At 61.0% G+C, this 57671-nt stretch carries 49 protein-coding genes and 2 tRNA genes (1 of these 51 running past the window's edge); 36 read left to right on the forward strand and 15 right to left on the reverse strand.

Features of this window, described 5'->3' with window-relative positions; translation table 11 throughout:
* Positions 1-201: 201 nt before the first annotated feature.
* Positions 202-1233, reverse strand: a complete 1032-nt coding sequence (rsgA, locus tag NDJ82_RS21960; protein ID WP_003171340.1) for a small ribosomal subunit biogenesis GTPase RsgA — start codon at positions 1231-1233, stop codon at positions 202-204.
* A 108-nt stretch (positions 1234-1341) separates the two neighbouring features.
* On the opposite strand from rsgA, the gene orn reads away from it, so the two are divergent.
* Both orn and NDJ82_RS21970 read left to right on the forward strand, forming a co-directional pair.
* The gene (orn, locus tag NDJ82_RS21965; RefSeq protein ID WP_099583682.1) at positions 1342-1884 is read left to right on the forward strand and encodes an oligoribonuclease; all 543 of its coding nucleotides are present in this window, start codon (positions 1342-1344) and stop codon (positions 1882-1884) included.
* A 180-nt stretch (positions 1885-2064) separates the two neighbouring features.
* A complete protein-coding gene (locus NDJ82_RS21970) occupies positions 2065-2682 on the forward strand; it encodes a trimeric intracellular cation channel family protein (protein ID WP_170827587.1) in 618 nt (205 codons plus the stop codon).
* On the opposite strand, the gene queG is transcribed toward NDJ82_RS21970, so the two are convergent.
* On the reverse strand, positions 2679-3743 hold the full coding sequence (queG, locus tag NDJ82_RS21975; protein ID WP_250926282.1) for a tRNA epoxyqueuosine(34) reductase QueG: 1065 nt from the start codon (positions 3741-3743) through the stop codon (positions 2679-2681). The genes NDJ82_RS21970 and queG overlap by 4 nt on opposite strands.
* Before the next feature lie 63 nt (positions 3744-3806).
* Here queG and NDJ82_RS21980 point away from each other — a divergent pair, with 63 nt between their 5' ends.
* The 12 genes from NDJ82_RS21980 (at position 3807) to NDJ82_RS22035 (ending at position 18152) form a co-directional block, all read left to right on the forward strand.
* The gene (locus tag NDJ82_RS21980; protein WP_099583680.1) at positions 3807-4667 is read left to right on the forward strand and encodes an NAD(P)H-hydrate dehydratase; all 861 of its coding nucleotides are present in this window, start codon (positions 3807-3809) and stop codon (positions 4665-4667) included.
* On the forward strand, positions 4655-5125 hold the full coding sequence (tsaE, locus tag NDJ82_RS21985; protein WP_250926283.1) for a tRNA (adenosine(37)-N6)-threonylcarbamoyltransferase complex ATPase subunit type 1 TsaE: 471 nt from the start codon (positions 4655-4657) through the stop codon (positions 5123-5125). Before NDJ82_RS21980 ends, tsaE begins: the two co-directional genes overlap by 13 nt.
* A gap of 15 nt (positions 5126-5140) precedes the next feature.
* The gene (locus NDJ82_RS21990) at positions 5141-6562 is read left to right on the forward strand and encodes an N-acetylmuramoyl-L-alanine amidase (protein WP_099583678.1); all 1422 of its coding nucleotides are present in this window, start codon (positions 5141-5143) and stop codon (positions 6560-6562) included.
* Positions 6562-8475, forward strand: coding sequence for a DNA mismatch repair endonuclease MutL (mutL, locus tag NDJ82_RS21995; protein ID WP_502941244.1), 1914 nt, complete (start codon positions 6562-6564; stop codon positions 8473-8475). The genes NDJ82_RS21990 and mutL overlap by 1 nt, the downstream gene beginning before the upstream one ends.
* Positions 8475-9446 carry a tRNA (adenosine(37)-N6)-dimethylallyltransferase MiaA gene (gene miaA, locus NDJ82_RS22000; RefSeq protein WP_150674925.1) on the forward strand — a complete coding sequence of 324 codons (972 nt, stop codon included), beginning with the start codon at positions 8475-8477 and terminating at the stop codon, positions 9444-9446. Before mutL ends, miaA begins: the two co-directional genes overlap by 1 nt.
* A 94-nt stretch (positions 9447-9540) precedes the next feature.
* On the forward strand, positions 9541-9801 hold the full coding sequence (gene hfq / locus NDJ82_RS22005) for an RNA chaperone Hfq (RefSeq protein WP_071482778.1): 261 nt from the start codon (positions 9541-9543) through the stop codon (positions 9799-9801).
* Between the two features lie 12 nt (positions 9802-9813).
* Complete coding sequence (gene hflX, locus NDJ82_RS22010) at positions 9814-11115, forward strand: ribosome rescue GTPase HflX (RefSeq protein WP_099583675.1); 1302 nt, start codon at positions 9814-9816, stop codon at positions 11113-11115.
* A gap of 96 nt (positions 11116-11211) precedes the next feature.
* On the forward strand, positions 11212-12387 hold the full coding sequence (gene hflK / locus NDJ82_RS22015) for an FtsH protease activity modulator HflK (RefSeq protein ID WP_099583674.1): 1176 nt from the start codon (positions 11212-11214) through the stop codon (positions 12385-12387).
* Positions 12387-13253, forward strand: a complete 867-nt coding sequence (hflC, locus tag NDJ82_RS22020; RefSeq protein WP_010213607.1) for a protease modulator HflC — start codon at positions 12387-12389, stop codon at positions 13251-13253. The genes hflK and hflC overlap by 1 nt, the downstream gene beginning before the upstream one ends.
* Before the next feature lie 293 nt (positions 13254-13546).
* A complete protein-coding gene (locus NDJ82_RS22025) occupies positions 13547-14734 on the forward strand; it encodes an ATP phosphoribosyltransferase regulatory subunit (RefSeq protein ID WP_099583673.1) in 1188 nt (395 codons plus the stop codon).
* A 54-nt stretch (positions 14735-14788) separates the two neighbouring features.
* On the forward strand, positions 14789-16078 hold the full coding sequence (locus NDJ82_RS22030; RefSeq protein ID WP_032890489.1) for an adenylosuccinate synthase: 1290 nt from the start codon (positions 14789-14791) through the stop codon (positions 16076-16078).
* Positions 16079-16217: 139 nt separating this feature from the next.
* Complete coding sequence (locus tag NDJ82_RS22035; RefSeq protein WP_112193125.1) at positions 16218-18152, forward strand: methyl-accepting chemotaxis protein; 1935 nt, start codon at positions 16218-16220, stop codon at positions 18150-18152.
* 87 nt (positions 18153-18239) lie between these two features.
* Here the strand turns inward: NDJ82_RS22035 and NDJ82_RS22040 are convergent, their stop codons facing one another.
* The 4 genes from NDJ82_RS22040 to NDJ82_RS22055 all read right to left on the reverse strand — a co-directional run bounded on the left by NDJ82_RS22040 (position 18240) and on the right by NDJ82_RS22055 (position 21288).
* Positions 18240-19793, reverse strand: coding sequence for an ABC transporter permease (locus tag NDJ82_RS22040; protein ID WP_250926284.1), 1554 nt, complete (start codon positions 19791-19793; stop codon positions 18240-18242).
* Positions 19793-20818 (reverse strand): iron ABC transporter substrate-binding protein, encoded by a 1026-nt coding sequence (locus tag NDJ82_RS22045; RefSeq protein ID WP_112193129.1) that lies wholly within the window; start codon positions 20816-20818, stop codon positions 19793-19795. Before NDJ82_RS22045 ends, NDJ82_RS22040 begins: the two co-directional genes overlap by 1 nt.
* Positions 20819-20962: 144 nt before the next feature.
* Positions 20963-21049: transfer RNA gene (locus NDJ82_RS22050), tRNA-Leu, on the reverse strand.
* Between the two features lie 152 nt (positions 21050-21201).
* A tRNA-Leu gene (locus tag NDJ82_RS22055) sits at positions 21202-21288 on the reverse strand.
* 224 nt (positions 21289-21512) lie between these two features.
* On the opposite strand from NDJ82_RS22055, the gene rnr reads away from it, so the two are divergent.
* From rnr to NDJ82_RS22120, 13 genes are all read left to right on the forward strand, one after another.
* On the forward strand, positions 21513-24146 hold the full coding sequence (gene rnr / locus NDJ82_RS22060) for a ribonuclease R (protein WP_112193131.1): 2634 nt from the start codon (positions 21513-21515) through the stop codon (positions 24144-24146).
* Entirely contained in the window at positions 24143-24898 is a 756-nt protein-coding gene (rlmB, locus tag NDJ82_RS22065) for a 23S rRNA (guanosine(2251)-2'-O)-methyltransferase RlmB (protein ID WP_099583668.1), read from the forward strand. The genes rnr and rlmB overlap by 4 nt, the downstream gene beginning before the upstream one ends.
* A 309-nt stretch (positions 24899-25207) precedes the next feature.
* Positions 25208-25630 carry a 30S ribosomal protein S6 gene (gene rpsF / locus NDJ82_RS22070; protein WP_003171371.1) on the forward strand — a complete coding sequence of 141 codons (423 nt, stop codon included), beginning with the start codon at positions 25208-25210 and terminating at the stop codon, positions 25628-25630.
* Between the two features lie 29 nt (positions 25631-25659).
* Positions 25660-25890, forward strand: a complete 231-nt coding sequence (gene rpsR, locus NDJ82_RS22075) for a 30S ribosomal protein S18 (RefSeq protein WP_003171373.1) — start codon at positions 25660-25662, stop codon at positions 25888-25890.
* A 36-nt stretch (positions 25891-25926) separates the two neighbouring features.
* Positions 25927-26820, forward strand: coding sequence for a YybS family protein (locus NDJ82_RS22080; protein ID WP_250926285.1), 894 nt, complete (start codon positions 25927-25929; stop codon positions 26818-26820).
* An 18-nt stretch (positions 26821-26838) separates the two neighbouring features.
* Positions 26839-27285 (forward strand): 50S ribosomal protein L9, encoded by a 447-nt coding sequence (rplI, locus tag NDJ82_RS22085; protein ID WP_003171376.1) that lies wholly within the window; start codon positions 26839-26841, stop codon positions 27283-27285.
* Positions 27286-27395: 110 nt separating this feature from the next.
* Positions 27396-28790, forward strand: coding sequence for a replicative DNA helicase (gene dnaB, locus NDJ82_RS22090; protein ID WP_064450415.1), 1395 nt, complete (start codon positions 27396-27398; stop codon positions 28788-28790).
* Between the two features lie 98 nt (positions 28791-28888).
* Complete coding sequence (locus NDJ82_RS22095) at positions 28889-31192, forward strand: YgiQ family radical SAM protein (protein ID WP_099583666.1); 2304 nt, start codon at positions 28889-28891, stop codon at positions 31190-31192.
* A gap of 209 nt (positions 31193-31401) precedes the next feature.
* Positions 31402-32322 carry an Ssp4 family T6SS effector gene (gene ssp4 / locus NDJ82_RS22100; RefSeq protein WP_112193135.1) on the forward strand — a complete coding sequence of 307 codons (921 nt, stop codon included), beginning with the start codon at positions 31402-31404 and terminating at the stop codon, positions 32320-32322.
* Positions 32319-32768, forward strand: coding sequence for a hypothetical protein (locus tag NDJ82_RS22105; RefSeq protein ID WP_250926286.1), 450 nt, complete (start codon positions 32319-32321; stop codon positions 32766-32768). The genes ssp4 and NDJ82_RS22105 overlap by 4 nt, the downstream gene beginning before the upstream one ends.
* 187 nt (positions 32769-32955) lie before the next feature.
* Positions 32956-36246, forward strand: coding sequence for a transglutaminase family protein (locus NDJ82_RS22110; protein ID WP_250926287.1), 3291 nt, complete (start codon positions 32956-32958; stop codon positions 36244-36246).
* A gap of 148 nt (positions 36247-36394) precedes the next feature.
* On the forward strand, positions 36395-38881 hold the full coding sequence (locus tag NDJ82_RS22115; RefSeq protein WP_250926288.1) for a circularly permuted type 2 ATP-grasp protein: 2487 nt from the start codon (positions 36395-36397) through the stop codon (positions 38879-38881).
* Positions 38881-39771: a transglutaminase family protein gene (locus NDJ82_RS22120; RefSeq protein WP_112193143.1), complete on the forward strand. Its 891-nt coding sequence runs from the start codon at positions 38881-38883 to the stop codon at positions 39769-39771. The genes NDJ82_RS22115 and NDJ82_RS22120 overlap by 1 nt, the downstream gene beginning before the upstream one ends.
* Positions 39772-39817: 46 nt before the next feature.
* Here the strand turns inward: NDJ82_RS22120 and NDJ82_RS22125 are convergent, their stop codons facing one another.
* Positions 39818-40000, reverse strand: coding sequence for a hypothetical protein (locus NDJ82_RS22125; RefSeq protein WP_099583660.1), 183 nt, complete (start codon positions 39998-40000; stop codon positions 39818-39820).
* Between the two features lie 332 nt (positions 40001-40332).
* Between NDJ82_RS22125 and azu the strand changes: the two genes are divergently transcribed.
* Positions 40333-40779 (forward strand): azurin, encoded by a 447-nt coding sequence (gene azu / locus NDJ82_RS22130; RefSeq protein WP_158879120.1) that lies wholly within the window; start codon positions 40333-40335, stop codon positions 40777-40779.
* 135 nt (positions 40780-40914) lie between these two features.
* On the opposite strand, the gene nadE is transcribed toward azu, so the two are convergent.
* The 3 genes from nadE to NDJ82_RS22145 all read right to left on the reverse strand — a co-directional run bounded on the left by nadE (position 40915) and on the right by NDJ82_RS22145 (position 44080).
* Positions 40915-41742, reverse strand: coding sequence for an NAD(+) synthase (gene nadE / locus NDJ82_RS22135; RefSeq protein WP_250926289.1), 828 nt, complete (start codon positions 41740-41742; stop codon positions 40915-40917).
* A gap of 3 nt (positions 41743-41745) precedes the next feature.
* Positions 41746-42960, reverse strand: coding sequence for a nicotinate phosphoribosyltransferase (gene pncB / locus NDJ82_RS22140; protein WP_099583657.1), 1215 nt, complete (start codon positions 42958-42960; stop codon positions 41746-41748).
* Positions 42961-43189: 229 nt separating this feature from the next.
* Complete coding sequence (locus NDJ82_RS22145) at positions 43190-44080, reverse strand: LysR family transcriptional regulator (RefSeq protein ID WP_112193149.1); 891 nt, start codon at positions 44078-44080, stop codon at positions 43190-43192.
* A gap of 153 nt (positions 44081-44233) precedes the next feature.
* Between NDJ82_RS22145 and amaB the strand changes: the two genes are divergently transcribed.
* The 8 genes from amaB to NDJ82_RS22185 all read left to right on the forward strand — a co-directional run bounded on the left by amaB (position 44234) and on the right by NDJ82_RS22185 (position 54142).
* A complete protein-coding gene (gene amaB, locus NDJ82_RS22150) occupies positions 44234-45724 on the forward strand; it encodes an L-piperidine-6-carboxylate dehydrogenase (protein ID WP_112193151.1) in 1491 nt (496 codons plus the stop codon).
* 170 nt (positions 45725-45894) lie between these two features.
* Complete coding sequence (amaA, locus tag NDJ82_RS22155) at positions 45895-47178, forward strand: L-pipecolate oxidase (RefSeq protein ID WP_250926290.1); 1284 nt, start codon at positions 45895-45897, stop codon at positions 47176-47178.
* Positions 47179-47552: 374 nt separating this feature from the next.
* Positions 47553-48689 (forward strand): branched-chain amino acid ABC transporter substrate-binding protein, encoded by a 1137-nt coding sequence (locus NDJ82_RS22160; protein WP_099583653.1) that lies wholly within the window; start codon positions 47553-47555, stop codon positions 48687-48689.
* 182 nt (positions 48690-48871) lie between these two features.
* Positions 48872-49786 carry an ABC transporter permease subunit gene (locus NDJ82_RS22165; RefSeq protein WP_003188099.1) on the forward strand — a complete coding sequence of 305 codons (915 nt, stop codon included), beginning with the start codon at positions 48872-48874 and terminating at the stop codon, positions 49784-49786.
* Between the two features lie 2 nt (positions 49787-49788).
* Positions 49789-51066, forward strand: coding sequence for a high-affinity branched-chain amino acid ABC transporter permease LivM (gene livM, locus NDJ82_RS22170; protein WP_099583652.1), 1278 nt, complete (start codon positions 49789-49791; stop codon positions 51064-51066).
* Complete coding sequence (locus NDJ82_RS22175; RefSeq protein WP_099583651.1) at positions 51063-51938, forward strand: ABC transporter ATP-binding protein; 876 nt, start codon at positions 51063-51065, stop codon at positions 51936-51938. Before livM ends, NDJ82_RS22175 begins: the two co-directional genes overlap by 4 nt.
* The gene (locus tag NDJ82_RS22180) at positions 51935-52651 is read left to right on the forward strand and encodes an ABC transporter ATP-binding protein (RefSeq protein ID WP_078740437.1); all 717 of its coding nucleotides are present in this window, start codon (positions 51935-51937) and stop codon (positions 52649-52651) included. Before NDJ82_RS22175 ends, NDJ82_RS22180 begins: the two co-directional genes overlap by 4 nt.
* A gap of 726 nt (positions 52652-53377) precedes the next feature.
* Positions 53378-54142, forward strand: coding sequence for an SDR family oxidoreductase (locus NDJ82_RS22185; RefSeq protein WP_112193157.1), 765 nt, complete (start codon positions 53378-53380; stop codon positions 54140-54142).
* Between the two features lie 207 nt (positions 54143-54349).
* Here the strand turns inward: NDJ82_RS22185 and NDJ82_RS22190 are convergent, their stop codons facing one another.
* The 5 genes from NDJ82_RS22190 to ureE form a co-directional block, all read right to left on the reverse strand.
* Complete coding sequence (locus NDJ82_RS22190; RefSeq protein WP_250926291.1) at positions 54350-55459, reverse strand: AGE family epimerase/isomerase; 1110 nt, start codon at positions 55457-55459, stop codon at positions 54350-54352.
* A gap of 135 nt (positions 55460-55594) precedes the next feature.
* The gene (locus tag NDJ82_RS22195; RefSeq protein ID WP_191959630.1) at positions 55595-56167 is read right to left on the reverse strand and encodes a HupE/UreJ family protein; all 573 of its coding nucleotides are present in this window, start codon (positions 56165-56167) and stop codon (positions 55595-55597) included.
* A gap of 22 nt (positions 56168-56189) precedes the next feature.
* Positions 56190-56807 carry an urease accessory protein UreG gene (gene ureG / locus NDJ82_RS22200; protein WP_099583647.1) on the reverse strand — a complete coding sequence of 206 codons (618 nt, stop codon included), beginning with the start codon at positions 56805-56807 and terminating at the stop codon, positions 56190-56192.
* A gap of 23 nt (positions 56808-56830) precedes the next feature.
* Positions 56831-57505: an urease accessory protein UreF gene (locus NDJ82_RS22205; protein ID WP_099583646.1), complete on the reverse strand. Its 675-nt coding sequence runs from the start codon at positions 57503-57505 to the stop codon at positions 56831-56833.
* Positions 57502-57671, reverse strand: the 3' portion of a protein-coding gene (gene ureE / locus NDJ82_RS22210; protein ID WP_099583645.1) for an urease accessory protein UreE. 331 nt of this gene lie beyond the right edge of the window; 170 of the gene's 501 nt are visible here — the last part of the coding sequence; its start codon lies beyond the right edge, outside the window; the stop codon is at positions 57502-57504. The genes NDJ82_RS22205 and ureE overlap by 4 nt, the downstream gene beginning before the upstream one ends.

The raw sequence follows: 57671 nt of genomic DNA on the forward strand, positions 1-57671 counted from the left end.
TCGACTTGGTCTACGACCGACAATTTAAAAGCTAGCGTGTAATCGCGTTGGCTGCGCCTTTTTCTCGTATCCATTGAGTCCTCCTGAACAAAGGTCAGAAGGTGTAAACCTTATTCAGGACGGGACAGTACATACAAAAAGGCCGCGATGATCGCGGCCTTTTTGTTTCTGCCCTGCAAGTAAGCTTGCTCGCCACCAGGGTCAGTAACTACTCTCCGGGAGACTCGCAATAATCGACCGATAGCTGTTCATCCGCTGCTGCTGCACACGCCCATCTTCCAAGGCCTTGAGCAACGCACAGCCCGGCTCGCGATCATGCTTGCAATCGCGAAAACGGCATGTACCGATCAGGTCGTTGAATTCGATGAAGCCCGCTTCCACATCGCTGCGGCTGACGTGGCCCAAGCCGAATTCACGGATGCCAGGGGAGTCGATCAGCTCACCGCCGCCGGGGAAGTGAAACAGTCGCGCGGTGGTGGTGGTGTGGGTGCCCTGGCCGGACAGTTCCGACAGCGGGCCGACACGGGTGTCGACTTCCGGCAGCAAGCTGTTGACCAGCGATGACTTGCCCACGCCGGACTGGCCGACAAACACACTGATGCGCCCGTCCAACTGCTGTTGCAGCTGTTCCATGCCGTTACCGTGATGGGCCGAGACTTCCAGCACCGGGTAACCCAGGGTTCGGTAGACCGCCAGCAAGGCATTGAGCGCCGGAGCGTTCTGCTCGTCGATCAGGTCGAATTTGTTCAGCAGCAACAGCGGGCGAATGCCGGCGTGCTCGGCGGCTACAAGGTAGCGATCGATCAGGTTGGCATGGGGCTCGGGCAGCGGCGCGAACACGATCACGATCATGTCGACGTTGGCCGCTACCGGCTTGAGCTGGCCGCGGCTGTCGGGCCGGCGCAGTTCGGTGGTGCGCGGCAGCTGGGCGACGATCACGCCGATGCCCTGGTTGCCTGCACGCCACACGACCTTGTCGCCGGTGACCAGCGCCGGCAGGTTGGCGCGCAAATGGCAGCGGGACACAGAGCCTGCCAGTTCGCCTTCCAGCGCCTCGACTTCGACCTGCACACCAAAGTGCGCGATCACCAGGCCCGTTTGCTCGGGGCCCAGGTCGCCGCCCTCAAGCGCTTCCACGGCGGAGGATTCACGTTTGGCGGCGCGAGCGGCGCGTTCGCCTTGAATCTTTTCGATGCGCCAGTTTTGGCGACGGTTGAGCTGGCGTTTGGCCATTGGTGTTCCGTGTTGATAATGCAAAGGTTGGGTAAAACGGTCGCGAGTCTAGCACGGCCCCGCCTGCTAAACTGCGCAGCTACGCCAAGGTGCCAAGAGAATCAAGCCATGCAAAACCCACAGAACCTGATTTGGATCGATCTGGAAATGACCGGTCTGAACCCCGACACCGACGTCATCATCGAGATGGCGACCATTGTCACCGACAGCAACCTCAACACCTTGGCCGAAGGTCCGGTGATCGCCATTCACCACAGCGACGCCGTTCTCGCCACCATGGACGAGTGGAACACCCGCACCCACGGCAACTCCGGCCTGACCCAGCGTGTGCGCGACAGCCGCATCAGCATGGCCGAGGCCGAAGCCGAAACCATCGCCTTCCTGGAAAAGTGGGTGCCCAAGGGCAAATCGCCGATCTGCGGCAACAGCATCTGCCAGGACCGCCGCTTTCTTTATACCCACATGAAGGAGCTGGAAAGCTACTTCCACTACCGCAACCTGGATGTGTCGACCTTGAAGGAACTGGCCGCGCGTTGGGCGCCGGAAGTCAAAGACAGCTTCCACAAAGGCAGCACCCATTTGGCGCTGGACGATATTCGCGAGTCGATCGCCGAGTTGCAGCATTACCGCAAGCACTTCATCAAGGCTTGAAACGGTTTCTTACCGTGTCCGGGCTTCCTGTGGTGAGCGGGCTTGACCCGCGTTGGGCTGCGTAGCGGCCCCACTACCGTCGCCGCATTCCTCCCGATAAATATCATCGCCAACTATTTGGGGCTGCTGCGCAGCCCAGCGCGGGGCAAGCCCGCTCACTACAACTTTACAAGGATCGCCATCATGCTGCTGATGCTTTACCTGATCGCCATCACCGCCGAAGCCATGACCGGTGCCCTCTCTGCGGGGCGTCGCGGCATGGATTGGTTCGGCGTGGTGCTGATTGCCTGTGTAACGGCGCTGGGTGGCGGTTCGGTGCGGGATGTGTTGCTGGGGCATTACCCGCTGACATGGGTCAAACACCCGGAGTACCTGGTGCTGACCTCGGTGGCGGCGCTGGTGACAATCTTTATCGCGCCCCTGATGCGCCGCCTGCGCTCGTTGTTCCTGGCGTTGGATGCCTTGGGCCTGGTGGCCTTCACGCTGATCGGTTGCATGACTGCCCTGGAAATGGGGCACGGTATGTTGGTGGCGTCAGTGAGCGGCGTGATCACCGGGGTTTTTGGCGGCATCCTGCGGGATATTTTCTGCAACGACATTCCGCTGATCTTCCGCCGCGAGCTCTACGCCAGCGTGTCGTTCCTAGCCGCGTGGTTCTATTTGCTCTGTTTGTATCTGCAATTGCCCAGCGAGCAAGCGATCCTGCTGACCCTGTTCAGCGGCTTTCTATTGCGCCTGTTGGCGATCCGTTTTCACTGGGAAATGCCCAAGTTCGTCTACAACGACGACGTGCACTAGCGCGTGGCGTGCTGGTTCAGCGCCCATTCCACATGCTCGCGTACCAGCTCCGAGGGGTAATCCCGGCGCGCCTTCAAGGCTTCCAGCACCGGAATGCTCGACGGCGCATTGCCCAGGCCCACCGCCAGGTTGCGCAGCCAGCGCTCGTAGCCGGCGCGGCGCAGGGGCGAGCCCTCGGTGCTGCTGAGGAATTTATCCTCGTCCCACATAAACAGTTCGGCCAGTTCTGCGTTATCCAGGTTATGCCGAGGCTTGAAATCGCCCTCGCTGGTGGCGCGGGCGAAACGATTCCACGGGCAAACGATCTGACAGTCATCGCAGCCGAACACGCGGTTGCCAATCAGCGGGCGCAGGTCTTCAGGAATGGCGCTCTTGAGTTCGATGGTCAGATAGGAAATGCAGCGCCGGGCGTCCAGCACGTAAGGGCCGACAAAGGCGTTGGTCGGGCAAATATCCAGGCACGCCGTGCAACGGCCGCAGTGTTCGGTGCTATGGGGCTCATCCACCGGCAGCGGTAAATCGACAAACAGCTCGCTGAGGAAGAAATAACTGCCAGCCTTGCGGTTGAGTACCAGGGTGTTTTTACCGATCCAGCCCAGGCCGGCCTTTTCGGCGATGGCTTTTTCAAGTACGGGCGCGCTGTCGACAAAGGCGCGGAAGCCAAACGGGCCGATCTGCGCCTGAATCCGGTCGGCCAGTTGCTGTACGCGCTTGCGGATCAGCTTGTGGTAGTCACGGCCCAGGGCGTAGCGCGAGATGTAGGCTTTTTCCGGCTGGGCCAGTAGTTGCGCCATTTGAGTGTCGCCGGGTAGATAGTCCATGCGCAGCGACACCACGCGCAAGGTGCCGGGAACCAGCTCGTCAGGGTGCGAGCGTTTGCTGCCATGGGCGCCCATGTAGTCCATTTCGCCGTGGTAGCCCGCGTCGAGCCAGCGTTGCAGGTGCTGTTCATGCTCAGCCAGGTCCAGGCCGCTGATGCCGACTTGTTGAAAGCCCAGCTCGCGGCCCCAGTCTTTGATCGATTGGGCGAGGGCGGGCAGATCGGAGGTAATAGCGGGCATGAGACACGGGAAACCACAGGTTAGATGCGTATAATTCTGCCAGACATCGGAGCTTGAAGACGCATGCCGCAGACAAAACACGAAATAACCGACGTTCAGTCCTTGTTGCACGGCCATTTGCCGCAACTGGCTGCGCGTTCCCCGGACGCCCATAAAGGCCAGTTCGGCCACTTGCTGGTCATTGGTGGCGATCGCGGCTTTGGCGGCGCAGCGCTGTTGAGTGCGCAAAGTGCCTTGCGCAGCGGGGCAGGCATGGTGTCACTGGCGACTCGCCTTGAGCACGTGCCTGCCGCGTTGGCTCGCATGCCGGAAGTCATGACCGTAGGCGTGAGCTCAGCCAACCAGCTTATGGGCCTGCTGGAAAAAATCTCGGTCATCGTCATTGGTCCGGGCCTGGGTGAGGCGTCCTGGGGTAAAAGCCTGATATCGGTTGCCGCCAACGCACAGCTGCCTCAGGTGTGGGACGCAGACGCATTGAATCAGTTGGCTGCTGGTACTGTGAGTCTTCCGAGCGGCAGTGTGATTACGCCGCATCCGGGCGAGGCTGCGCGCTTGTTGGGCATTTCGACAGCCGAGGTACAGGCCGACCGCCTTAAGGTAGCGCGCGCGTTGAGCCAGAAATTCAAGGCAGTGGCTATCCTCAAGGGTGCTGGCAGTTTGATTGCCAGCCCCGATGGCCGTGTTTCCCGTTGTGATCAGGGCCATCCGGCAATGGCGACGGCAGGTTTGGGCGACGTATTGGCCGGCCTGGTGGGTGCGCTGATGGCTCAAGGCATGCCAGCTTATGAAGCAAGCTGCCTGGCCGTGTGGTTGCACGCCACGGCAGGGGATCGCCAGGGCAGCCTGGGGCGTGGCCTGGCGGCCAGCGACCTGATACCGGCCATTCGTCAATTGTTGGAGGAGCAGTCGCCGTGCCTGAAGTAATCCTTTTCCTGGCCGATGAAGACGCCATGGTCGCGTTCGGTCATCGCGTCGCGCAGGTCACGCGTGGCGCGGGATTGATCTTTCTCGAAGGCGATCTGGGGGCGGGCAAGACCACGCTGTCACGGGCCATCATTCGTGGGTTGGGCCACACGGGGGCGGTGAAAAGCCCGACGTTCACCTTGGTCGAGCCTTACGAGATCGGTGCGGTGCGTGCTTTTCACTTCGACCTCTATCGCCTGGTCGATCCTGAAGAGCTGGAGTACATGGGCATCCGTGATTACTTCGATGATGACCCACTGTGCCTGATCGAGTGGCCAGATAAAGGCACAGGCTTTTTGCCAAAGCCGGACCTGACCATTACCATTACGCCGCATGAATCAGGACGTCAGCTGAAGTTGTTGCCCCAGAGCCCACGCGGTGAATCGTGGTGTGCTGCTCTGGTATTGGAATTCAAATAATTGGTGGGGTTAGGTATGCGCTTTCGCGCGTTGGTTGCTGTCGTAGGGGTGTTGCTTGCGGCAATGACTGTCAATGCTCTGGCTGCTTCACAGGTGAAGAGTGTTCGCCTGTGGCGAGCGCCGGATAACACGCGACTGGTGTTCGACCTGTCTGGCCCGGTCCAGCACAGCGTCTTTACCCTCACGGCGCCTGATCGCCTGGTGATCGACATCAACGGCGCGACCCTGGCCGCGCCGCTGAAGGTGTCCACCGCCAACACCCCGATTACCGCCATGCGCTCGGCCCAGCGCACACCGACCGACTTGCGTGTGGTCATCGACCTGAAAAAAGTCGTGACCCCGAAAAGCTTTTCCCTCGCGCCGAATGCCCAGTATGGCAACCGCCTGGTGGTCGACCTGTTCGACAACGCCGCCGATGCCGCACCGCCGCCTGCGCCGACACCGGCCGTGGCGACTGTGCCCGCCGTGCCGGTCAACCCGTCGCAGCCCCAAGTCAAGTTGCCGCCACCGCCGCCTGCCCCGGCGGGCAAACGCGACATTATCGTAGTGATCGACGCCGGCCACGGCGGTGAAGACCCCGGTGCATCCGGCTCGCGGGGCCAGCATGAAAAAGACGTGGTACTGGCCATCGCCCGTGAACTGCAACGCCAGGTCAACGGCATGAAAGGCTATCGCGCCGAGCTGACCCGTACTGGCGACTACTTCATTCCGCTGCGCGGCCGTACCGAAATCGCCCGCAAGAAGGGGGCCGACCTGTTCGTGTCGATCCACGCTGATGCGGCGCCCTCGACCGCTGCGTTCGGTGCCTCGGTGTTTGCGTTGTCGGATCGCGGCGCTACGTCCGAGACCGCTCGTTGGCTGGCCGACAGCGAAAACCGTTCCGACTTGATCGGCGGTGCCGGCAACGTATCCCTGGATGACAAGGACAAGATGCTCGCGGGTGTATTGCTCGATCTGTCGATGACGGCCTCGCTGACCTCCAGCCTGAACGTCGGCCAGAAGGTCCTGAGCAACATCGGTCGCGTGACTTCGCTGCACAAACAGCGTGTTGAACAGGCCGGGTTCATGGTGCTGAAGTCACCGGACATCCCGTCGATCCTCGTGGAAACCGGGTTTATCTCCAACGCCAACGAAGCGTCCAAGCTCGCCAGTGCCAGCCACCAACAGGCCTTGGCGCGCTCCATCAGCGCCGGTGTGCGTCAGTTCTTCCAGCAAAACCCGCCGCCTGGCACCTACATCGCCTGGCTGCGGGACTCCGGCAAGATCGCCCAAGGCCCGCGTGACCATCGTGTGCAGCCCGGCGATACCCTGGCGATGCTGGCGGTGCGCTTCCAGGTCTCGGCCGCGACGTTGCGCAGTGCCAACAACCTGAAGACCGATGAGTTGAAAGTTGGCCAGGTGTTGACCATCCCAGGCACTGAATTGGCGGCGCAGTAATGAGCGAATCTACCTTGAACAGCGGGTCGCGCATTGAGTTGCTCAGCCCGCGCCTGGCTAACCAGATTGCAGCGGGCGAGGTTGTTGAGCGCCCTGCATCGGTGATCAAGGAGCTGCTGGAAAACAGCATCGACTCCGGTGCCAAGCGCATTGATGTCGACGTGGAGCAGGGTGGCGTCAAGTTACTGCGGGTACGTGACGACGGCAGCGGCATTTCTTCCGATGACCTGCCGCTGGCCCTGGCTCGTCACGCCACCAGCAAAATCCGCGACCTGGAAGACCTCGAACGGGTCATGAGCCTGGGCTTTCGCGGTGAGGCCTTGGCTTCGATCAGTTCCGTGGCCCGCTTGACCCTGACTTCCCGCACCCGTAATGCCGAGCAGGCCTGGCAAGTGGAAACCGAAGGCCGTGACATGGCGCCGCGGGTCCAGCCGGCGGCACACCCGGTGGGCACGTCGGTGGAAGTGCGCGACCTGTTTTTCAACACCCCGGCGCGGCGCAAATTCCTCAAGGCCGAGAAAACCGAATTCGATCACCTGCAAGAAGTCATCAAGCGCCTGGCCTTGGCTCGCTTCGACGTGGCATTCCACCTGCGGCACAACGGCAAGACCATCCTCAGCCTGCACGAAGCCCATGACGACGCCGCGCGCGCTCGGCGAGTGTCGGCGATTTGCGGCGGTGGGTTCCTGGAGCAGGCGCTGCCGATCGAGATCGAGCGCAATGGCTTGCGGCTCTGGGGCTGGGTTGGCTTGCCGACTTTCTCTCGTAGCCAGGCGGACTTGCAGTACTTCTTTGTGAATGGCCGTGCGGTGCGCGACAAGCTGGTGGCCCACGCGGTGCGCCAGGCGTATCGCGATGTGCTGTTCAACGGGCGGCATCCGACATTTGTCTTGTTCTTTGAGGTTGACCCTTCGGTGGTCGACGTCAACGTGCACCCGACCAAGCACGAAGTACGCTTCCGTGACGGGCGCATGGTGCATGACTTCCTCTATGGCACCCTGCACCGCGCGCTGGGCGACGTGCGCCCGGATGATCAATTGTCGGTGCCGATAGTGACGGCGGTGGTGCGTCCGAGCGGTCCCGAAGCTGGCGAGTTTGGGCCTCAGGGCGAAATGAGCCTGGCGGCCAACCTGCTGCAATCGCCGCAGTCGCAACCTGCGTATACCGCGCCGGGCTCCGGTGCGGGCGCAGGCTATCAATACCAATACACACCGCGACCGCAGTCGACGGTGCCTGTGGCCGAGGCCCAGGCGGCCTACCGCGAATTTTTCGCGCCGCTGCCGGGTGCCGAGCCGGGCGCAGTGGCCTTGCCGGAAGGTGGCGGTGATATTCCGCCGCTGGGTTATGCGCTGGCGCAGCTCAAAGGTATCTATATCCTCGCGGAAAACGCCCACGGCCTGGTGCTGGTGGACATGCACGCCGCGCACGAGCGGATCATGTACGAGCGCCTGAAGATCGCCATGGCCAGCGAAGGCCTCAGCGGCCAGCCGCTGCTGGTGCCGGAGTCCCTGGCCGTCAGCCAGCGTGAAGCCGATTGCGCCGAAGAGCACCACAGCGTGTTCCAGAAACTGGGCTTCGAACTGCAACGCCTGGGGCCGGAAACCCTGGCAATCCGCCAGATTCCGGCGCTGCTCAAGCAAGCCGAAGCCAACCGGCTGGTGGCCGACGTGCTGGCAGACCTGATGGAGTACGGCACCAGTGACCGTATCCAGGCGCACATCAACGAGCTGCTCGGCACCATGGCCTGCCACGGCGCCATCCGCGCCAACCGCCGTCTGGCCCTGCCGGAAATGAATGGCCTGCTGCGTGACATGGAAAACACCGAGCGCAGCGGCCAATGCAACCATGGCCGACCGACCTGGACCCAAATGGGCCTGGACGATCTGGACAAACTGTTCCTGCGCGGCCGTTGATGAGTACCTTGCCCCCCGCGATTTTCCTGATGGGCCCAACGGCTGCCGGCAAGACCGACCTGGCCATCGAGCTGACCAAGGTGTTGCCGTGCGAGCTGATCAGTGTCGACTCTGCCCTGGTTTACCGGGACATGGACATCGGTACGGCCAAGCCGTCTAAAGCGCTATTGGCTGAGCATCCGCACCGTTTGATCGACATCATCGACCCGGCCGAGAGCTATTCGGCCGCGGATTTTCGCACCGACGCCCTGGCCGCCATGGCCGAGATCACCGCACGGGGCAACATTCCGCTGCTGGTGGGCGGCACGATGCTCTACTACAAGGCTTTGCAGGAAGGTCTGGCGGATATGCCGCCGGCTGATGCCCAGGTGCGTGCCGAACTCGAAGAAGAGGCTGCACGCCTTGGTTGGCAAGCCTTGCACGACCAGTTGGCGGCGGTGGATCCGGTCTCGGCCGCGCGCATTCACCCCAACGACCCCCAGCGTCTCAGTCGTGCTCTGGAAGTCTGGCGTGTCAGCGGCCAGACCATGACTGAACTACGCCTGAAACAAAGTGCGCAAAGTGCTGACGCAGGCGCTTCTGGACAGTCACAATTGCCCTATACTGTGGCGAATCTGGCCATCGCTCCGGCAAATCGTCAGGTGCTGCATGAACGAATTGCACAAAGATTCACAATTATGTTGGAACAGGGGTTTATCGACGAGGTCGTAGCACTGCGTTCCAGAGGTGACCTGCATCCAGGGTTACCTTCGATACGCGCTGTAGGCTATCGCCAAGTCTGGGATCATCTGGATGGCAAGCTGACGTCAGCCGAAATGCAGGAGCGCGGCATCATTGCCACGCGCCAATTGGCGAAACGCCAGTTCACCTGGTTGCGCAGCTGGAGCGATTTGCACTGGTTGGACAGCCTGGACAGCGACAATCTGTCACGCGCCTTGAAATACTTGGGAACGGTCTCCATATTGAGCTGAGTCCTTGCAATTGCCGTCTATCCTTGGGGGTGTGACGGCCATGAGCTATCTATTTTCCGATTTTTTATTATTGATCCTTAAAGGAGTGCGGCACATGTCAAAAGGGCATTCGCTACAAGACCCTTACTTGAATACTTTACGTAAAGAGAAAGTGGGGGTTTCCATCTATCTGGTCAACGGTATCAAGCTGCAAGGCACGATCGAGTCGTTCGACCAGTTCGTGATCCTGCTGAAAAACACCGTCAGCCAGATGGTTTACAAGCACGCTATCTCGACAGTCGTTCCAGTTCGTCCAATCCGTCTGCCTAGCGCAGCAGGTGACGAAGTCGGTGACGCTGAGCCAGGTAACGCCTGATAGGAGTCTCCTTTGTTCTTTGAGCGCCACGGTGGTGGTGAGCGGGTAATCCTCGTTCACTTGGATGGACAGGACCCTGAGGCGCGCGAAGATCCGCAGGAGTTTCAGGAGTTGGCAAATTCGGCCGGCGCCGAGACCGTTGCGTTTTTTAACGTGCCGCGTCATCGGCCAACCGCCAAATTTCTGATTGGCAGCGGCAAGGTCGAGGAACTGCGCGACCTGGTCCACGCCGAAGAAGCCGATCTGGTGATCTTCAATCACACCCTCACGCCCAGTCAGGAACGTAACCTCGAACGTGTTTTCGAGTGTCGCGTGATCGACCGTACCGGCCTGATCCTCGATATTTTCGCCCAACGCGCCCGTACCCATGAGGGCAAGCTCCAGGTAGAACTGGCCCAGCTTGACCACATGAGCACCCGGCTGGTTCGCGGCTGGACTCACCTTGAGCGTCAGGGTGGTGGCATCGGCATGCGTGGCCCGGGTGAGACCCAGCTCGAAACCGACCGGCGCCTGCTGCGGGTTCGCCTGCGCCAGATCAAGGGCCGCCTCGAAAAAGTACGCAGCCAGCGCGAGCAATCGCGACGTGGGCGTTCTCGCGCGGATATCCCTACCGTGTCCCTGGTGGGCTATACCAACGCCGGCAAGTCAACGCTGTTCAACAACGTGACCCAATCCGACGTGTACGCCGCCGATCAACTCTTCGCCACGCTCGACCCGACCCTGCGCCGCCTGGACATTGGCGACCTCGGGCCGATCGTCCTGGCCGACACCGTGGGTTTCATTCGTCACTTGCCCCACAAGCTGGTCGAGGCATTTCGGTCTACGCTCGAAGAGTCGAGCAATTCCGACCTGTTGTTGCACGTGATCGATGCGGCTGAACCGGATCGCATGTTGCAGATTGAACAGGTGATGGTGGTGCTGGGCGAGATTGGCGCCCAGGACTTGCCGATCCTTGAGGTCTATAACAAACTCGATTTGCTTGAAGGCGTTGAGCCACAAATCCAGCGCGACGAGAACGGCAAACCCCAGCGGGTATGGCTGTCGGCGCGAGATGGCAGTGGCTTGGAGCTGCTTGAACAAGCCATCGCCGAGTTGCTCGGCAGCGATTTGTTTGTCGGCACCTTGCGCTTGCCTCAGCGTTTTGCTCGACTGCGTGCACAGTTTTTCGAGCTGGGCGCGGTACAGAAAGAAGAACACGACGAAGAAGGTGTCAGCTTGCTGGCCGTTCGGTTGCCGCGCTCGGAGCTCAATCGGCTGGTCAGCCGTGAGGGTGTAGTCCCGACAGAGTTCATCGAACAACACACTTTGCAATAAAAGCCTCCGAAAGCGGTTGTGCCGCAGTAGCAGGCATTCTGTAGCATTGGTCGGCGCGCCGTGGGTGCGTCTTTGCTTTATCAGATGGAGAGCGCTATGGCTTGGAATGAGCCGGGTGGCAACTCGAATAATCAGGATCCTTGGGGTGGTAAGCGCCGCAATAATGGCGACCGCAAGGGGCCACCAGATCTCGACGAGGCCTTCCGAAAGCTGCAGGAAAGCCTGAATGGGTTGTTCGGTGGTGGAAAAAAACGTGGTGGTGACGACGGTGGTCGTACCAGCAAGGGCGGTGGCTATGGCCTGCTGGGCTTGGGTCTTGTCGTGCTGGCGTCGGTATGGCTGTACAGCGCCGTCTACGTCGTGGATGAGCAGGAGCAGGCCGTGGTGCTGCGCTTCGGCAAGTACTACGAGACTGTCGGCCCGGGCCTGAATATCTACTTCCCGCCGATCGACAAGAAGTACATGGAGAACGTCACGCGTGAGCGTGCCTACACCAAGCAGGGCCAGATGCTGACCGAAGACGAGAACATCGTCGAAGTGCCGCTGACCGTGCAGTACAAGATCAGCAACCTGCAGGACTTCGTGCTGAACGTTGATCAGCCGGAAATCAGCCTGCAGCACGCGACCGAAAGCGCCCTGCGCCATGTGGTGGGTTCCACTGCGATGGACCAGGTACTGACCGAAGGTCGTGAATTGATGGCCAGCGAAATCAAGGAGCGCCTGCAACGGTTCCTCGATACCTATCGCACCGGTATCACCGTTACCCAGGTGAACGTACAAAGCGCAGCGGCACCGCGTGAAGTGCAGGAAGCCTTCGATGACGTGATCCGCGCCCGTGAAGACGAGCAGCGTTCGCGCAACCAGGCTGAAACCTATGCTAACGGCGTCGTGCCGGAAGCCCGTGGTCAGGCCCAGCGCATCATCGAAGATGCCAACGGTTACCGCGATGAAGTGGTCTCCCGCGCCAAGGGTGAGGCAGATCGCTTTACCAAGCTGGTCGCCGAGTACCGCAAGGCCCCTGAAGTCACCCGCGAGCGTCTGTACCTGGACACCATGCAGGAAGTCTTCAGCAACACCAGCAAGGTCCTCGTGACCGGCAGCAAGGGTGGGCAGAACAACCTGCTGTACCTGCCGCTGGACAAGATGATCGAAGGTGGTCGTAGCAGCACCAGCGCCCCGGCCTCCGGCTCCAATGCCGCTGCCAACGAAGCGAGCGCTCGTGCAGCCGCTGACTTGCTGCAACAGCAATCACGTACCAGGGAGAGTCGTTGATGAGCAATAAATCGCTGACCGCCCTGATTGTGGGCGTCGTCGTGGTCATCGCTGCCTGGAACTGCTTCTACATCGTGGCTCAGACCGAGCGTGCGGTGCTGCTGCAATTCGGTCGCGTGGTCCAGGCAGATGTCCAGCCGGGCCTGCATGTGAAAGTCCCCTACGTCAACCAGGTGCGCAAGTTCGACGCCCGCCTGATGACCCTGGATGCACCGACACAACGCTTCCTGACCCTGGAAAAGAAAGCCGTGATGGTTGACGCCTACGCCAAGTGGCGCGTCAAGGATGCCGAGCGCTTCTACACCGCGACCTCCGGCCTCAAGCAGATTGCCGACGAGCGTTTGTCGCGCCGTCTGGAATCGGGCCTGCGTGACCAGTTTGGTAAGCGCACCCTGCACGAGGTGGTATCCGGTGAGCGTGACGCACTGATGGCTGACATCACGCGTTCGCTGAACACGATGGCGGAAAAAGAGCTGGGCATCGAAGTTGTCGATGTGCGGGTCAAGGCCATCGACCTGCCGAAGGAAGTGAACCGCAGCGTGTTCGAGCGCATGAGCACCGAGCGTGAGCGTGAAGCCCGTGAGCACCGCGCCAAGGGTAACGAGCTGGCTGAAGGTATCCGTGCGGATGCAGACCGTCAGCGTCGCGTACTGCTGGCTGAAGCCTATCGCGAGTCTGAAGAGGCGCGTGGTGATGGTGATGCCCAGGCTGCGGCGATCTACGCCAAGGCTTACGGCCAGGACCAGGAGTTCTATGCGTTTTACCGCAGCCTGCGTGCCTACCGTGAGAGCTTCGCGAACAAAACCGACGTCATGGTGCTGGACCCAAGCAGCGACTTCTTCCGCTACCTGGAAAAGTCCAAGTAACCAGCCTGTGATTCTGTAGGGCGCACTCCGTCGGGCGGCTAAAATGCCTGGCGGGGTGATCCTTTCAGAAAACGGGTGTATGATGCGGCAGCCGGGAAATTCCCGGCTTTTTTGCGTCTGCATGTTTGATTCGGCAGGCGTGACAGGTTTTTCGAGGAAAGTGCCCGACGAGGCCGTTTGCAGGCCGTTCGTCACGTCGCTCTTGCGCGTGGTTTATGCAGAGGGCGGGTGTTTTCTGCTTCACTCAAGGCTCGGCCGAGGGCTGGCCGCCCGGATCAAAGGGGAATGGCGTAATGGCAACGGTAGACCGCTGGCTGCTGCCAGATGGCATCGAAGAAGTACTGCCACCAGAAGCTGCGCGCATTGAAGTAGCGCGTCGCCAGGTGTTGGATCTGTTCCAGAGCTGGGGTTACGAGTTTGTCGTAACGCCTCATATCGAGTACCTGGAATCCCTGCTGACCGGCGCGGGCCAGGACCTGGATCTGCGCACCTTCAAGGTCATCGACCCGCAATCGGGTCGGCAAATGGGCTTCAGGGCAGACATCACGCCACAAGTGGCGCGCATCGATGCGCACACCCTGCGCCGCGAAGGTCCGAGCCGCCTGTGCTACGCCGGCAGCGTGCTGCATGCTCAGCCGCGGGCCTTGTCGTCCTCCCGGAGCCCGATCCAGTTGGGCGCCGAGTTGTACGGTGATGCCAGTCCGAGCAGTGACGTTGAAGTGATCAGCTTGATGCTGGCCATGCTGCAACTGGCTGACGTGCCCGATGTCCACATGGACCTGGGTCACGTTGGTATCTACCGTGGCCTGGCCCGTGCGGCCGGTTTGTCTGGTGAGGTCGAGCAGCAGTTGTTCGATGCCCTGCAGCGCAAGGCTATCGATGAAGTCATCGCGTTGACCGACGGCGTGCCTGCGGATCTCGCCGGCATGCTGCGCGCGCTGGTGAACCTGTGCGGCGGTCGTGAAGTGCTGACGGCTGCGCGTGAGCGCCTGGCCAATGCGCCAGCGCCGGTATTGGCTGCGCTGGATGACGTGCTGGCGATTGCCGAGCAGTTATCGGCGCGCTTCCCCGATTTGCCGCTGTACTTTGATCTGGGCGAGCTGCGCGGTTACCACTATCACACCGGTGTGGTGTTCGCGGTGTTTGTCCCGGGTGTTGGCCAGGCCATCGCCCAAGGCGGTCGTTACGACGATATCGGCGCCGACTTCGGTCGCGCCCGTCCGGCGACTGGCTTCTCCACCGATTTGAAAACCCTGGTGACCCTGGGGCGTGCTGAGGTCGAGCTGCCGTCTGGTGGCATCTGGATGCCCGACAGTACGGACGCAGCACTCTGGCAGCAGGTATGCCAGTTGCGCAGTGAGGGTCAGCGTGTTGTCCAGGCTTTGCCTGGCCAGCCATTGGCCGCCGCCCGTGATGCGGACTGCGACCGGCAATTGATTCTGCAGAACGGGCTTTGGCAAGTATCGCCACTGGCTTCTTGAGTTTTCCTGCCGGCCATCGCCGGCACCAAGTTTGCGCGAATGAGGACAAGTGTTATGGGTAAGAATGTCGTAGTCCTGGGCACCCAATGGGGTGATGAGGGCAAAGGCAAGATCGTTGATCTGCTGACCGAACATGCTGCCGCCGTAGTGCGCTACCAAGGTGGCCACAACGCTGGCCATACCCTGGTCATCGATGGCGAAAAAACCGTCTTGCACCTGATCCCGTCGGGCGTCCTGCGCGAAGGCGTGCAGTGCCTGATTGGCAACGGCGTGGTAGTTGCACCTGATGCCCTGCTGCGCGAGATCATCAAGCTGGAAGAGAAAGGCGTACCGGTGCGCGAGCGCCTGCGTATCAGCCCGTCCTGCCCGCTGATCCTGTCCTTCCACGTTGCGCTGGACCAGGCCCGTGAAAAGGCCCGTGGCGAGCTGAAGATCGGTACGACCGGTCGCGGCATCGGCCCAGCCTACGAAGACAAGGTTGCGCGTCGTGGCCTGCGTGTGGGCGACCTGCTCAACATGCCGCGCTTTGAAGACAAACTGCGTGAGTTGGTGGATTACCACAACTTCATGCTGGTCGGTTATTACAAAGAGCCAGCCATCGAGTTCGACAAGACCCTGGCCGAGTGCAAGGAATACGCCGAGCTGCTCAAGCCGCTGATGCTGGACGTCACGGCCGAGCTGCACGACCTGCGTCGCGCTGGCAAAGACATCATGTTCGAAGGCGCCCAAGGTTCGTTGCTGGACATCGACCACGGCACCTACCCGTACGTGACCAGCTCCAATACCACCGCTGGCGGCGTTGCGACCGGTTCGGGCGTTGGCCCGATGTTCCTGGACTACATCCTGGGCATCACCAAGGCTTACACCACCCGCGTAGGTTCGGGTCCCTTCCCGACTGAACTGTTCGACGAAGTCGGTGCGCACCTGGCCAAGCAAGGTCACGAGTTCGGTGCTACCACCGGCCGTGCACGTCGTTGCGGCTGGTTCGACGCCGTTATCCTGCGTCGCGCTATCGATGTGAACAGCATCTCGGGCATCTGCTTCACCAAGCTGGATGTGCTCGACGGTCTGGAAACCATCAACATCTGCGTCGGCTACAAAGATGCAGAAGGCAACGATGTTGCTCCGACTGACGCTGACAGCTACGTAGGCCTGCAGCCTGTGTACGAAGAAGTACCGGGCTGGACCGAATCGACCGTGGGCGCCAAGACCCTGGAAGAACTGCCGGCCAACGCCCGTGCCTACATCAAGCGTGTCGAAGCGCTGATCGGTGCGCCGATTGACATTATTTCGACGGGTCCTGACCGCAACGAAACCATCGTTCTGCGTCATCCGTTCGCTTAATAAGCTGTTGATGTAAAAAGAAAAGGGCTCTTTCGGGAGCCCTTTTTCGTTTCTGTTCGCCAAGCGGCACGACCCTTGCTGTGTTTCTTTCTTTCGCGGTGCTATCAAATTAATGGCACCCGTGGTGGAGGGATTCTTGATGTCTGCCGTTCTTTCGTTGTTACAAAGTCGTCTGTTGCGACCGGTGTTCGTTACCTTGGGTATCGCCCTTTTGGTGCAAGTGCTGGTGGCCGTCGCTCTAACCCGGAGCACCGTCACTGCGCTGGAGGCTGATTTGGGCAGTCGCCTGGGGATCGATAGCCAGAAGCTGTCTGGTGAGTTGGCCCAGGCAGGCAAGGAAGTCACTTCAAGCCTCGACAGTTTGTCTGCCAGCACCCGCCAGCGCCTGACGGCAGGCCTTTCCACACGCCTGCAGGAAGAACAGAAGCAGCTGCGTGCGACCCTGGAAAAAGACCTGAAGGACTCCGCCAATGACATGGCGCAACTGCTGGCCTCGGTGGCGCCCCGCGCCATGTGGGACAGCGATGTGCCCACATTGTCCGAGTTTGCTCGGCGCGCCCAGCGCAATCCCAACGTGCTGTTTGTGGTCTACGACGATGCGGCGGGTGAGCACCTGACCCGTTACCTGAACCGCGAAAATCCGATCAACAAGGCGCTGCTGGAAAAAGGCCAGGGCGACCGCGCCTTGGACAAAGTCCTGAATGCCGCGAAGAACGATCCTTCGGTGTTCTACGTTGAGGCCTCCATCAGCCCCAATGGCGTAGAAATCGGCAAGGTGCTCATGGGCGTATCGACTGCGTCGGTCGAGGCTGACCTGCAAGCACTGGACAAGCGTTTTGCCGCGCTGATTGCCAGCGGTGATCAGTTGGTCGGCGACAGTCTCAAAGGCGCAGCTGCGGACAGCGCTGCGGCAATGGGCGCGCGCCTGCAGTCGGCGCAAGCCACCGCAACCGAAATGACCGCCAACACCACTGGCGCGGTGCAGGAGGCTGCGGGCACGCTGCGCTGGCGTATCGGCATGGGACTGGCGCTGGTTGGTTTCGGCGTATTGGCACTGATCGCGGTCGTGCTCGGCCGTCGTGTGGTCAATCGCCTGAAGCTGCTGATTGCGGCCATGGACGACCTGGCTGCGGGGGAGGGCGACCTCACCAAGCGTGTGCAGATCAGTAGCAAGGACGAGATTGGCGACATGGCCTCGGCGGTCAATCGCTTTGTGGATAAGTTGCAGCCCATCGTGCGCGAGGCCGGTGACGTGGCCCAGCGTACCGGCGTGGAAATCGGCGCCATGACCTTGCGCAATGCCGGTGCCGATGCGGCCGCTGGCTTGCAGCGCGATGAAGTGGCCGAGAGTCTGCGTGCGCTGTCGCAAATGGCCGACGAGGCCCAGGCCGAAAGCCATGCCATGCAAGCGGCATTGCAACAGGTCGTTGATATTCGCCAGGCCACGGATGAAAACTCGCGAACGTCGGCCGAAGTCGGCAGTTTGATTGAGGCGCTGGCGGGGCAAGTCCAGGCCGGCTCCCAGGTGATCGAGCGGCTGGCTCAGCAAAGCGAGCAGATCGAGGTGGTGTTGACGGTGATTCATGGTATCGCCGAGCAAACCAACCTGTTGGCCCTCAACGCAGCCATCGAGGCGGCGCGTGCCGGCGAGACCGGGCGCGGCTTTGCCGTGGTGGCGGACGAAGTACGTGCGCTGGCCAGTAAAACTCAAAGCTCCACCGGGGACATCCAGGCGCACATCGTGGCGTTGCAGCAGGGCGCGCGTGAGGCGGTGGAAACCATCGGCAAGGCCGGGCGCCAGGCGAATGAAGGGTTGCTGGTGCTGCGTGACAGCGTGCGCTTGCAGCAGACGGTCCAGGCTTCGGTTGAGCAAGTGCACGCAGCGATTGGCCTGGCCACCCGTGCCGCTGAGCATCAGGCCCAGGGCGCCCATGCAGTGCGCGGGCGGGTGGAGGTGATTCATGCCCAGGCCGAGCGTGCCGCGCAGGCGGTGGTTGAAACGACCGCCAGTGGCAAGGTGCTGGATGGGTTGGCGGCGCAGTTGAAGGCGAGTTTGGGGCAGTTTCGCGCCTAGTGTCGTCTGTTCGGGCCTCATCGGGGGCAAGCCCCTCCCACCTGTTGACTGTATTTCAACCTGTGGGAGGGGGCCCCGATAGCGATCTCAGCGGCTCAAGTACATTCGAGTGGTTAACAGATAGACCGGCAGCCCCGACACCAGAATCAACAACGCCGCATAAGGCGCCGCGGCCGCGAATTCCACATTCGACGTATGCGACCACACTGCCGTGGCCAGTGTGTTCAGTCCCGTCGGACTGAGTAGCAGGGTCGCCGTCAATTCCTTCATCGCATCCAGAAACACCAGCGCAAACGCGGCCCCCAGTGCCGGGAAGATAATCGGCAAGGTCACCCGGCAAAACGCGCTGAACGACGAAGCGCCCAGCGTGCGCGCAGCCTCTTCCAATTGCGGCGCGGCCTTGTTCAATGCGGTGCGGATCGGCGCCTGGGCCAACGGCAAAAACAGCAACGCATAGGCGATCAGCAGCAGGGCCGACGTCTGATACAGCGCAGGCACGTAATGCAGGGCGAAATACACCAGCGTCAGCGCAATTACCAGGCCGGGCAGGGCGTGCAGCAGATACGGCAGGCGCTCAGCCCAGATCGCCAATTGACCTTTGTAGCGCACCACCAGCAACCCGACCGGTACGGCCAGTACCAGGCACAATGCTGCGCCGCCGAGCGACAGGGCCAGGGAAGACAGCAGCGCCTCACTGATCTCGGCCACCGGAAACGCTGCCGACGAACCGACGGCCAACCAATAAGCGAGCATTCCCAGGGGGATGCCGCTGCCAATGATTGCCAGCGCCAGGCAATACACCTGGCCCAGCGGTGCCCATTTACCCAGTTTGACCTGCTCGGCATGCCGCGCCGCGCCCTGGCCGATACGTACGTGTCGGCCCTTGCCGCGCACGCGCAGCTCCAGCCACAGCAGGGTCAGGCACATCACCAGCAGCACTGCTGAAAGCATCGCGGCGTTGGCGTTACTGAATTCCAGCTCGAACTGCTGGTAAATCGCGGTGGTGAAGGTTTGCAGGCCGATGATCGACAAGGCGCCGAATTCCACCAGCATATGCAGCGCAATCAGCAATGCCCCCGCCAGCAGCGATGGCCACAGCAGCGGCAGCGTGACGCGCAAAAACACACCCCAGCGATTGAGTCCCAGCGTGCGAGCGGACTCTTCCAGGGAAGGGTCAAGGTTGCGCAATGTCGCCGCCACAGGCAGAAACACCAGCGGGTATTTGGACAGGCTCATCACCAGGATCGCTCCGCCCAGCCCTTCGAAGTTGGCGCTCAGCGACACCCAGGTAAAGCTGCTGACAAATGCAGGCACCGCAAACGGCAGGCACAGGATCACGCCCCAGATGCGTCGCCCAGGCAGGTTGCTGCGTTCCAGCAGCCAGGCCAGGGACAGGCCGATCACGCCGCAGGTCACCGTCACCCCAACCATCAGCGCCAGGGTGTTGCGCAGCAGCCCGAACACATAAGGCCGCCACAGCAGATGCACAGCCTCCGCCCACCCGGCCTGCCAGGCTTTCAGGCCGACATAGGCCAGCGGCAACAGGCTCAGGCCAACCAGGAACAGTACCGGCAGCAGCAGCCAGATCGACGGGCGTTTGCGGCGGGGGCTGAACCCCGCAGCGGAGAGCGATGGGGTCATCAGTTCAAGCCAACGTCACGTTCCAGCTCCAGGGCTTCTTCGGCGTTGCCCAGGTCCGCAGGGGTGACTTTCGGCGGTTGCAGCTCGCTGAAAGGCTTTAGGCCGCGATTGGATTCCATGCCTTTGCGCAACGGATATTCCGCCGACGTATTGGTGATGACTCGCTGGCCTTCTTCACTGGCCATGAACGCCAGCAGTTGCTGGGCTTCCTTGGGGTGCTTGCTGGATTTCAGCGCGGCAGCGGACGACACGGTAATCAGGCCGCCAGCGTCGCCGTCGGTGAAATAGTGCAGTTGGGAGTCCAGGTTGGTTTTTTCTTTCTTCAGGGCGAACCAGTAGTAGTTGTTCACCAGGACGGTGGCGACTTCGCCGTTTTCCACGGCCTTCAGGGCGACCATGTTATTGCTGTACACCTTGCCGAACGCGCGCAGGCCGGTGAGCCATTCTTCAGCCGCTTCACGGCCGTGCAGCTTGATGATTGCCACGGCCTGTTCCTGGAACGCGCCGCTGGTCGGCACGAAACCGACTTTGCCTTGCCACTCGGGGCCGGCGAAATCCAGTACGGATTTGGGCAGGTCTTTCTCCGCAATCAATTTGGGGTTGAAGGCTACGACACGAGTGCGCGCAGTCACGCCCATCCAGTCGCCATTGCTGCCGACGTAATCCTTGGGCAGTACGTCGAGGGTGCTGGCATCGATCTTGGCCAGCAGGCCTTGCTCGCCGAGTTTGTTCAGTGGCGGAGATTCTTCGGTATAGATCACATCGGCGGGGGAGCGGTCGCCTTCTTCCACGACCTGGCTGGCCAGCTGGTTGCTGCTGCCTTTGCGCACATTGACGTGGATGCCGGTCTTGGCTTCGAAGGCCTTGGCGAGCTCATCGCCGACTTCTTTGTGCTGGCCGTTGTACAAGGTCAGGGAAACTTTGTCGGCAGAGTAAGCGACGGGCGAGAGCAGGGCCAGGCCGAGCAGAGTGATGGTCAGGCCACGCAGAAGGGATGTCTTGGGACGGGTATCGCGGATCATCATCCGGGGTTTTCCTCACTTGAGATGCAACAAATCATTGCAAGGATAAACGATAAAGTTTCTCAGGTGCGGCGTAGCAGCAAACGCTGGCAGAGTTTTTAAACCCCAGAAACGAAAAAACCCGCTTTCGCGGGTTTGATCTGAATTTGGTGCCCAGGAGAAGACTCGAACTTCCACGACCTTGCGATCACCAGCACCTGAAGCTGGCGTGTCTACCAATTTCACCACCTGGGCTTATCAAGCAACGTTGCCGCTGTTGATGGGGCGAACTATACGGCGGGCTTTTTGATCTGTAAACCCCTGATTCAAAAAAATAAAACGGGTTTTGCGTTAAAAATCAAAAGCCTGAAACGAAAAAACCCGCTTTCGCGGGTTTGATCTGAATTTGGTGCCCAGGAGAAGACTCGAACTTCCACGACCTTGCGATCACCAGCACCTGAAGCTGGCGTGTCTACCAATTTCACCACCTGGGCAGCATCAACAACGTTGCCGTCGTCGATGGCGCGCACTATACGGAGAGGCTTGTAGGCTGTAAACCCCTGCCATGAAAAAAGCCTGGAAAATTTCGCCAATGGTCGTGCAAGGTGCGCACCGAGGGCCATAAAGGGCATTTAAACGCTTGTTGATGCCTGAAATTTCCCGTTTCAATACGCGTATGCCAAACTAACCCGCATATAGACAAGGTGAAAACTCTCTAATGGCCGATTGGCAGTCCCTCGATCCCGAGGCCGCTCGTGAAGCGGAAAAATATGAAAACCCTATTCCTAGCCGCGAACTGATCCTGGCGCACCTCGCCGATCGGGGTTCGCCTGCTAGCCGCGAGCAGTTGGTTGAAGAATTCGGTCTGACCACCGAAGACCAGCTCGAAGCCCTGCGCCGCCGTTTGCGTGCCATGGAGCGCGACGCTCAACTGATCTACACCCGCCGTGGCACTTATGCGCCTGTGGACAAGCTCGACCTGATCCTCGGCCGCATTGCCGGCCACCGTGATGGTTTTGGCTTCCTGATCCCGGATGACGGCAGTGACGACCTGTTCATGAGCCCAGCGCAAATGCGCCTGGTGTTCGATGGCGACCGTGCCCTGGCGCGCGTTTCCGGCCTGGACCGTCGCGGTCGCCGTGAAGGCGTGATCGTCGAAGTGGTGTCCCGTGCCCACGAGTCCATCGTCGGCCGTTACTTCGAAGAAGGCGGTATCGGCTTTGTGGTGCCGGATAACCCGAAGGTCCAGCAGGAAGTGCTGATCACCCCGGGCCGCAATGGCGCTGCCAAGGTCGGCCAGTTCGTCGAGGTGAAAATCACCCACTGGCCAACTGCGCGCTTCCAGCCTCAGGGCGATATCGTTGAAGTGGTCGGCAACTACATGGCGCCGGGCATGGAAATCGACGTCGCGCTGCGCACCTACGATATTCCTCACGTCTGGCCTGAGGCCGTGCTCAAGGAAGCCGCCAAGCTCAAGCCTGAAGTGGAAGAGAAAGACAAAGAAAAACGCATCGACCTGCGCCATCTGCCGTTCGTCACCATCGACGGCGAAGATGCCCGCGACTTCGACGATGCGGTCTACTGCGAAGCCAGGCCTGGCAAGCTGCGCCTGTTCTCCGGCGGCTGGAAGTTGTTCGTCGCGATTGCCGACGTGTCCAGCTACGTGAAGATCGGTTCGGCCCTGGATAACGAAGCCCAGGTGCGCGGCAACTCCGTGTACTTCCCTGAGCGCGTGATCCCGATGCTGCCCGAGCAGCTGTCCAACGGCCTGTGCTCCCTGAACCCGAAAGTCGACCGTTTGGCCATGGTATGCGAGATGACCATCTCGAAAACCGGTGAAATGACCGATTACCAGTTCTACGAGGCGGTGATTCACTCCCAGGCGCGCCTGACCTACAACAAGGTCAGCACCATCCTGGAAACGCCGAAGACCAGCGAAGCCAAGGCCCTGCGTACCGAATACGCTGGCGTCGTGCCGCACCTCAAGCAGCTCTACTCGCTGTACAAGGTGCTGTTGGGTGCTCGTCACGTGCGTGGCGCGATCGATTTTGAAACCCAGGAAACCCGGATTGTCTTTGGTTCCGAGCGCAAGATCGCCGCAATCACCCCGACCACACGTAACGATGCACACAAGCTGATCGAGGAATGCATGCTGGCGGCCAACGTGGCCACTGCTGAGTTCTTGAAGAAGCATGAGATTCCTGCGTTGTACCGCGTGCACGATGGTCCGCCGCCGGAGCGTCTGGAAAAACTGCGTGCCTTCCTCGGCGAGCTCGGCCTGTCCCTGCACAAAGGCAAGGACGGCCCGACGCCGAAGGACTACCAGGCCTTGCTGGCCAGCATCAAGGACCGTCCGGATTACCACGTGATCCAGACCGTGATGCTGCGCTCCCTGAGCCAGGCGGTGTACAGCGCTGACAACCAAGGCCACTTCGGCCTGAATTACGAGGCGTACACCCACTTCACCTCGCCGATCCGTCGTTACCCGGACCTGCTCACGCACCGCGCAATCCGCAGCGTGATCCATTCCAAGCAGAACACCCCGCACGTCAAACGCGCCGGTGCCATGACGATTCCGAAGGCACGGATCTATCCGTACGACGAAGCGGCCCTGGAACAGTTGGGCGAGCAGTGCTCCATGAGCGAGCGCCGCGCCGACGAAGCCACGCGTGACGTAGTGAACTGGCTCAAGTGCGAGTTCATGAAAGACCGCGTGGGCGAGACCTTCCCGGGTGTGATCACCGCCGTGACCGGCTTTGGCCTGTTCGTCGAGTTGACCGACATCTACGTCGAAGGCCTGGTGCATGTCACGGCCTTGCCGGGTGACTACTACCACTTCGATCCTGTGCATCACCGCCTGGCGGGCGAGCGCACCGGTCGCAGCTTCCGTCTGGGCGATACCGTGGAAGTGCAGGTCATGCGCGTCGATCTCGACGAGCGCAAGATCGACTTCGGTATGCCAGACAAGCCAGCCGAACCAGTCGGTCGTAAAAAACGTGGCAGCGAAACCGCCGCGCCGGCTACCAAGGGCAAAGGCGCTCCTGCGAAAGCAGCGACCGCCGAGCCTGCGCCGGCCAAGGCCGGTCGCCGTTCCTCCGTCAAGGAAAAGGCCCCCGAAGCCTACCGCCCAAGCGACGCAGCGGCGAAAAACGCCGAACTGCGCAAGAGCCGCGAGTTGAAGCAGCAGTTGCTCAACGAAGCCAAAAGCGGTGGTAAAGCGGCGTCTGGGGGAAAGTCCCACGGGGCGGAAAAGCCGTCGAGCAAGCCAAGTAAACACCGTAAAGGCCCGCCAAAAGCGGGTTCGGCCCCTGCGAAAAGCGGCGGGTCGCGCAAACCTAAGGCCAAGTCATGAGTCTGGAAAAAATCTACGGCGTCCATGCCGTAGAAGCACTGCTGCGTCATCACCCTAAGCGTGTCAAGCAAGTGTGGTTGGCAGAAGGTCGCAGCGAGCCGCGCGTACAAGCGCTGGTCGAGTTGGCGACCCAGAACAAGGTCGCCATCGGCCAGGCCGAGCGTCGTGAAATGGACGTTTGGGTTGAAGGCGTTCACCAAGGCGTGGTCGCGGACGTAAGTCCGAGCCAGGTCTGGGGCGAAGCCATGCTCGACGAGCTGCTCGACCGCACCGAAGGCGCGCCGCTGTTGCTGGTGCTGGACGGCGTAACCGACCCGCACAACCTCGGCGCCTGTCTGCGTTCGGCCGACGCTGCCGGTGCGCTGGCGGTGATCGTGCCTAAAGACAAGTCCGCTACCCTGACGCCCGTCGTGCGTAAAGTCGCCTGCGGGGCGGCGGAAGTGATTCCGCTGGTGGCCGTGACCAACCTGGCGCGCACCCTGGAGAAACTCCAGCAGCGTGGCCTGTGGGTCGTGGGTACGGCGGGAGAGGCCGAGGTCAGTATTTATGACCAGGATCTCACCGGCCCGACTATCTTGATCATGGGTGCTGAAGGCAAGGGCATGCGTCGCTTGACCCGCGAGCATTGCGACTATTTGGTACACCTGCCGATGGCAGGTAGCGTCAGCAGCCTGAACGTGTCGGTGGCGACGGGCGTATGCCTGTTCGAAGCCCGGCGTCAGCGTGGCGTCAAGGTCAAGGCCAAGAAGTAATTCTGAGCCTGGCATAGATGCAAAATGTGGGAGGGGGCTTGCCCCCGATAGCGGTGGTTCAGTTACAGATGATGTGACTGACCATCAGCTATCGGGGCAAGCCCTCTCCCACATTTGGTTTGTGGTGTTCGGAAGGTTGTTCAAATAATCACCAATCACCTTGCGCCCGTTCTTCCCCTTCTCTACAATTGCGCCCCTTGCCCACCTGGCAGGCACGCATGTGCCTCCCCTGCGGCAAGATCCATAAGTGTCATTCACTCCTTGTCTGACCGTTTTTGAGCGGCAGGCTACAACCCGTAAGGAGCATTCATGCGTCATTACGAAATCATCTTTTTGGTCCACCCGGATCAAAGCGAGCAAGTCGGCGGCATGGTTGAGCGTTACACCAAGCTGATCGAAGAAGACGGCGGCAAAATCCACCGTCTGGAAGATTGGGGCCGTCGTCAACTGGCCTACGCAATCAACAATGTTCACAAGGCTCACTACGTGATGCTGAACGTTGAGTGCACTGGCAAGGCCCTGGCCGAGCTGGAAGACAACTTCCGCTACAACGATGCAGTGATCCGTAACCTGGTCATCCGTCGCGAAGAAGCCGTTACCGGCCAATCCGAGATGCTCAAGGCTGAAGAAAACCGCAGTGAGCGCCGTGAGCGTCGCGACCGTCCTGAGCACGAAGGCGCTGATAGCGCTGACAGTGATGACAGCGACAGCAGCGATAACGCTGACGAGTAATCCACGGACCTTATTAAGGAGCCTATCAAATGGCACGTTTCTTCCGTCGTCGTAAGTTTTGCCGCTTCACCGCTGAAGAAGTGAAGGAGATCGATTACAAAGATCTCAACACTCTGAAAGCCTACGTATCCGAGACCGGCAAAATCGTTCCAAGCCGTATCACCGGTACCAAAGCACGTTATCAGCGTCAGCTGGCCACCGCTATCAAGCGCGCCCGCTTCCTGGCCCTGCTGGCCTACACCGACAGCCACGGCCGCTGAGACCGGGCAGTCGACAAGTAGTAAGGGATTGAATGCATGCGCGCCTTAGCTGAGTTCATCATGCGCGGTCGTGTGCAGGCCACTCTGGTAGTGGTTGGATGTGCGGCATTGCCGTTGCTTTATTGGTTGGGTGCTGCCGCAGGTTGCCTTGTGCTGCTGCGGCGCGGTTTGAAGGACGCTCTTGGCGTTCTTGCCCTGGGTTTGTTGCCTGCCTTGATCTGGTGGCTGCAAATGGGTGATCCACGGGTACTTCTGGTACTGCTGGGGTCATCGAGCCTTGCGTTGGTTTTACGCGCAAGTGAGTCCTGGGTCCGCACGCTGCTGGTCAGCGTGGCATTGGGGTTGGTGTACTCAGTGATGCTTGGCGCGGCTTTCCGCCCGCAAATCGAGGCGCTGGCGCAGGAGATCGTCAAGATCCTGCCGCTGGCCCTCGGGGATCTCTACCAGCAATTGTCGGTAGATGAGCGAGCGCGGTTTGCATCACTGATTGCCCCGGTCCTGACCGGCCTGATTGCGGCTTTGTTGCAGGTCGTCAGCGTGCTGAGCCTGATTCTTGGGCGTTATTGGCAGGCGTTGTTGTACAACCCAGGTGGTTTTGGTCGCGAGTTTCGCAGTATCAGAATCCCCGCGGGACCAGCGATGTTGCTGCTGGCGTGCATGGTTATCGGACCGAACTTCGGGACCCAGATGGCCTTGTTAGCGCCGATTTGCAGCGTACCGCTGGTGTTTGCCGGGCTGGCCCTGATTCATGGGCTTGTTGCGCGCAAGCGCCTGGCCAGGTTCTGGCTGGTGGGGTTGTACGTCACGCTGTTGCTGTTCATGCAGCTGATCTATCCGTTACTCGTGGTCTTGGCCATTGTCGACGGCCTGATTGATTTTCGCGGTCGTCTGGCGCCGAAAGACGCCGATAACGCGAACGGTGAAGGTTAAAAGTTAGAGGATTTTCACATGCAACTGATCCTTCTGGAAAAAGTCGCCAACCTGGGCAACCTGGGCGACAAAGTGAACGTTAAGGCCGGTTACGGTCGTAACTACCTGCTGCCATACGGCAAAGCCACCGCTGCAACCGCTGCCAACCTGGCTGCGTTTGAAGAGCGTCGTGCTGAGCTGGAAAAAGCAGCAGCAGACAAAAAAGCTTCGGCCGAAACTCGCGCTGCCCAACTGGCTGAGCTGGAAGTGACTATCACTGCCACCGCCGGTGACGAAGGCAAGCTGTTCGGTTCGATCGGCACCCACGACATCGCTGATGCACTGACCGCCTCCGGCGTTGAAGTGCAGAAGAGCGAAGTTCGTCTGCCGAACGGCACCATCCGCAACGTAGGCGAATTCGACGTAGCCGTGCATCTGCACGCTGAAGTTGAAGCCACGGTACGCGTTGTAGTGGTAGCAGCTTAAGCAGCACCTAACTGACTGGCACCTCGCGTGTCAGCCAGTTAACATCGGGCACGATCCTGTTTACAGGTCGTGCCTTTTGTTTTTTTACGATCCCCAAATTCCAAGTGGCCATGAACGATATCTCCGCTCCTGAGCAATACGATCTGCAAACCGCTGCCCTGAAGGTGCCGCCGCATTCCATCGAGGCCGAACAGGCCGTGCTCGGTGGTTTGATGCTGGACAACAACGCCTGGGAGCGCGTGCTGGATCAAGTCTCGGATGGCGATTTCTACCGTCATGACCACCGCCTGATCTTCCGCGCCATCGCCAAGCTGGCCGACCAGAACTCGCCGATCGACGTGGTGACCCTGGCCGAGCAGTTGGACAAGGAGGGTCAGACCTCCCAAGTGGGTGGCCTGGGTTACCTCGGTGAGCTAGCGAAGAACACGCCATCGGTCGCCAACATCAAGGCCTATGCGCAGATCGTCCGTGCGCGGGCCACGTTGCGCCAGTTAATCGGCATCGCCACCGAAATCGCCGACAGCGCCTTCAACCCGGAAGGTCGTACCGCTGAAGAAATTCTCGACGAAGCCGAACGGCAGATCTTCCAGATCGCTGAGGCACGGCCGAAAACCGGTGGCCCGGTCAGCGTCAACGACCTGCTGACCAAGGCGATCGACCGTATCGATACCTTGTTCAACACCGACAACGCGATCACTGGCCTGTCCACCGGCTACACCGACCTGGATGGCATGACCAGCGGCCTGCAGCCGTCTGACTTGATCATCGTCGCCGGCCGTCCGTCCATGGGTAAAACCACATTCGCCATGAACCTCGTGGAAAACGCCGTGTTGCGCAGCGACAAGGCAGTGTTGGTTTACTCCCTGGAGATGCCAGGCGAATCGCTGATCATGCGTATGTTGTCGTCCCTCGGTCGCATCGACCAGACCAAGGTACGTGCCGGTCGCCTGGAAGACGACGATTGGCCGCGCCTGACCTCGGCGGTCAACCTGCTCAACGACCGCAAGCTGTTTATCGATGACACGGCGGGCATCAGCCCGTCGGAAATGCGCGCACGGACCCGACGCCTGGTGCGTGAGCACGGCGATATCGCCCTGATCATGATCGACTACCTGCAACTGATGCAGATCCCAGGTTCCAGCGGCGACAGCCGTACCAACGAGATTTCCGAGATTTCCCGCTCGTTGAAAGCCCTGGCCAAGGAATTCAACTGCCCGGTGGTTGCCCTGTCGCAGCTCAACCGTTCCCTGGAGCAGCGGCCGAACAAGCGCCCGATCAACTCCGACTTGCGCGAATCTGGAGCGATCGAGCAGGATGCTGACGTAATCATGTTCGTTTACCGGGACGAGGTGTATCACCCGGAAACTGAGCATAAAGGCATCGCTGAAATCATTATCGGTAAGCAGCGTAACGGCCCGATCGGTACCACGCGCCTAGCGTTTATCGGCAAGTACACCCGCTTCGAAAACCTGGCGCCGGGCAGTTACAACTTCGACGACGAGTAAAAACGTCGTCGCCAATTCCGACTGCAAAGGTCGGAATTGGTCAAAATTTGTGCTATATTCCGCGCCCGCGATTTTTCATCTCAACACCGGTCACCGTCATGCAAACAGCCAAGCCGTTATTTGACTATCCCAAGTACTGGGCCGAATGTTTCGGTCCTGCGCCATTCCTGCCGATGAGCAGGGAGGAGATGGATCAGCTTGGCTGGGATTCATGCGACATCATCATCGTCACCGGTGATGCCTACGTTGACCATCCGTCGTTCGGCATGGCGATCATCGGCCGGCTGCTGGAGTCCCAGGGCTTCCGCGTCGGGATCATTGCCCAGCCGAACTGGCAGTCCAAAGACGACTTCATGAAGCTCGGCGAGCCGAACCTGTTCTTCGGCGTCGCGGCCGGCAACATGGACTCCATGATCAACCGCTACACCGCCGACAAGAAAATCCGTTCCGACGACGCCTACACCCCTGGCGGCATGGCGGGCAAACGCCCGGACCGTGCGAGCCTGGTGTACAGCCAGCGTTGCAAGGAAGCCTACAAAAACGTGCCGATCGTGCTGGGCGGCATCGAAGCCTCCCTGCGCCGCATCGCCCACTACGACTACTGGCAGGACCGCGTGCGCAACTCGATCCTGATCGACGCCACCGCCGATATCCTGCTGTACGGCAATGCCGAACGGGCCATCGTCGAGGTTGCCCAGCGCCTGTCGTGGGGCCACAAGATCGAAGACATCACCGACGTGCGCGGCACCGCGTTTATTCGCCGTGACACGCCTGCCGGCTGGTACGAAGTGGACTCCACGCGCATCGACCGGCCGGGCAAGATCGACAAGATCATCAACCCGTACGTGAATACCCAGGACACCCAGGCCTGCGCCATCGAGCAGGAAAAAGGCCCGGTGGATGACCCGGAAGAAGCCAAGGTCGTACAGATCCTGGCCAGCCCGCGCATGACCCGCGACAAGACCGTGATTCGCCTGCCGTCGGTGGAAAAAGTCCGTGGCGATGCGGTGCTCTATGCCCACGCCAACCGCGTGTTGCACCTGGAAACCAACCCGGGCAACGCTCGTGCCCTGGTGCAGAAACACGGCGAAGTGGACGTGTGGTTCAACCCGCCGCCCATTCCGATGACCACCGAAGAAATGGACTACGTGTTCGGCATGCCTTACGCACGTGTTCCGCATCCTGTTTACGGCAAGGAAAAGATCCCGGCCTACGACATGATCCGCTTCTCGGTGAACATCATGCGTGGCTGCTTCGGCGGTTGCACCTTCTGCTCGATCACCGAGCACGAAGGCCGCATCATCCAGAACCGTTCCGAAGAGTCGATCATTCGCGAAATCGAAGAGATCCGCGACAAAGTCCCTGGCTTTACCGGCGTCATCTCCGACCTCGGTGGCCCGACCGCGAACATGTACCGCATCGCCTGCAAGAGCCCGGAAATCGAATCCGCGTGCCGCAAGCCGTCCTGCGTGTTCCCTGGTATCTGCCCGAACCTGAACACCGACCATTCGTCGCTGATCCAGCTGTACCGCAGCGCCCGTGCGTTGCCGGGTGTGAAGAAGATCCTGATCGCTTCCGGCCTGCGCTACGACCTGGCTGTCGAGTCGCCGGAATACGTCAAAGAGCTGGTAACGCACCACGTCGGTGGCTACCTCAAGATCGCCCCGGAACACACCGAGGAAGGTCCGCTCAACCAGATGATGAAGCCGGGCATTGGCAGCTATGACAAGTTCAAGCGCATGTTCGAGAAGTACACCAAGGAAGCGGGTAAGGAGCAGTACCTGATCCCGTACTTCATCGCCGCCCACCCTGGCACCACCGATGAAGACATGATGAACCTGGCCCTGTGGCTCAAGGGCAACGGCTTCCGTGCCGACCAGGTGCAGGCGTTCTACCCGTCGCCGATGGCCACCGCCACCGCGATGTACCATTCGGGCAAGAACCCGCTGCGCAAGGTGACGTACAAGAGCGACGCGGTGACCATCGTCAAGAGCGAGGAGCAACGCCGCCTGCACAAGGCGTTCCTGCGTTACCACGACCCGAAAGGCTGGCCGATGCTGCGTGAAGCGCTGACCCGCATGGGCCGTGCCGACCTGATCGGGTCGGGCAAGGACCAACTGATCCCGCTGCACCAGCCGTCCACCGACAGCTACCAGAGTGCCCGGCGCAAGAACTCGACGCCGGCCGGCAGCCACAAGGTCGCCAAGGAAACCACCACCAAGATTCTCACCCAGCACACCGGCCTGCCGCCCCGTGGCAGCGACGGCAGCAACCCGTGGGACAAGCGTGAGCAGGCCAAGGCTGCGGCCCAGGCGCGTAACAAGCAGGCCGCCAAAGAGCGCACCGATGCGGCCAAGGGCAAGGGCGGCAAGCCTGCGCGCAAGCCGGTTGTGCCGCGTTGATCGCTGCTTGAATATGCAAAACGCCAGCCTTGAGCTGGCGTTTTGCTTTCTGGTCGGGGGTGAGCCTGTTTGGTAAGGTGGCGCCCATTAGATCGCTATCGGGGGCAAGCCCCCTCCCACACTGACGGTGTTCACAGACCCAAATGTGGGAGGGGGCTTGCCCCCGACGAGGCCCGATCTGCCACCCTCACTTTCAAGGACGAACAACCATGGGCAACCCCCTGGCCGGCATCGGCATGGACTCCAACCGCTCCCAGTTCATGGCGCGCCAGCGCATCGAAAGCCAGATCAACCTGCCGCGCCTGTTCGCCGCCATCGACGCCGACCCCGGCATCGTCGGCGCGGGCGTGGTGTACATCGACGCCGACTTCAACATCATCACCCTGCGCGAGTTCAAGCCGATCTGCAGCATCAAGCCCAAGCGCATCATCTTGCGCGAGGCGCAGAAGTACATTGCGCCGACGCAGTTTGCTCAACATGTCGTGAGCAATCCTCGAGAGTCCCGACTGATTGGCGAATCCGTAAATACCGGAATCTCCTGCTTGGGCGCTGTCATCAGTTGGGTTGCGATCGCCAGTGGAACGATTCTGGTGCCTTTCAGTGCCGGCGCCAGTTCCGTCATCGTTGTGGTGGGGTATGCGGCTGCCGGTGCAAGTTCGCTTCAGTGTTTCAACGGCATTGCTCGAACAGCGCTGGAGGTAGCCAAACCTGAGGTAAAGGATTGGCTCGACAGTGAAGGTTGGTATCAGAATGCGTCCATTGTGCTAGACGCGGTATCACTGGCAGGCGTGGGCGCTTCGGCCCTGACGACGGTCAAGCTGGTCAGTGCCGCCAAAGCATCGACGGGTAAGAGCCTGCGTGACGTGCTTCGCGGGTTGAATCGACAGGAAAGAGCCAAGCTCACGAAAGAGCTACTGAGCATCAACCATCCGAGCTTGAGCGCAAAAATGCTCAAGTTGAAGCAGGCGTCGGGTGAACTCACCAAGCGTTTCACCCCTGCGCAGCTCAAGCACAGCACCACTACCCAGATCAAAGAAGTCCTGGGCGCCAGCGTAGGGTTTGGCGGGAGCGCGTACTCCGGAAACGTCAACACCATTGCGATAGGGGTGTACGAGGAAATAAACGAATGAACGAGTTGATGACGTTGCGAGACTTTTTCAGGCATTACTTTCTGACGTTTCTGGGCGGCGTATTCGCTGCGTACTTCTCGTTGGCGTTGGCTGTGGCGCTGGCGTTCGTCACCTATTTTCGGGATGTGCCGATGGCTCAAGTGGGGCTCAAGATCATAGTGGTCGGGGCGCTGCTCATTCTGTTGACGGTCCATAGCAACTTTATGATTTTGCGGGGCCGACCCTCCTGGGTATGGGTGATGGTCGGTATCTACGTCGCCTGTCTACTGTTTGTATTTCCAATGGTTCAGTACCAGCCTCATAAAGTTCTCTATGGGTTGGCGCTGTTATTCCCGTTCCTCGGATTGTTGACACTTAACAGCAAGGTTCAACGAGAGATGCGTACAAAACTCGTTGGAATCCGCCGCCTGCGCCAAGCCGTCATTGCACAACGCAAAGCTCGCTGACTGGGTAGATTCACCACCTACGTTCGCACGTGCGCCACAAATATGTGCAACCCTCGCACCACGGCACCTGCGATGGCGCCGTTTTGGTGCTGTACTGCACCGGGTCTTACGATAAAGCGCAATGACCGCCGCAGTGGCATAAGTCTTGCGCGCGTTGTGTCCATGCCCTGGCTCGCAGGAGGCCGCCGTGTCGATTCATGTCGCGTTGCACCATGTTACGCATTACCGCTATGACCGGGCTGTCGAACTCGGCCCGCAGATCGTGCGTTTGCGCCCGGCCGCCCATAGCCGCACGCGGATTTTGTCCTACGCGCTGAAAGTGCTGCCCGAGCAGCACTTCATCAATTGGCAGCAAGACCCCCAAGGCAACTACCTGGCGCGCCTGGTGTTCCCGGAAAAGACCGATGAACTGCGGATCGAAGTGGACCTGGTCGCTGAGATGGCAGTCTTCAACCCGTTCGACTTCTTTCTCGAACCCTATGCCGAAAAAATCCCCTTCAGCTACGCCGCCGATGAGCAGCGTGAGCTGGCGCCATATCTGGAAACCCTGCCGCTGACGCCGAAGTTTGCTGCCTACCTGGCCGGCATCGACCGCACGCCGTTGCCCGCCGTGGACTTCCTGGTGGGGCTCAACCAGCGCCTGGCCAATGACATTGGCTACCTGATCCGCATGGAACCGGGCGTGCAAACCCCGGAGTTCACCCTGGACAACGCCTCCGGCTCCTGCCGTGACTCGGCCTGGCTGCTGGTGCAATTGCTGCGCAACCTGGGGTTGGCGGCGCGGTTTGTCTCCGGTTATCTGATCCAGCTCACCGCCGACGTCAAAGCTCTCGACGGCCCGTCCGGCACAGAGGTGGACTTCACTGACCTGCACGCCTGGTGCGAAGTGTATTTGCCCGGCGCGGGCTGGATTGGCCTGGATGCCACCTCCGGACTGTTCGCCGGTGAAGGGCATATCCCGTTGGCCTGTAGTCCTGATCCATCGTCTGCCGCGCCAATCAGTGGGCTGGTGGAACCGTGCGAGTGCGAATTCACCCACGAAATGTCGGTAGAGCGCATTTGGGAAGCCCCACGGGTGACCAAGCCCTACACCGAAGAGCAGTGGCTGGCAATTCAGGCGCTGGGCCGGCAGATCGACGGCGACCTGCTCAAGGACGACGTGCGCCTGACCATGGGCGGCGAGCCGACTTTCGTCTCCATCGACGACCCCGACGGCGCAGAGTGGAACACCGCAGCCCTTGGCCCGGACAAACGTCGCCTGTCCGCCGAGCTGTTCCAGCGCATGCGCAAGCACTACGCGCCCAAGGGCCTGGTGCATTTTGGCCAGGGCAAGTGGTACCCCGGCGAGCAACTGCCGCGCTGGTCGCTCAACTGTTACTGGCGTCGAGACGGTGTGCCGATCTGGCACAACAGCGCGCTGATTGCCGATGAGCAAGAGGACTACGGTGCGGATGGCGTGATGGCCGGGCGTTTCCTGGCCAGTGTGGCCGAGCGCCTCAAATTACCGGCGCGTTTTGTGTTCCCGGCCTTTGAAGACAATTTTTACTACCTGTGGCGTGAAGGTGCGTTGCCACAGAACGTCACCGCCCAAGACCCTCGTTTGAATGATGACCTGGAGCGTGAACGCCTACGCAAAGTGTTCAGCCAGGGCCTGGATAAAATCATCGGCCAAGTGCTGCCGCTGGCGCGCACCGCCGCCAATGACCGCTGGCAGAGCGGGCGCTGGTACCTGCGCGATAATCACTGCCGCCTGGTGCCGGGGGATTCGCCGCTGGGCTATCGCCTGCCACTGGCGTCGCAGCCGTGGGTGACGGCGGCGGAGTATCCGTTCGTGCATCCCACCGATCCCAATCAGGATCAACCGCAGCTGCCGACCACCGCGCAATTGCAAAGCCACGGCGAACCCGCGCCGAGCGAGGACCGTGTGCCAGAGGTGGATGAATCCGCCGACTGGCTGACCCGTACCGCGCTGTGTGCCGAAGCCCGTGAAGGGCGGCTGTACCTGTTTATGCCGCCCCTGGAGCGCGTCGAGGATTACCTGGAGTTGGTGGCCGCCATCGAAGCCACCGCTGAAGAGCTGCACTGCCCGGTGCTGCTGGAAGGCTACGAGCCGCCGTTTGATATGCGCCTGAGCAACTTCCGGGTCACGCCGGACCCAGGCGTGATTGAGGTCAATGTGCAGCCGTCTGCGACCTGGGATGAGTTGGTCGAGCGCACCGAGTTTCTCTACGAAGAGGCTCGCCAGACTCGCCTGACCACCGAAAAATTCATGATCGACGGCCGCCACACCGGTACCGGCGGCGGTAACCACTTTGTGCTCGGCGGCGCCACGCCCAAGGATTCGCCGTTCCTGCGCCGCCCCGATTTGCTGCGCAGCCTGATCAGCTATTGGCATAACCACCCATCGTTGTCCTACCTGTTCTCCGGCCTGTTTATCGGCCCGACCTCCCAGGCGCCGCGGGTGGATGAAGCGCGCAACGATGCGCTGTATGAGCTGGAAATCGCCTTCGCACAAATGCCCGAGCCGGGTGAAGAATGCCCGCCATGGCTGGTGGATCGCCTGCTGCGTAACCTGCTGATCGACGTGACGGGCAATACCCACCGCGCCGAATTCTGTGTCGACAAGCTGTACTCGCCCGACGGCGCTACTGGCCGCCTGGGCCTGCTGGAGCTGCGCGCCTTTGAAATGCCGCCCCATGCGCGCATGAGCCTGACCCAGCAATTGTTGCTGCGGGCGCTGGTGGCGCGGTTCTGGCGTGAGCCTTACGCGCCGCCGAAACTGGCGCGCTGGGGCACCGAGTTGCATGACCGTTTCCTGCTGCCGCATTTTATCGAGCAGGACTTTGCCGACGTGATCGTCGAACTCAACGCCGCCGGTTACCCGCTGCGCGCCGAATGGTTCGCCGCACATCTGGAGTTTCGTTTCCCCAAGGTCGGCGATTACGCCGTCAGCGGTATCGAGCTGGAACTGCGCCAGGCCCTGGAACCCTGGCACGTGCTGGGCGAGGAGGGCGCAGTAGGCGGCACGGTGCGTTATGTGGATTCGTCCCTGGAGCGCCTGCAAGTGAAGTTGAGCGGGTTGCCACCGCAACGCTATCTGCTGACCTGCAACGGCATCCCGGTGCCGCTGCAACCCACCGGGCGCGTCGGCGAGTTTGTCGCGGGCGTGCGTTACCGCGCCTGGCAACCGGCCAACTGTCTGCAACCGACCATCCCGGTGCACGCGCCGTTGGTGTTTGACCTGCTCGACACCTGGATGCAACGCTCGTTGGGCGGTTGTCAGTACCACGTCGCGCATCCGGGCGGACGCAATTACGACAGCTTGCCGGTGAATGCCAACGGCGCTGAGAGCCGGCGGCAGGAGCGGTTTTTCCGCTTGGGGCATACGCCTGGAAAACTGCCGGTGCCAAACCTGGAGATTAATGACGAGCTGCCGATGACTCTGGATCTACGACGTTTCTCCAATAAAAAAGACTGAATGCGATTTCACTGTGCCCTGGGCTTTTGTGGTGAGCGAGCTTGCCTCGCGCGGGGCAAGCCCGCTCACCACAAAAGCCCGGCGACCACAGGGGATTTGCAGTGTTTGTTGAGTTAATCTGAGCCCCTTTGCCTCTGCCGAGCGTTCCATGTCCGACTTGCTCGACCGTTACCCGCTGACTGCGGGCACTTATCACGAACTGCTGGATGGCAGTGGCGCGGTGCGTGCCCATTGGCAGCGCCTGCTCGATCACCTGCAACGCAGCACCCCCGCGCAACTGGCCCAGCGCCAGGCGCTGCTGACGCGGCAGATCCAGGAAAACGGCGTGACCTACAACGTCTACGCCGATCCCAAGGGCGCCGATCGTCCGTGGGAACTGGACCTGCTGCCCCATGTGCTGGCCGCCGATGAGTGGCAGCACCTGTCGGCCGGTATCGCCCAGCGGGCACGCCTGCTCAATGCGGTGCTCGCCGATCTGTATGGCCCGCAACGCTTGATCAAGGAAGGCCTGCTGCCGGCGGAGCTGGTGTTCGGGCATAACAATTTCCTCTGGCCGTGCCAGGGTATCCAGCCACCCGACGGTGCCTTCCTGCACCTGTACGCGGTGGACCTGGCGCGCACACCGGATGGGCGTTGGTGGGTGACGGCCGATCGTACCCAGGCGCCGTCGGGCGCCGGCTATGCGCTGGAAAACCGCACCATCGTGTCCCGCGCCTTCCCGGACTTGTACCGCGACTTGCAGGTGCAGCACCTCACTGGTTTCTTCCGCACGCTCCAGGAAACCCTGGCCCGCCAGGCCCCCGGCGATGACCAGCCACCGCTGATCGTGCTGCTCACGCCTGGCCGTTTCAACGAAAGCTATTTCGAACACCTTTACCTCGCGCGCCAGCTCGGCTACCCGCTGGTGGAAGGCGGCGACCTCACCGTGCGCGACAGCACCGTGTTCCTCAAGACGCTCAGCGGCCTGCGCCGGGTGCACGCGATCATGCGGCGCCTGGACGATGACTTCTGTGACCCGCTGGAACTGCGCACCGACTCGGCCCTCGGCGTGCCGGGCCTGCTGGATGCCGTGCGCCAGGGTAATGTGCTGGTGGCCAATGCCTTGGGCAGCGGCGTGCTGGAATCCCCTGGGTTGCTCGGCTTTTTGCCGAAGATCAACGAATTCCTGTTCGGCGAAACACTGATCCTGCCGTCCATCGCCACCTGGTGGTGCGGCGAAGCGCCGGTGCTCGCAGAAGCCTTGGAGAAACTGCCGGAGCTGCTGATCAAACCCGCGTTCCCCTCGCAGAGTTTCGCCCCGGTATTCGGTCGCGATCTGAACGATGAACAGCGCGACGCCCTGGCCGAACGCATGCGGGCGCGGCCGTACGCCTATGTCGCCCAGGAGCTGGCGCAACTGTCCCAGGCGCCGGTGTGGCACACCGTGGATGACCACCTGCAGCACCGCGCCATCGGCATGCGTGTGTACGCGGTGGCCAGTGACGAGGGCTATCGCGTATTGCCCGGTGGCCTGACCCGCGTGGCCGCCGAGGCCGATGCCGAAGTGGTGTCGATGCAGCGCGGCGGTGCGAGCAAGGACACCTGGGTACTCGGCGAGCGCGCCGCCGGTGGCGAGCAGTGGCGTGCCCAGCGCACGATTGGTGCCCACGACCTGGTGCGCCGCGATCCTTATCTGCCGTCACGGGTGGTGGAAAACCTGTTCTGGTTTGGCCGTTATTGCGAGCGCTGCGATAACAGCGCGCGCTGGTTGCGTATCGTGCTGGCGCGTTACGTCGACGGCGACGATCCCTTGGCGTTGCAGGCGGCGGTGGAGTTGGGCGAAAACCTGCGCCTGCTGCCCGAAGAGGGCGAATTGCCTGAGCGTCTGCTTGGCGCATTGCTCGGCGACGACTGGCCATCGAGCCTGCGCGCCAACCTGCAACGCTTGCAGTGGGCGGCGTCCCAGGTGCGTGGCAAGTTGTCCCGCGAGAACTGGCAGGCGCTGGTGGAGCTGCAACGCGAAGCCATGGAGCTGGAACGTGAAGCGCCGGACTTTGGCGAGCTACTCGATTTTCTCAACCGCCTGGTGATGTCCCTGGCGGCGCTGTCCGGCTTTGCCCTGGACGACATGACCCGTGACGAAGGCTGGCGTTTCCTGATGATGGGGCGGCGCATCGAGCGCCTGCAGTTCTTGAGCAGTAGCCTGGCAGCGTTCCTGCGGGGTGTGGCGGTGTTCGATCAGGCGGGGCTGGAGTGGTTGCTGGAGCTGGGTAACAGCAGCATCACCTACCGCTCGCGCTACCTGGCGGTGCCGCAATTGATCCCCGTGCTCGACCTGCTGCTGTTGGATGAGCAGAACCCCCATGCGGTGCTGTTCCAGCTCAAGCTGGTCAGCCGCACCGTGCGTCGCCTTAATGACGACTTCGGTGTCCCACGGGAAACCGGGCTGGCGCCCTTGGTGGAGTGTTTGGCGCGTTTCGACCTGGGCTGCCTGGAGAACCCGCTGTTTGGCGAGTCCGGCGTACGTGCCGCATTGGACGGTTTGGCCGACCTGCTGCAAGCGGTGGCCGACGAAAGCGGTCAAGTGTCGGATCGCCTGGCTCTGCGCCATTTTGCCCATGTGGATGATGTCAGCCAGCAAACGGTGTCGGTGTAATGAGCGCGCGCTATCAGATTTTTCACGATACCCACTACCACTACGATAGCCCGGTGTCCCTGGCCCAGCAGTTGGCGCACTTATGGCCACGGCCCTGTGCCTGGCAGCGCTGTACCTCGCAGCAACTGGATATCAGCCCGGAGCCGACCTCGCGCCGCGATGAGCTGGACGTGTACGGCAACCCGATCACTCGCCTGGCGTTCGAACGGCCCCATGATGAACTACTGGTCAACGCCGGGCTGACCGTGGAAGTACTGGCGCGGCCCGCACTGGATTTCCAGCAGTCACCGGCCTGGGATCAGACCCGTGACAGCCTGACCTACAGCAGCCAGCCGATGACGGCTGAGCGAATCGAAGCCTGTCGGTATCGCTTTGAATCGCCCTACGTGCACCTGAAAAAAACCTTCGTCGAGTTCTCCGAAAGTTGCTTCCCGCCCGGTGAGCCGTTGCTGTTGGGCGTGCAGGCGTTGATGGAAAAGATCTTCAGCGAATTCACTTTCGATGCCGAAGCCACCCAGGTCGCCACTCCGCTGGTGGAAGTGCTGGAGCGCCGTCGTGGCGTGTGCCAGGACTTCGCCCACCTGATGCTTGCCTGCCTGCGCTCGCGGGGGCTGGCGGCGCGGTATGTCAGCGGTTACCTGCTCACCCAGCCACCGCCCGGCCAGCCACGGCTGATCGGCGCCGACGCGTCCCATGCGTGGGTCTCGGTGTTTTGCCCGGTGTCAGGCTGGGTCGATTTTGATCCGACAAACAATGTGCAGCCGGCACTGGAGCACATCACCCTGGCCTGGGGCCGGGACTTTTCCGATGTGTCGCCGTTGCGTGGGGTGATTCTGGGGGGAGGGAGCCATGACCCGGAGGTGCGGGTGACGGTGATGCCGCTGGAGTAGCGGTTGAGGAGGGTGAGCAGGGTGGGCCTGCTCACCACAAAAGAAATTATTCAGCCGGATCCTTTGGTGTTTCAGTCTCGTCGCTCGTTTCTTCAGCATCGACGTCCGGGTTCAGTGCGCCGGCTTCTTCGTCTGCAGCGGCTTTCTTGCGTTGCAGTTTTTCCTCTTTCTTCTGTTCCTTGGCCAAGTCTCTCTGACGTTTGGCGAAGGAGTAATTAGGTTTGGCCATGGGCGATCCTCTAGGGTCGAAGGTGAGGGTGGCGGCGCGCAGCTGCCTTGGGTCGCTATGGTAGCAGCTTAGCAGCGCGCTTTGCCTTCACTTACCGCAGGCGTACGCGGCCAGCAGGCCGTTGAACAGGTGATTGAGGCGCATGGTTCGGACTCCAGTGGGTGATGGGCCGATCATAGGGAGGTACTGCGACTTTGGCTGGTAGATTGTGTTGATAAGTCTGATAGCCTAAAGTTGTATACAATCTGTTGATTCAGATCATAAGAATTCAAGCCTGTTTGATGCACCCTTATCGCAATCCGCGTTTTTTAAACCCTGCCTTGGAGATTCACATGTTTGCCAAACTCGTTGCTGTTTCCCTGCTGACTCTGGCGAGCGGCCAGTTGCTTGCCGCAGAGTGCAAGGTCACCGTCGACTCCACTGACCAGATGTCCTTCAATACCAAGGAAGTCGTGATCGACAAGAGCTGCAAGACGTTCACTGTCGAACTGACTCACTCCGGCAACCTGCCGAAAAACGTCATGGGCCATAACTGGGTGCTGACCACTGCCGCCAACATGCAACCCGTTGCCACTGAAGGCATGGCCGCTGGCATTGACAAGAACTACCTGAAAGAAGGTGACGACCGCATCATCGCCCACACCAAGATCATCGGTGCCGGCGAGAAAGATTCGGTGACGTTCGATGTGTCGAAGCTGGCAGCCGGGACCGACTACGCGTTCTTCTGCTCGTTCCCAGGCCACATCTCGATGATGAAAGGCACGGTGGTCGTCAAGTAAGACCGCGTTATCGTTCATCGGGGGCAAGCCGAATCGTCGCACCGCCCCTCCCACATTGGATCGCATTTCAAAAGGTGGGAGGGGGCTTGCCCCCGATGACTATCTGACAGTCACTACAAAACTGCCTGACTCACCTCAAGGCGCAAACGGCATCACCCGCTTGTGCTCAGTCTTGCGATACGTCTCGCAGATAATCCTGAACGCTTCCTCGCGCACCGCTTCACCGTGCAGGAACGCGTCAATCTCCGCATAGGTCACGCCATGTGACGCTTCATCCGGCTTGCCTGGCGACAGGTCTTCGAGGTCGGCAGTCGGGATCTTCTCCACCAACGATTCCGGCGCGCCAAAGTGCCGTGCAATCGCACGCACCTGGTTCTTCACCAGCCCGCTCAAAGGCGCCAGGTCGCACGCACCGTCACCGAACTTGGTGAAAAAGCCCATCACCGCTTCCGCCGCGTGGTCGGTGCCAATCACCAGGCCACCGGCCGCGCCGGCGATGGTGTATTGCGCCACCATGCGCATGCGCGCCTTGGTGTTGCCCAGTACGAAATCGCGGGACACCGCCGCCTTGCCTTCGAACGCAGCCACTTCACTGGCCAGGGCTTTCACCGCCGGGCCGATGTTCACGGTGTGGCGCTCGTCCGGCTCGATAAAGTCCACCGAGGCCTGGGCGTCGATTTCGTCGAACTGGGTGTCGTAAGGCAGGCGCACTGCGATAAAACGGTAAGCCTCGTCACCGGTGCTGGCGCGCAGTTCCTGCATCGCACGTTGGGCCAACAGGCCGGCGGTCAGGGAATCGACGCCGCCGCTGATGCCCAGTACCAATGCCTTGAGCCCGGAGTTGCGCAGGCAATCCTGGATAAAAGCCACGCGGCGGGTCACTTCGGCCTCAAGGTCGGCCTGGTTGTTGAACGGCGCTTGCACCTTGAGTTGCTGCGCAATCTCACGCTGTACGGCTTGCATGATTCACTCCTTGCTGGAAATGGCAGGTACTTTGAAAACATGACGCAAATAGGCGACAAAATTCGGGTCGGTGCAGTGGGTCTTGCCCGCTTCATCGGAGATTTTGGCGACGGGCTGACCATTGCACGCGGTCATTTTAAGCACGATGCTCATCGGCTCCACCCCTGGAATATCGCAGGTCAGGTTGGTGCCGATGCCAAAGCTCACATTAATGCGACCGCGCAGCGCCCGGAAAATCTCCAGGGCCTTGGGCAGCGACAGGCTGTCGGAGAACACCAGTGTCTTGCTCATCGGCTCGATCCCCAGCTTGTGGTAGTGGGCGATGGCTTTTTCGGCCCACTGCACCGGGTCACCGGAGTCGTGGCGCAGGCCGTCGAACAGCTTGGCGAAGTACAAGTCGAAGTCGCCGAGAAACGCATCGGTCGTGATGCAGTCGGTCAGGGCAATGCCCAAAAGGCCCCGGTATTCGCGGACCCAGCAATCGAGGGCGGCGATCTGGCTGTCGATCAGGCGCGGGCCGAGTTGCTGGTGGGCCATGATCCATTCGTGGGCCATGGTGCCCAGGGGCTTCATGTCCAGCTCGCGGGCCAGGTGCACGTTGCTGGTGCCGACGAAGCGCCCTGGGAAGTCGTGCTTGAGTACAGTGACCACTTCTTCCTGCACCCGGTACGAGAAGCGCCGGCGCGTGCCGAAGTCGGCCACTTGCAGTTCCGACAGTTCCTCGCTGCTGGCATTCGCCGTCAGCCAGTCGAACTTGCGGTACAGCTGCTCGCGGGCCTGTTCGAGGATCACGGTCTGGTAGCGGTAGCGGTTACGCACTTCGCTGACAATGGCCAGCATCGGCACTTCAAACAGGATCACATGCAGCCACGGGCCGCGCAGGCGAATAAACAACTCGCCGTTCTCGATGCCGGTCTGCACATAACGCAGGTTGAAGCGGAACAGCCCGAGGAAACGCAGGAAGTCCGGCTTCATAAAGCTGATGCGTTCCAGGAAGCCCAATTGGTCCGGACTCAGGCTCAGCTCGGCGAGGCGCTCGATCTGGTAGCGGATCTCCGCCAGGTAGGGGCGCAGGTCTTCACTGTTACGGCAACGAAACTCCCATTCAACTTCCACGTTCGGGTAGTTGTGCAGCACCGCCTGCATCATGGTCAGCTTGTAGAAGTCGGTGTCGAGCAGGTTCTGCACGATGCGATCGGCAAACACACTCTCGCTCATAACGGGAATCTCCAGACGGGTCGGCGTTGGGCGCCGGCCTTTACGCACAATTAAGGAAGGGGGCTAGTGGCGCATAGACCTGTGGGGTTTTGCCAGTGATTTTTTTTGGTGTGGCTACTGGCCTCATCGGGGGCAAGCCCCCTCCCACACTAACTGCATTCACACAGTTTGACTGGTGAACACAGTAAATGTGGGAGGGGGCTTGCCCCCGATGGCTATCTTTCAGGCACTAAATAACCTGCTCCATCATCCACTTCACAAAATCGCGCACCTTGGGCACCTCTGCCGAATGTTCCGGATACGCCAGGTAATACGCATCCTGGCTCGGCATCGCATGCTGCCAGGGAATCACCAGCTTGCCGTCGGCCAATTCCTCTTCCACCAAAAACCGCGGCAACAGCGCCACGCCACAGCCGACCTGCGCTGCACGAATGCACATATAAAAGGTGTCAAAACGCGGCCCGTGGTAGCTGTGTTCAGTCTGGTAACCCTGGCTGGCGAACCAGTCATGCCAGCCCTGGGGGCGCGAGGCGTTTTGCAGCAGCACCAGTTCGCTCAGTTGCGTGGGGTCGGTGAAGGGCGTGGCGGGCAGGCTCTCAGGTGCGCACACCGGCACCAGTTCTTCACTGAACAGCTTCAGGCTCTCGGTGCCGGGGCGTGCGCCCTGGCCGAAGTAGAAGGCCAGGTCGGCCTTGCCTTGCAGCAGTTCGTCCGGCTCCTGCTCGTTGCACAGGTCCAGATGGATCTGCGGGTGACGCAGCCGCCAGCCCTTGAGGCGCGGCACCAGCCAGCGCGCGCCGAAAGTGTAGGGCGTGGACACGCGCAACACTTCGGTCTCGCCGCCGTAGGAGCGCAGGTAATGGGTGGACATCTCCACTTGCGTGAGGATCTTGCGCACTTCCACCAGGTACAGGTCGCCTGCCGGGGTCATCTGCAGGCGGCGACGCACGCGGCGAAACAGCAGGTGTTGCAGCAGTTCTTCCAACTGCGCCACTTGCTTGCTGACCGCGCTCTGCGTGAGGTTCAGCTCTTCGGCGGCGCGGGTGAAGCTCAGGTGGCGGGTGGCGGCTTCGAAACACTGCAGGGCGGTGATCGAGGGCAAATGTCTTTTGTTCAGCACGGCGTGCCTCTTTTTATGCTTTGCATGAATAAACGGAATGATATCTCGCCTAATCGTCGTTTGTTGGCAAGTCTTGGGCCAGCTACAAATAAGGCCTGGATCGCCGTGCGTGGCGCGGTGCGATTTTTTGTCTGCAGATTGAAGGAGTGACCCATGGTTGCCGCATTGCTTGATCGTCTCGGGGTAAACCCGGCGCTGTACCAGGCGGGTAAACAGCCCGTGCATTCGCCGATTGATGGCAGCCGTATCGGCAGTGTGCACTGGGAAGGTGCCGCCGAGGTGGAGCAACAGGTCAGTCGCGCCGAGCATGCATTCGACGCCTGGCGCAAAGTGCCGGCGCCGCGTCGGGGTGAGCTGGTGCGTCAATTCGGCGACGTGCTGCGCGAATACAAGGCCGACCTGGGCGAGTTGGTGTCCTGGGAAGCGGGCAAGATCACTCAGGAAGGCCTGGGTGAAGTGCAGGAAATGATCGACATCTGCGACTTCGCCGTCGGCCTGTCGCGCCAGCTGTACGGCTTGACCATCGCCTCCGAACGCCCGGGCCACCACATGCGTGAAACCTGGCACCCGCTGGGCGTGGTCGGCGTAATCAGCGCTTTCAACTTCCCCGTTGCGGTGTGGGCGTGGAACACCACCCTGGCGCTGGTGTGCGGCAACGCCGTGATCTGGAAACCCTCGGAAAAGACCCCGCTCACCGCCCTGGCGTGCCAGGCGCTGTTCGAGCGCGTGCTGAAGAAATTCGACGGTGCCCCTGAGTATTTGAGCCAAGTGATCATCGGTGGCCGCGATGCCGGCGCCGCGCTGGTGGATGACCCGCGTGTCGCGCTGATCAGCGCCACCGGCAGCACGCGCATGGGGCGCGAAGTGGCGCCTAAAGTCGCCGCACGTTTTGCCCGCAGCATCCTCGAACTGGGCGGCAACAACGCCATGATCCTCGGCCCAAGCGCCGACCTGGACATGGCCGTGCGCGCCATTCTGTTCAGCGCCGTCGGCACCGCCGGCCAGCGTTGCACCACCCTGCGCCGCCTGATCGCCCATGAGTCGGTCAAGGCAGAGATCGTCACCCGCCTCAAGGCCGCGTATTCCAAAGTGCGCATCGGCCACCCGCTGGAAGGCAACCTGATCGGCCCGCTGATCGACAAACACGGCTTCGATAACATGCAGGACGCCCTGGAGCAGGCCTTGAGCGAAGGCGGCAAGGTGTTCGGCGGCAAGCGCCAGTTGGAAGATAAATTCCCCAACGCCTACTACGTGTCGCCGGCGATTGTGGAAATGCCCGAGCAAAGCGACGTGGTGTGCACCGAAACCTTCGCGCCGATCCTCTACGTGGTTGGCTACAGCGATTTCGCCGAAGCCCTGCGCCTGAACAACGCCGTGCCCCAAGGGCTGTCGTCGTGCATCTTCACCACAGACGTGCGCGAGGCCGAGCAATTCATGTCGGCCGTGGGCAGTGACTGCGGCATCGCCAACGTCAACATCGGCCCGAGCGGCGCAGAGATTGGCGGCGCGTTTGGCGGCGAGAAAGAGACCGGTGGCGGGCGTGAGTCGGGTTCGGATGCGTGGCGTGGGTATATGCGTCGGCAGACCAACACCGTGAATTACTCGCTGGAATTGCCGCTGGCCCAGGGCATTACCTTCGACTAAACCACTGTCGAAACGCGGTTAAAAATGTGGGAGGGGGCTTGCCCCCGATTGCAGTGTGTCAGTCAACAGATGTACAGCTGAGCCAGTGCTATCGGGGGCAAGCCCCCTCCCACATGTGACCGCATTGCACATCAAGATTGTTGTTTGTTAGGTCTCACCGGAGTCTGGCAATGGCACTACGCGAAACATGTTTGTGGGAACACCTCACCCCCAGCCGGCCGGATCGCGCCGCGCTCAAGGGCGAGTTGAAAGTGGACGTGTGCGTGATCGGCGCCGGTATTACCGGACTTTCGGCCGCCATTCACCTGCTGGAGCAGGGCAAAAGCGTCGCCGTGCTGGAAGCCCATCGCACCGGCCACGGCGGTTCAGGTCGTAACGTCGGGTTGGTGAACGCCGGGTTGTGGATCCCGCCGGATGACATCGAGGCCGGTTTCGGCGAAGCGGTGGGCAGTCAGCTCAATCGCATGCTTGGCGCAGCACCTTCGCTGGTGTTCAGCCTGATCGACAAATACAACATCGATTGCCAACTGCGCCGCGAGGGCACCTTGCACATGGCGCACAACGCCCGTGGCGAGGCGGATTTGCGCAGTCGTGAAGACCAATGGAAGCGTCGCGGCGCGCCGGTCGAGCTGCTCACCGGCCAGGCCTGCGAGCACGCCACCGGCACTAAAAAGATCGCCGCCGCGTTGCTGGATCGGCGGGCGGGTACCTTGAACCCGATGGCCTACACCTCTGGGTTGGCCAATGCTGCGGTCGGGCTTGGTGGGCAACTGTTCGATCATTCGCCGGTCACCCAATTGGAACGCCAGGGTGCGCAGTGGTCGGTGCAGACCCAGCACGGTGCAGTGCAGGCAGCGCAGGTGGTGATTGCCTCCAATGCCTACACCGAAGGCGAATGGACCGAGCTGCGGCGTAACTTTTTCCCCGGTTATTACTACCAGGTCGCCTCGGCCCCGCTCACCGATGACGCCGCCCGGCAGATACTCCCCGGCGGCCAGGGGTCGTGGGACACGCGCCAGGTCTTGAGCAGCATCCGCCGCGATGCCGAGGGTCGTTTGTTGCTTGGCAGCCTGGGCAATGGCAACCAGAAACCGGCGTGGTTTCTCAAGGCGTGGGCCGATCGGGTGCAGCAGCACTACTTCCCCTACCTCAAATCGGTGCAGTGGGAGTTCACCTGGACCGGCTGCATCGCCTTCACTCCCGATCACCTGATGCGCTTGTTCGAACCGGCCCCTGGCCTGGTCGCCGTCACCGGCTATAACGGGCGTGGCGTGACCACCGGCAGTGTGGTCGGCAAGGCGTTTGCCGACTACTTGTGTCACCAGGATCCCCAGGCCCTGCCGATTCCCTTCGCGCCGATGCAGCCGCTGGCCGGCGTGGGCTTGCGCAGTTGCCTGTATGAGGCCGGGTTCTCGCTGTATCACGCCGGGCAATGCCTGAGGATCGTGATCTGATCAGCGAAATACCGCTCAGAAGCCTGCATTTTCTTAGCCGGCTACTAATCTGTATTGGTGCAGGTCGTAGCAGTTGCGCACTGTAAATGTGCAGTTCCGTTACGCATGCTGTTACAGGTGCAGGGGCTGCGGTTTATCCATCCGGTTGCAGGTGGCACCTGCCAGGGTTGTACTTTTTAAGGGGGTTGGTTGCACCTCTGTAGGCTAGACGGTTGCACGTGCTGGCGAGTCGAGTCGAAACGCCAGTAATAACAATGACACGGTGTCTTTTTGAAGAATAAAAACGTAATGGCACGGGGCTTGCTCTGAGCTTTCAGTGAAAAGTTTGAATGCAAGTTGTCGTGCCAAAAATCAAAAATATCGGAGCACCACTCATGTCCCAGACGTTTTACAAGAAAGGTTTTCTGGCCCTCGCCGTTGCAGCGGCGCTGGGTGTTTCTACGTTTGTTCAAGCTGATGTGAAGATTGGCGTAGCGGGGCCCATGACGGGCGCCAACGCCGCTTTCGGTGAGCAGTACATGAAGGGTGCCCAAGCGGCAGCCGATACGATCAACAAGGCTGGCGGCATCAACGGCGAGAAAATCGTGCTGGTTGCCGGCGACGATGCGTGTGAGCCAAAACAAGCCGTGGCCGTGGCCAACCGCCTGGCTGACCAGGACAAAGTGATCGGCGTGGTCGGGCACTTCTGCTCGTCCAACACCATCCCAGCCTCCGAGGTGTATGACGAAGCGGGCATCATCGCCATCACCCCAGGCTCCACCAACCCACAAGTTACCGAACGCGGCCTGGGCGCCATGTTCCGCATGTGCGGGCGTGACGACCAGCAGGGCATCGTCGCCGGCGACTACATTGTCGACGTGCTCAAAGGCAAGAAAGTCGCGGTCATCAATGACAAGGACACCTACGGCAAAGGCCTGGCCGACGCCACCGCTGCCCAGTTGACCAAGCGCGGCGTCAAGCCGGTGCTCGAAGAAGGCCTGACCCGTGGCGAGAAAGACTTCAGCGCCCTGGTGACCAAGATCCGTTCCACCGGCGCGGACGTCGTGTACTTCGGCGGCCTGCACCCGGAAGCCGGCCCGCTGGTTCGCCAGATCCGTGAAGCCGGCCTCAAGGACGTCAAGTTCATGTCCGATGACGGCATCGTGACTGACGAACTGGTGGCCACCGCTGGCGGCAAGCAGTACGTCGATGGCGTGTACATGACCTTCGGCGCCGACCCGCGCCTGCTGCCGGACAGCAAGGCTGTGGTGGAAGAGTTCCGCAAAAATGGCACCGAGCCCGAAGGCTACACCCTGTATGCCTACGCGTCGGTCCAGGCCCTGGCTGCCGGCTTCAACGGTGCCAAGTCCAACAAAGGCGAAGACGCCGCCAAATGGCTCAAGGCCAACCCGGTCCAGACCGTGATGGGCAAGAAGGAATGGGACGGTAAAGGCGACCTGAAAATCTCCGACTACGTGGTTTACCAGTGGGATAAAGAAGGCAAGTACCACCAGTTGGAAAAGCAGAAGTAATCCATGTGGGAGGGGCTTGCCCCCGATGCGGTGGGTCAGTTGAACAACTGTTGACTGACACTCCGCTATCGGGGGCAAGCCCCCTCCCACAAGGGGACCGTGTTCTGATCGAGATCTGTCTTTTCCTCCAGAAGCGCCGCACACCCACCGGTGTGCAGGTGCTCACCGCGTGAGATTGCGTTATGGATGGTATTTTCCTGCAGCAACTGGTCAACGGCCTGACCCTCGGGTCGGTCTATGGCCTGATCGCCATCGGCTACACAATGGTCTATGGCATCATTGGCATGATCAACTTCGCCCACGGCGAGGTTTATATGATTTCCGCTTACCTCGCGGCGATCAGTCTGGCACTGCTGGCTTACTTCGGCATCGAATCCTTCCCGCTGCTCATTCTCGGCACTCTGATCTTCACCGTGGTTGTCACCGGCGTGTACGGTTGGGTCATCGAGCGTGTCGCCTATAAACCACTGCGTAACTCCACCCGACTGGCCCCGCTGATCAGCGCCATCGGTATCTCCCTGATCCTGCAGAACTACGCGCAGATCGCCCAGGGTGCGAAACAACAAGGCATTCCAACCCTGCTGGCTGGCGCCTGGCGCGTCGACATCGGCACCGGCTTCGTGCAGCTCACGTACACCAAGGTATTCATCCTCGTGGCGGCCTTCGCCGGTATGGCGTTGCTCACCTACATCATCAAGTACACCAAGCTCGGTCGCATGTGCCGCGCAACCCAGCAAGACCGCAAGATGGCTTCGATCCTGGGCATCAACACCGACCGCGTGATCTCCTACGTGTTTGTCATCGGTGCCGCCATGGCCGCATTGGCCGGCGTGCTGATCACCCTCAATTACGGCACTTTCGACTTCTATGCCGGCTTCATCATCGGCATCAAGGCATTTACCGCAGCGGTACTCGGCGGCATCGGCTCCCTGCCTGGGGCGATGTTGGGCGGGATCATCCTGGGTATTTCCGAGTCGCTGTTCTCGGGGTTGATCAACTCTGACTACAAAGACGTATTCAGTTTCTCCCTGCTGGTGGTGATTCTGATTTTCCGTCCCCAGGGCCTGCTGGGTCGCCCGCTCGTGGCTAAGGTGTAAACATGTCTGCTGCCAAACCTATCGATATCAAGAAAAGTGTCGTCGATACGATCCTTGCCGGGCTGATTTCGCTGATCGTGTTCGGTCCGATCGTCGGCGTGGTCCTCGACGGCTACAGCTTCAACCTGGAACCCGCGCGCGTGGCCATCCTGGTCGCCATCGTGATGGTCGGGCGCTTTGCCCTCAGCCTGTTCCTGCAAACCCCCAAGGGCGTGAAGATTCTGCAGGGCTTCGAGAGCAGTGGTTCCGGCGTGCATGTGCTGCCACCGGACTACAAGTCGCGGCTGCGCTGGATCATCCCGGCATTGATCGTGATCGCCATCGTGTTCCCGATCTTCGCCAACAAGTACCTGCTGACCGTGGTGATCCTCGGCCTGATCTACGTGTTGCTCGGCCTGGGCCTGAACATCGTGGTTGGCCTGGCCGGCTTGCTTGACCTGGGTTACGTGGCGTTCTACGCCATCGGCGCCTACGGCCTGGCGCTGGGTTATCAGTATCTCGGCCTGGGTTTCTGGAGCGTGCTGCCCCTGGCGGCCATCGCGGCGGCGCTGGCGGGGTGCATACTCGGCTTCCCGGTATTGCGAATGCACGGTGACTACCTGGCCATCGTGACCTTGGGTTTCGGTGAGATCATCCGTCTGGTGCTCAATAACTGGCTGTCGTTCACCGGTGGCCCGAACGGCATGCCGGTGCCTTCACCGACGTTCCTCGGCCTGGAGTTCGGGCGCAAGGCGAAGGAGGGCGGGATTCCGTTCCACGAATTCTTCGGCCTCGATTACAACCCCAACATCAAGTTCATGTTCATCTACATCGTGCTGTTCCTGGTGGTGCTGGCTGTGCTGTACATCAAGCACCGCCTGACGCGCATGCCGGTCGGCCGCGCCTGGGAAGCCCTGCGTGAAGATGAAATCGCCTGCCGCTCCATGGGTCTGAACCACGTGCTGGTCAAACTCTCGGCGTTCACCATCGGCGCTTCCACGGCGGGGTTGGCCGGGGTGTTTTTTGCCAGCTACCAGGGCTTCGTCAACCCGTCGTCGTTCACGTTCTTCGAGTCGGCGCTGATCCTGGCCATCGTGGTCCTGGGCGGCATGGGCTCGACGGTCGGCGTGGTGATCGCGGCGTTCGTGCTGACCGTGGCGCCGGAGTTGCTGCGCAGCTTCTCGGAGTACCGCGTACTGCTGTTTGGCGTGTTGATGGTGGTGATGATGATCTGGCGACCACGCGGCTTGATCCGGATCAGCCGTACTGGTGTGACCCCACGTAAAGGAGTGGCGCCATGAGCAAGGAAGTCGTCCTGTCCGTGGAACATTTGATGATGCACTTTGGTGGCATCAAGGCCTTGAGCGATGTGAGCCTCAAGGTCGAACGCAACTCGATCTTCGCCCTGATCGGCCCTAACGGCGCCGGCAAAACCACGGTGTTCAACTGCCTCACCGGGTTTTACAAAGCCAGCGGCGGCAAGATCGAACTCAACGTGCGTGGCAAGCAGACCAACGTGATTCAGCTGCTGGGCGAGCGCTTCAAGGCCGTCGACTTTGTGTCGCCGAAAAGCTTCCTCAGCCGCGTGTACTACAAGATGTTCGGCGGCACCCATCTGGTCAACCGTGCAGGTTTAGCGCGGACGTTCCAGAACATTCGCCTGTTCAAGGAAATGTCGGTGCTGGAAAACCTGCTGGTGGCCCAGCACATGTGGGTCAACCGCAACATGCTCGCAGGCATCCTCAACACCAAGGGCTACCGCAAGGCCGAAAGTGACGCGCTGGATTGCGCGTTCTACTGGCTCGAAGTGGTCGACCTGGTGGACTGCGCCAACCGCCTGGCCGGTGAGCTTTCCTACGGCCAGCAGCGCCGCCTGGAAATCGCCCGCGCCATGTGCACCCGGCCGCAGATCATCTGCCTGGACGAACCCGCCGCAGGCCTCAACCCCCAGGAAACCGAAGCCCTCAGCGCGATGATTCGCCTGCTGCGCGACGAACACGACCTCACGGTGGTGCTGATCGAACACGACATGGGCATGGTGATGAGTATTTCCGACCACATCGTGGTGCTGGACCACGGCAACGTAATCGCCGAGGGCGGGCCGGAAGCAATCCGCAACGACCCGAAAGTGATTGCCGCTTACCTGGGCGCCGACGAAGAGGAGCTGGTATGAGCGGGCCTATCCTCGAAATGAAAGACCTGGACGTGTTCTACGGCCCGATCCAGGCCCTGAAAAAAGTCTCGCTGCACATCAATGAAGGCGAAACCGTCAGCCTGATCGGCTCCAACGGCGCGGGCAAATCCACGCTGCTGATGTCGATTTTCGGCCAGCCTCGCGCCGAGTCGGGGCAGATTCTGTACAACGGCGTCGACATTACCCACAAGTCGTCCCACTACATCGCCTCCAACGGCATCGCACAGTCGCCGGAAGGGCGGCGGGTATTCCCTGACATGACCGTCGAGGAAAACCTGCTGATGGGCACCATCCCGATTGGCGACAAGTACGCCCAGGAAGACATGCAGCGCATGTTCGAGCTGTTTCCAAGGCTCAAGGAGCGGCGTACCCAGCGGGCCATGACCATGTCCGGCGGCGAGCAGCAAATGCTCGCCATCGCCCGTGCACTCATGAGCCGGCCCAAGCTGTTGCTGTTGGACGAGCCAAGCCTGGGCTTGGCGCCGATTGTGGTGAAGCAGATCTTCGCCACCCTGCGCGAACTGGCGGCCACCGGGATGACCATCTTCCTGGTGGAGCAGAACGCCAACCACGCACTGCGCTTGTCGGACCGGGCGTATGTGATGGTCAACGGCGAGATTCGCCTTACAGGCACGGGTAAGGAGCTGCTGGTGAACGAGGAAGTGCGCAACGCCTACCTCGGCGGGCACTGATCTAAATCACAACTCAGCACCTCTGTGGGAGGGGGCAAGCCCCTCCCACATTTGTTTTGTGGGTGTTCACAAGGCCGATCCAAAATTGTGGAAAACAAATCCAGCCCTCCTCCAAAGCGCGACATATAGCCGCCGCAAATCCCTGTTTTGTCACACTTTTGACTTGTCCCCATCCACTGTGGAACCGGCTGTGGGTAACGTGGGAGTAGCTGGCTGAACGCCTTTAAAACCGTGGCCTGCAGCGCGTCGGTTGTTTTTTGATCAGGCGCTTTTTGGCGACCGGCCAAGGGGTTTGTCAACCTGTTTAAAGACACAGGTATATGACCGAAATATGACCCTTCAGCCTGTGGATAAGTCTGTGATTAAACTCTGGAAAGACCTCCGCAGAGGCCGGAATGACTGGCCTGGAGCCATCGTCTGAATTTTCCCTGTGTCGATAGGCCTACATACGCCCTCGTGAAGGTCAAGCAAAAAACTTTCTAAAACCGCCTGAAAGCCTTGTACACAGCGGCTTGCGGTGTTTTGCACTTGCCCCCAAAGACTGTGGGCGCAGTTGTGGATAACCTGCGCGTATATGGCTGCAGGCCACGGTTCATATAGCGTTGCTTGAAGTGATCAAAAAACGATCAGTTGTAGATTGGGCGGTGCGCTTAGCGGTTGCCGCGAAGGCGGTGTAAGGGCATTCTGCTGGCTGTTTTTTTTTCCGATGCCCGCAAGGAGAACACCATGTCCGACACGCTGTTTATTACTGGCGCAACCTCAGGTTTTGGCGAAGCCTGCGCCCGTCGTTTTGCTGACGCCGGTTGGAAACTGGTGCTCACTGGCCGTCGTGCCGAACGTTTGAATGCCTTGGTTGAAGAGCTTTCCAAGCAGACTGAAGTGCACGGCCTGGTCGTGGACGTGCGTGACCGCAAAGGTATGGAAGACGCCATTGCCAGCCTGCCGCCGTCGTTCGCCACACTGCGTGGCCTGATCAACAACGCCGGCCTGGCCGTGGGCACTGATCCTGCGCCCAAGTGCAGCCTCGACGATTGGGAAACCATGGTCGACACCAACATCAAAGGGCTGCTGACCACGACCAATCTGCTGCTGCCGCGCTTGATCGCTCACGGGCGTGGCGCCGGAATCATCAACCTGGGGTCTATCGCCGGTAACTACCCTTACCCTGGCAGCCACGTATATGGCGGCTCCAAGGCGTTCGTGAAGCAGTTCTCGCTGAACCTGCGTTGCGACCTGCAAGGCACCGGCGTGCGCGTGACCAATATCGAGCCAGGCCTGTGTGAGAGCGAGTTCTCGCTGGTGCGTTTCGGTGGGGACCAGGCGCGTTACGACGCCACCTACGCTGGCGCTGAGCCGATCCAGCCGCAGGACATTGCCGACACGATCTTCTGGGTGATGAACACCCCGGCGCACGTCAACATCAACCGCTTGGAGCTGATGCCGGTGAGCCAGACCTGGGCTGGTTTTGCGATTGAGCGGGGCGGTAAGTAAGTAGGACTTTAAGTCGAGGCGAGGCTATCGGGGGCAAGTCGAATCGTCGCGCCGCCGATGAGCATGGGCATCTACACAACTTCCGGAGGATGCTCAATCTATGGCAAATGGGCTGTTGTGGTGAGCGGGCAAGCCCGCTCACCACAGGATTCTGTGTCAGCCTTTAAGAGTTGTGTAGATACTCATGCCCCGATGAGGCTCTGAAGGTCAGCGCAGATGCTGAATCAGGCCCTGATAGCAGGTCGCCAAGTGATAAGGCGTCGTCGACGGCATGTCCCGTCGGCTCACGGCACCGTTGGCATCCAGGCATTCATGCCAACCTCTGTCATGCAGGAAATGCTCTTGCAGCGCCAGCAACTGGCGCTGTAACACCGCCTCACTGCCCGGCCGCAAGGTCAGCGCCCGCAGGTATTCCGCCTGGGCCCAGATGCGCTGGGTGGCGTCACGCACACTGCCGTCCAGGCTAAGCATGCCGCTCACCGCGCCGCTTAACTTGTCCACACCCTTCTGCTCGGCGTAGGCAAATGCCCGAGTCAGTGAGGCATGCAACGGCGTGCCGCGTAAGAAGGGGGACGATTCCAGCAAGAAGAACCACTCGAACTGATGCCCTGGCTCGAACCAGTTATCCACAGCGCCCAGCGGTTTTTCCATCATCACGCCATGCTGGCGGTCGATGAAGCGCTGTTGCATGGCCGTCGCCAAGGTCAGCAACGCCGCTTGTACCTCGGCGTCTTCGCGCACCGCGAGGGTGGCGAGAAAGCCTTCGGCCAGGTGCATCAACGGGTTTTGCAGCGGGCCGGACTTGAGGGACGACCAATTACGCTCAAGCACCGCCTCGTAAAGGCCATCGCCGGTGGCGAAACGCTCAGCGACCACTTCAAGGGCCGCGTTGAGTACCGATTCGACCAACGGTTCGCGCACTTTGGCCCAGTAGTGGGCGCAGGCGAAGATGATGAAGGCGTGGGTGTAGAGGTCTTTGCGCTTATCCAGCGGCTGCCCGGCCGGGTCTATGCTGTAGAACCAGCCGCCGTGCTCGGCGTCGTGGAAGTGCCGTTGCAGGGAACGGAACAGCGCAGCGGCACGCTCTTCGGCGAAGGCCGCGTCGGGTTCGCCGATCAGGCTGGCGAACAGGTATAACTGCCGCGCGCAGGCCATGGCGCGGTAGCGTTGCGGCGGCAAAGGCCGATGATCGGCATCCAGCGCCTCATAGGGCAGCGCCAACTCGGCATTCCAGCCCGGGCCCTGCCAGAGCGGCACGATCAGGGTGTGGAAATGGGTGAGTACGGAATTCAACGTAGGCTGGGAAGCGATGGGCATTGGCTGGCGTCGTCACGGCAGGGGTGTAGGCGCGCATGGTAGCAGGCTTGGGAACGGTGTTGTCTGTGCCACCGCTATCGGGGGCAAGCCCCCTCCCACATTTGTCCGCGATGAATCCCTAAAGCGCGCCGCAGATCAGCCCGCCAGCAACCAAACCCCAGTCGCCGCCGAAGCCGCCCCGGCTACCCGCACCAACGGCGCCGCCGCAGCCGGCAGAAAACGCACCACGGCATACCCGGCCGCGTGCAATGCAGCGGTCGCGCCGACGAACCCAGCGGCATACGCCCAAGGGTTGGACATCTCCGGCAGTTCCAGGCCATGGGCGACCCCATGGAACAGCGCAAACAACGCCGTAGCGCCCACCGCCATGAACAGCGGCGGACGCACCGCCAGCGCCACAGCCAGGCCCAGTGCGAGCACCGACGCGGCAATCCCGCTTTCCAGCGCCGGCAATGCCAGGCCTTCAAAACCCAACACGCCGCCAATCAGCATGGTGCCGACAAAGGTGCACGGCAGGGCCCAACGGGCGGCGCCTTTCTGCTGCGCTGCCCACAGGCCGACGGCAATCATGGCCAGCAAGTGATCGATGCCGCCCAATGGGTGGCTGATACCGGCCACCAGGCCATTGTCGCCATGACCCGGATGCGCGAAGGCCAACGCCGGGGCGAGCAGCAGGACGGCAGCGGCGAAGAGTTTGTTGAGGCTCATAGACAGGTTCCTTATGGGTTGATCAGGCGGCGGTGGTCAGCAGGCCCTGGCGTTCGATAAAGGCGACAATCTCGTCCAGGCCGACGCCGGTTTTCTGGTTGCTGAACACAAAGGGTTTACCGTTGCGCATGCGCTGGGTGTCGCTGTTCATCAGCTCCAGCGACGCGCCGACCAGCGGCGCGAGGTCGATCTTGTTGATCACCAGCAGGTCGGATTTGCAGATGCCTGGGCCGCCTTTGCGCGGCAGTTTGTCGCCAGCCGACACATCGATCACATAGATCGTCAGGTCCGACAGTTCCGGGCTGAACGTGGCCGAGAGGTTGTCCCCACCGGACTCCACCAGAATCAGGTCCAGGCCGGGAAAGCGACGGTTGAGTTGGTCGACCGCCTCCAGGTTGATCGAGGCGTCTTCACGGATGGCCGTGTGCGGGCAGCCGCCGGTTTCTACGCCGATGATGCGCTCGGGCGCCAGGGCCTGGTTGCGCACCAGGAAGTCAGCGTCTTCGCGGGTATAGATGTCGTTGGTAACCACCGCCAGGTTGTAGCGGTCGCGCAGCGCGAGGCACAGGGCCAGGGTCAGGGCGGTTTTGCCGGAGCCGACCGGGCCGCCGATGCCGACGCGCAGGGGTTGTGTGTTCATGTGCTTCTCCAAATAAAGCGCTCCTAGGAACGGAACAGGCGGCTGTACTGGCGCTCATGGGCCATGCACGCCAGGGACAGGCCGAACGCGGCGCTGCCGAAATGATGGGGGTCGATGCGGGCGGCATCCTGCTGGGCCTGTTGCAGCAGCGGCAGCAGCTCACTGGTCAGGCGTTGGGCGGCTTGTTGGCCCAGGGGCAGGGTTTTCATCAGCACGGCCAGTTGATTTTCCAGCCAGCTCCACAGCCAGGCGGCGAGGGCGTCGTCGGGGCTGATGGCCCAGGCGCGTGCGGCCAGGGCCCAGCCCAGGGCCAGGTGGGGTTCGCTGCGTTGCTCAAGAAAGGTGCGGGCTGCGCTGTCCAGCTCCGGCAGACCGTTGAGCAATTGGTGCAAGGAGTAGCCCATCTGGCGGCTTTCTTGATACAGCTCGCGGGTCTCGCGGCTGGCCTGGTGCGCTTCGCACAGTTGCGAGAGTGTCGGCCAATCCTGCTCGGCTGCAGCGCGGCAATGGGCGAGCAGCAGCGGCGCTTCGAAACGCGCCAGGTTCAGCAGCAACTGGTCGCTGATCCAGCGGCGAGCGCTGGCGGCGTCCTTCACGCGGCCATTCTCCACGGCCATCTCCAGGCCTTGGGAATAGCTGTAGCCGCCAATCGGCAATTGCGGACTGGCCAGACGCAGCAGCGCCCAGGCTGGGTTCATAAACGCACGCCGAACTGGTGCAGCTTGGGCGGATAGTTGAAATCTTCATCGCCATGGCGTGAATGATGGTGACCACCGCCATAGGCACCGTGCTCCGGCTGGAATGGCGCTTCGATCGTCTGCGTGGTGGCGCCCAGCTGTTCAAGCATGGCCTTGAGGACATAGT

It is taken from the genome of Pseudomonas sp. SR18, assembly GCF_023701505.1.
Lineage (GTDB): Bacteria > Pseudomonadota > Gammaproteobacteria > Pseudomonadales > Pseudomonadaceae > Aquipseudomonas > Aquipseudomonas cyclaminis.

Bases quoted from the DNA above. Each gene is read 5' to 3' on its own strand.
- rsgA (WP_003171340.1), bottom strand. From the start codon at position 1,233: ATGGCCAAACGCCAGCTCAACCGTCGCCAAAACTGGCGCATCGAAAAG.
- orn (WP_099583682.1), top strand. From the start codon at position 1,342: ATGCAAAACCCACAGAACCTGATTTGGATCGATCTGGAAATGACCGGT.
- queG (WP_250926282.1), bottom strand. From the start codon at position 3,743: ATGCCCGCTATTACCTCCGATCTGCCCGCCCTCGCCCAATCGATCAAA.
- NDJ82_RS21980 (WP_099583680.1), top strand. From the start codon at position 3,807: ATGCCGCAGACAAAACACGAAATAACCGACGTTCAGTCCTTGTTGCAC.
- NDJ82_RS21990 (WP_099583678.1), top strand. From the start codon at position 5,141: ATGCGCTTTCGCGCGTTGGTTGCTGTCGTAGGGGTGTTGCTTGCGGCA.
- mutL (WP_502941244.1), top strand. From the start codon at position 6,562: ATGAGCGAATCTACCTTGAACAGCGGGTCGCGCATTGAGTTGCTCAGC.
- miaA (WP_150674925.1), top strand. From the start codon at position 8,475: ATGAGTACCTTGCCCCCCGCGATTTTCCTGATGGGCCCAACGGCTGCC.
- hfq (WP_071482778.1), top strand. From the start codon at position 9,541: ATGTCAAAAGGGCATTCGCTACAAGACCCTTACTTGAATACTTTACGT.
- hflK (WP_099583674.1), top strand. From the start codon at position 11,212: ATGGCTTGGAATGAGCCGGGTGGCAACTCGAATAATCAGGATCCTTGG.
- hflC (WP_010213607.1), top strand. From the start codon at position 12,387: ATGAGCAATAAATCGCTGACCGCCCTGATTGTGGGCGTCGTCGTGGTC.
- NDJ82_RS22025 (WP_099583673.1), top strand. From the start codon at position 13,547: ATGGCAACGGTAGACCGCTGGCTGCTGCCAGATGGCATCGAAGAAGTA.
- NDJ82_RS22030 (WP_032890489.1), top strand. From the start codon at position 14,789: ATGGGTAAGAATGTCGTAGTCCTGGGCACCCAATGGGGTGATGAGGGC.
- NDJ82_RS22035 (WP_112193125.1), top strand. From the start codon at position 16,218: ATGTCTGCCGTTCTTTCGTTGTTACAAAGTCGTCTGTTGCGACCGGTG.
- NDJ82_RS22040 (WP_250926284.1), bottom strand. From the start codon at position 19,793: ATGACCCCATCGCTCTCCGCTGCGGGGTTCAGCCCCCGCCGCAAACGC.
- NDJ82_RS22045 (WP_112193129.1), bottom strand. From the start codon at position 20,818: ATGATGATCCGCGATACCCGTCCCAAGACATCCCTTCTGCGTGGCCTG.
- rnr (WP_112193131.1), top strand. From the start codon at position 21,513: ATGGCCGATTGGCAGTCCCTCGATCCCGAGGCCGCTCGTGAAGCGGAA.
- rlmB (WP_099583668.1), top strand. From the start codon at position 24,143: ATGAGTCTGGAAAAAATCTACGGCGTCCATGCCGTAGAAGCACTGCTG.
- rpsF (WP_003171371.1), top strand. From the start codon at position 25,208: ATGCGTCATTACGAAATCATCTTTTTGGTCCACCCGGATCAAAGCGAG.
- rpsR (WP_003171373.1), top strand. From the start codon at position 25,660: ATGGCACGTTTCTTCCGTCGTCGTAAGTTTTGCCGCTTCACCGCTGAA.
- NDJ82_RS22080 (WP_250926285.1), top strand. From the start codon at position 25,927: ATGCGCGCCTTAGCTGAGTTCATCATGCGCGGTCGTGTGCAGGCCACT.
- rplI (WP_003171376.1), top strand. From the start codon at position 26,839: ATGCAACTGATCCTTCTGGAAAAAGTCGCCAACCTGGGCAACCTGGGC.
- dnaB (WP_064450415.1), top strand. From the start codon at position 27,396: ATGAACGATATCTCCGCTCCTGAGCAATACGATCTGCAAACCGCTGCC.
- NDJ82_RS22095 (WP_099583666.1), top strand. From the start codon at position 28,889: ATGCAAACAGCCAAGCCGTTATTTGACTATCCCAAGTACTGGGCCGAA.
- ssp4 (WP_112193135.1), top strand. From the start codon at position 31,402: ATGGGCAACCCCCTGGCCGGCATCGGCATGGACTCCAACCGCTCCCAG.
- NDJ82_RS22105 (WP_250926286.1), top strand. From the start codon at position 32,319: ATGAACGAGTTGATGACGTTGCGAGACTTTTTCAGGCATTACTTTCTG.
- NDJ82_RS22115 (WP_250926288.1), top strand. From the start codon at position 36,395: ATGTCCGACTTGCTCGACCGTTACCCGCTGACTGCGGGCACTTATCAC.
- NDJ82_RS22120 (WP_112193143.1), top strand. From the start codon at position 38,881: ATGAGCGCGCGCTATCAGATTTTTCACGATACCCACTACCACTACGAT.
- NDJ82_RS22125 (WP_099583660.1), bottom strand. From the start codon at position 40,000: ATGGCCAAACCTAATTACTCCTTCGCCAAACGTCAGAGAGACTTGGCC.
- azu (WP_158879120.1), top strand. From the start codon at position 40,333: ATGTTTGCCAAACTCGTTGCTGTTTCCCTGCTGACTCTGGCGAGCGGC.
- nadE (WP_250926289.1), bottom strand. From the start codon at position 41,742: ATGCAAGCCGTACAGCGTGAGATTGCGCAGCAACTCAAGGTGCAAGCG.
- pncB (WP_099583657.1), bottom strand. From the start codon at position 42,960: ATGAGCGAGAGTGTGTTTGCCGATCGCATCGTGCAGAACCTGCTCGAC.
- amaB (WP_112193151.1), top strand. From the start codon at position 44,234: ATGGTTGCCGCATTGCTTGATCGTCTCGGGGTAAACCCGGCGCTGTAC.
- amaA (WP_250926290.1), top strand. From the start codon at position 45,895: ATGGCACTACGCGAAACATGTTTGTGGGAACACCTCACCCCCAGCCGG.
- NDJ82_RS22160 (WP_099583653.1), top strand. From the start codon at position 47,553: ATGTCCCAGACGTTTTACAAGAAAGGTTTTCTGGCCCTCGCCGTTGCA.
- NDJ82_RS22165 (WP_003188099.1), top strand. From the start codon at position 48,872: ATGGATGGTATTTTCCTGCAGCAACTGGTCAACGGCCTGACCCTCGGG.
- livM (WP_099583652.1), top strand. From the start codon at position 49,789: ATGTCTGCTGCCAAACCTATCGATATCAAGAAAAGTGTCGTCGATACG.
- NDJ82_RS22175 (WP_099583651.1), top strand. From the start codon at position 51,063: ATGAGCAAGGAAGTCGTCCTGTCCGTGGAACATTTGATGATGCACTTT.
- NDJ82_RS22180 (WP_078740437.1), top strand. From the start codon at position 51,935: ATGAGCGGGCCTATCCTCGAAATGAAAGACCTGGACGTGTTCTACGGC.
- NDJ82_RS22185 (WP_112193157.1), top strand. From the start codon at position 53,378: ATGTCCGACACGCTGTTTATTACTGGCGCAACCTCAGGTTTTGGCGAA.
- NDJ82_RS22190 (WP_250926291.1), bottom strand. From the start codon at position 55,459: ATGCCCATCGCTTCCCAGCCTACGTTGAATTCCGTACTCACCCATTTC.
- NDJ82_RS22195 (WP_191959630.1), bottom strand. From the start codon at position 56,167: ATGAGCCTCAACAAACTCTTCGCCGCTGCCGTCCTGCTGCTCGCCCCG.
- ureG (WP_099583647.1), bottom strand. From the start codon at position 56,807: ATGAACACACAACCCCTGCGCGTCGGCATCGGCGGCCCGGTCGGCTCC.
- NDJ82_RS22205 (WP_099583646.1), bottom strand. From the start codon at position 57,505: ATGAACCCAGCCTGGGCGCTGCTGCGTCTGGCCAGTCCGCAATTGCCG.